Genomic DNA, 54191 nt, shown 5'->3' on the forward strand with positions numbered 1-54191 from the left:
CCATGGCCATGCCTCTCCCCACTCCCACCACCCCCCCCCCCCCCCCCCACCACCCCCCCCCCCCCCCCCCCACCCCACCCCACCACCCCCACCACCCCCACCACCACCACCACCCCCACCACCACCACCCCATGGCAGGCAGCACCATGCTGTGAGCTGCTGGCTGACGACAGTGTGACCCCACCCGCCTGCAATGGCTTGCGGCCGGCATCGCCGCGGCAGCGGCATTCCGGCATGATCGGGCCACTCGCCGACAGCCAGCCCCCCTTCTACATTCCGACGACGAGAAAACCAACTGCTTCCACCGAGAGGCCCGCCCGTTGGCCCGCCATCGCACCGGCTGCGCCATGGCGCGCGGCCCGCCGTGCGTCCGCTCGACGGTCGCCAGTCAGCCGCCCCCATCGACTTTGAAGACCGCGCCGCTCTCGGCCGCCAGACGGCCGGAAGCGATGCGCGTCTTCACCCCCTACGCCGCGCGCCCACGCGCCGGTGAACCCTGGAGCTTTGCCCGATGGCATCGCCACGCGCGCCACCCTGACCGGCGCCGGCTTCTCCCCGTAAGCCCCCGTCATCCGGTGCCCAGCGTCCGCCCTTGCCGGTGGCCGCGCTGCACCCGTCTTGTCCCCACCGTTGCGCCCCCGCGCGGCGGTCAACGCCGGAGCCTTGCCTTGTATCCGCGCGCCCCGCCCTGAAACGGACGGCCCCGCCGAGGCCGCCCCGCTAGGACCGCAATCATCGCCAATGCCCCATGCCGGCTCCTTGCCGTGCCCCACGGCGGACGTGGGCGATGCGTGTCCGGAGGGTATCAAAAATCAGGATTAAAATCCGCTGTTCCTTGCAGCCACGGACACGTGCGCCCGCAGGGAGCCCGATTGCCGCCGGCCGGCCACCGCGCCGCCGGGAAGGTCCCTCATCGTCCTCGCCGGATCGCTTCTGACCACCCCCGCAACCCCCGCGGCCAAGCCGCAAGCCGCCTTCCGCGACTCGTTGGCCGGTTCCGCTGCGCCGTTCTGGCCTGCCCGGCGCTGAAGCCGCGCGACAAGCTGGTCGCCGTAGTGATGCTGGAGCGCGTCAACCGCCAGATGTTCGAGGTGCTGGGCCTGCTGCTCATGCTGAACTCGGCGACGCGCGCGGCCGTGGCGGTTGTCGCCGATGTGGAAGGTGCACGCCGCCGCGCGCCATCGCCGCCGAGATACTGCTGGGCGGCCGGGCCAGCGACCGACCGCCTTCGTCGTCGCTGAAGGCCAGGTCACCACCTGCTGGCGACCACTCACGCCCATCCATTGCCGCATGAGGCGATGTCACACGGAGTTGCCAAGGTGATGCTGCACCTCCCATTGCTGAACTGGTTCTTCATCGCCCACTTGTTGTGGCCACAGCGGCACATAAGCCCATACCTGCTGTGTGCCAGCCTGAGGACCAGAGTGCTCAGCACCAGCCTGCACCACTGTGCTGCTGTGAGGATCGAGGGTCATGCCACGACCAATCACCTCATCCAGGTTCAGCATGGTGATGATGGTTGGGGATGGAGGTCTGGGCACACCGTGGCATATTGGAGGGCTCAACCCCAGCACACCTCCCAATTGTATGTTGCCATGCTGCTTTAGGTGAGGCCATGCATCAGCGTCTGATCAACTGCTGTGTGACTCAGTCCAGCCAGCACCACCCCTGCATGCTCCACTGCCGAGGCCTTGTATCAGAGGAGGGCGAGTCATGCCCTGTCATGGCAACCCACCCCCTGGCCTTGCCCAGGAAGGGACTCCGCCAACGCCGCCATGCCAGGATTGTGCCACTGTTGTGTCACACCGATGTCAGGTGGCTCATTGCTCATCGCTGTCCACTGCTGTGCTGCCTGCCACGATGGTTCATTGCTGCCATCTGGAATTGTTGAACCGAGTGTGCTGTTCATCAGCGCGCACTGATTGGCTGCGCCACGTTGCCACCAGACGATAACTGAAAAGATTGGCGAGTGAGTTCACTCATACAAGAGGCTGGACCAGACTTTCCCCAGCTGTACTGATTTGTTTGAGTGAAGATACCAATTGAATACGGCCCACTGCCGCCATGTCGTTGATCCTTGATGTTGCGTTGTTTGAATCTGTTGAGTCATTCAGACGAGATCGCCAATTCTGTCATCAATCTGGCGTTAATCTGATCAAGGTCATCTTTGAGCGGTTGCGGGGCTGGCTGATCCGTGTCGCCGATTTGCTTCAGGATATTGTTGCGGACGCTGAGATCATTTTCCAGAGGTTCCATGTGTTCTGAATTCGATACTTTCTTGATCAGCGATACCGATCAGCTCCTCTGGCTCAGTTCGGAAGTGGAGTTTCTTCGCAAGAGGGGATTATCATTGATGTCGAGCGACTTATCGATATCAATGGAATTGTCGAAATCGTTATCGTCGTGCAATTCGCTCACACCCGTTCTCCCTAGTCGAGGTGGGTGTATGGTCGCTTCAATCTGCGATGTGATCAGGAGCTGCACTCACGCTTCCTACGGGTTTAGGAGAGGCGTCATTAGGTACGAGCTGCTGAGTGATGATGGGCGGGCTGGTCTTCGCCTTGCTCGGCACCGCCATGCTGGGCGGCTTCGGGTGGGAGCTGGGGCGCTGCGCCGCCCGCTGGCTGCTGGGGCGGCGGGCGGACGCGACGATCCTGCTGCCGGGCCTGCGCCGGGAGCGGCAGCGATCCGATGCGGAGTGACGCCGCTGGTCCGGTCAGGCGGCGCGGGGCGATGCTGCGCTGGATTTCCTCGCCATGGTCGGCGGCGGTGACGTACAGGTCATGCGCCATCTGAAGGTTCAGCCAGATTCTGCGGCGCCGAAATAGCGCGCCAGCCGCAGGCGGTGTCGGCGGTGATGCCGCGCCGTTCGTTGACGATTGCCCCGATGCGGGGTCGCCGGCACGCGCAGAGCCAGGGCCAGAGCATGGGCCGAAGAGATCGAGCGGGACGAGGAACTCTTCGCGCAGAACCGCGCCGGGGTGGGTCTTGATCCGCATGGCGCCCTCCTTGGCGTTGGCCGGTCAGTGGTAGTCGACGATTTCGACCTCGTGCGCGCCGCCATCGTGCCAGACGGGGCGAAGACGATGCGCCATTGGTCGTTGATCCGAATGCTGTGCTGTCCGGCGCGGTCGCCCTTCAGCGCCTCCAGCCGGTTCCCCGGCGGGGATCGCAGGCTAACCATCACCGCGCCGAATTGCTGCGTCGCCGACTGGATGCGGGTGGCCTACGAGCTGGAACTGCTGCGGCGTTCGATGTCGAGGCTGTGGACATCACCGTCGCCGTTCCGTCGGTCGGCGCCGTTTCGGCCTTCCCGCTGATCGAGGGGAGGGCCTGAGCCATGCCCGTCCAGCCCGGCACCCTGTCCCGCCGCCGGCCCGACCGGCAGTTCCGCCTGGATTCTGGGCGATCCGCCCCGCACCGCGCGCCACCGGCCGGTGCAGCCCCAGCGCGAGGACGACGCCCCCTGTCGCGCCGTCCAGGCCCTGCGCGCCGCCTGCCATCGGGTCTATCGCTGCGCGGCGCGCTGCGCCGGGTGGACGAGCGCCTGTTGACCACAGCGGACCTGATCCGGCCGTAATGCCATATGGTAACCTATTGTTTAAGAATCATCTTCCTGCGTCAGTGCCAATCCTCTTCGTTCTGGACACAGCTGAATTAACCAGGGCAAAATATAGTGCTTCGGTTGAATACCGGGGTATCGCATCTTGCTGGAACCATGCCAGCGGCGCGAGTTTGCGTTAGCAGAAACGTTGCATTTGCTTGATGTTACTATGTGGGTGCTATCGTTTTATCAATGTAAAAATAGAGATGGTTGCTTAAGGAGCAAAATAAGAATGTCGATTAAATTAACATGTGGCGAGAAGAGGTTCGATTGGGCCAAAGTTTCTATTTCTGCTGCTGAAGCGGCCGTTCAAGCCGTAGCGCTTGGAAAATTTGGATTGGGAAATCCGATACCATCATTCTTCAAGACTATTGAAGCGCTCAAAGGTGACGATGACGTTTCTCGCCGGTCTATGAAACTAGTGATGGAAACATTAGCATATGCTTTTTCAAAATCACTGGCACGATGTGATCTCAGAAATAAAGCATCAGTGGAAGAAATAGATTATTTAATTAAGTCATTTTTAGTATAGATACAGTTTAATTTGTGATCAAGAAGATATATATATCGATCTTGCCGATTTTGATAATCCTAACAACTTCACCATATTTTCTGATGCAGCAGGAAGGATATATGAGGAAATTAAAGTATTTTCTCCTTCTATATCTATGGAAAATATCAAAGCAATATTTCGAGAAGAAGTCTCTATTGGGCTTTCTCGGAGAAGGGCGCGTGATAATGGTTACTACTCTCATGTATTTGATGCGTTGAAAGGGTCATTCGCGCAAAATAACTCTAGGCATCGTGCTTGGTCAGAATATAGAGAAAAGATTATAAAAAGATTTGATGATCATATCTTATTTGCGCAAGATGAAGATTGCGGGGTTACTACTTGGGCAAGTTTATCAGCCTTTGAGAGCGTGGTGGGTTGATGAAAAAATAACTGATCGACAGGAAAAGAATATACAGAAATTTTCTGTAGATGAGAACGACGATAGCATTCCAATCCAGATTGGAATGCTTGAAGATATTGTTATGGAATGGCTAGAAAAAAATGATCGATCTGATCGAATAAAGCTGGTTTCTGGTGGACCCGGTTCTGGCAAATCTTCATTTGCAAGAAAAATTGCTGCTACTCTTTCCCTGGCTCCTCGATGGAGAGTTCTTGTTGTTCCTCTTCAAAGGCTTAAAGGTGGAGGTTCTATCGATTTGAGAATAGAGGAATATTTTAGGTCGTATCTTGATGAACCGTTTGATGCAGATACAACGCCACTTAGTTCGTTAGGTCGTGATAACCATCAAGATTGGATTATCATTTTTGATGGCCTGGACGAGCTAGCCAAAGAAGGGGCTGGTTCAGAAACAGCTGCGCAAGAATTTGCTTCTGCCTTGATCCACTGGAAGTCGCGTATAGGCGACTCAGCCTCTGTGAGGTTTATTGTACTGGGAGAGCGCCTTCCATGCAGGAGGCTAGTAAAAGACTTTCTCTGCATGGAAACAGAACTCTTCATGTGGCAGATATGCGTCCGTTTAAACAACAACCTTATCGTTTGAGAGATAGAGAAGTTATAGACGTTCATAATGTGGCCGATCTCGACCAAAGAAAAGAATTCTGGCTTCGTTATGCAATTGCTGCAAAACAGGATTTGGATGTTCCTGCTGCGATGACAGAGGAGTCCCTTAGTGACCTACAAAAGAGCCTTTACTCGCATACCTCCTCATCATCTGGCTACGTGGGTAGCCAATGGGAGGAAGCAGCAAACAATAGAAATCACATTTATGAATCAATATTTGGAAAATTTGGGAGCGCGAAAGAATTAAAGAAGACTGGAGAAGCTTAAACGAAATGGGTAGGGAAACATTTGATACACTGATGCAATCTCTCGGAATTGCTGCATGGAGAGGCGGCGGGCGTACCGGGGATGAGGCAACGTTTGTGAGTATGAGAGATGTATTTATGAACACCCGATTTACTGAAAGGCTAAAAATTGTGGGGCTGCGGATTCGATAATGTTGCCATTCTATTTTCGACACTCGCAAGGATGAGGAATTAAACCGTGGATATGAATTTCTCCACAAAAGCTTTGGCGAATATCTGACCGCGTGCGGTCTACTTGATGCATTCATGCGCTGGGGTCAACAGGTTGCTGACCCTTATAGTGATTTTGATCATAGAATGTTTCTATCAAAATGGGTTCGGCTTACCGCAGCTGCGCCAATAACAGTCCAAATCGTCGCCTTTCTAATCAATCAAGCAGAGATCATTGTTGAAAGGAAACGAGATGGGGCTGATTATGAGATGGGCAGGAAGTGGGTTGGTATCGCAGCATCGCTAATAAACTATTCCTTAGAAAAGGGAATAGATTATTACGACGAAGCGGGAAGCTGGCGCAATGCAGAAATTGGGCATCGTAATGCAGAGATAGCATTATGGGCAGTTATGAACGCATTCAGCAAAATTGCTTATCCGACTTATTTGTTTAACGCCGATATTTCTGAAGGAGGATGGAAATCCGGTCCTATTAAGATTGATTATATAAGTAGCAATCCATTAGCTTTTGATAAAATTGCGAGAAATTTCACCGGAGATCTTGTGCATGAACTTCAATTCAGTAATTCAAATCGCGATTATGTTTCAATATATAACAATTTCTTCGTCAGATTTTTGGAAAGAGTCAATTTTGATCATTTGCAGATTATATCTGGTTCTTATGTAAACTTCTTTGCTGAGGGTGCTTCTTTTCGAGTGGCGCTCATAGCAGGAGCCAGCTTCTTCGTTCAGAATATGTCGCTTTGCGACTTTACGGGAGCTTCGATTGAGAACACGAAGTTTGCGTATGGAGAGCTTAACAGAACAAATTTTGAGGAAGCAATTTTTGAAACAACCAAATGTATGCTACGACGGCAGATAAATGTTCTTTCAAAAAAACTAGGATTGTTAATTGCGCTCTCCGAAGGGTAGAGGGAGAAATCGTATTCAAATCTTCAATGTTGCGTCATTGTGATATTACTGGAACTGTAAAGACATCCATTTACGTCGATGAATCTGACTTGTACAGAATTATTATGAATGGTAGTAATATAATGTATGTGAAGATCTCAAAATCTTTTGCAGATGATAAATCTAGGAAGAAAATATTTCAACTATTCAAAAAAAATGGTTGGGAGTACGTCGAAGAAATGTTATTTTCAGATGAAAAGAACTTCATAGAGAGAAACGCTGAAGAGGAAATTGAATTCTAAACGCTCGATATATCTAGGTCTATCGTTTTAAAGGAGGTGGTTTTGATAGGTATCATTGATATGAAGAGAAATTATTATAATTATCGAGGTGTCATTGCTAACGCTATTCGCTATTCTGTAAGATTTTGATCGCTTCTCTAAAAGATCCGATAAATGGTTGACGCGCCATCCCAACGGAGCGACTTTTCCTCCCGGAGCCTCAGAACCTCCACTTGGCAGCCGGCCACCCGCGCGTTTTCGCGACGTGGCCCTTTTCATGCCGGGACTTTGTCCGTAGCATGCCCCTTCGCCGGGGGTCGGATAATACAACACCCGTAAGGGGAATAGTCCGGCCTGTCCAAGTCAGGTTCTGAACCCCCGGCACCAGGGCGGTCCTCAGAAGCCTTCCTGTCGCCGGCAACGCCGACTTGGAGGGCTTCGCCATGGAAAGCATGGGCGACAACGGGCAGATCTTGCCCGCCTTATCACCGACCGACATCGACATCGCCATCAACGGCGAGCCACGCATTCTGGATTCTGCGCTTGGCCGAGGCGTTGGGCTTCGGAAGACCTCGCGATATCCGCCAACTGATCGAGCGGCACCGCGATGCGCTGGAAAGGCTTGGCGGAATTTGCGGCACCGTACCGCAAATTCGCGGACGGGGCCGCCCCGCCACCGAGTTCTGGCTGACGAAGAAGCAGGCCGTCTATCTCTGCACCAAGGCCGAGACCGAACGCGCCATCACCGTCACCATCCAGATCGTCGAGCTGTTCGACGCCGTGACCGGCGGGGCCGCGCATCCCGCCCTGGCGCCGGTCCTCACCCGTGCCGATCTCGACGCCATCGACCGCCGCGCCCGCCGGATCGGGCAGGAGGAGGAGCAACGGGCGCGCTCCGCCCTGACCGACCGGGCGCTCGACCGTCTGCGCCGGGGCGAGCGGATCGACATCGCCTCGCTGTCCGCCGCCCGGCCGTATGAGCCCGCCGCTCTGCCGCCGCCGCCCGCCCGGACGCGCGAGGAGAGCATGGACCTCGCGCTTGCCCATCTGCGCGCCCTGCCGCCCGAGCTGCGGCAGGAGGGCTTCCGCCTGATGCACGCCATCAAGGCCCACAGCGACGCCCTGAAGGCGCTGAAGGCCGCGACCGAGGCGATCAACTCCCCGCTCGACACCATCGCCGAAATCCTGGAACGCGAGGCGACCCTCATCCGCCAGACCATCGCCGCCCAGGCGGGCCGGGCCGGGCAGGGGGACCGGCCATGAGGACGATCCTGGTGGTCCAGGGGAAGGGCGGCGGTCCGAAGACCGCCACCGTCCGCAATCTGGCCGTCGCGGCCGCCGTCGCCGGCCGGCGGGTGGGCACGCTCGACACCGACCCGCAAGGCTCGCTGACCCACTGGCACGGCCTGCGCCCGGCCGACGCTGCCCCGATCCTCCACGAACAGCGCCCGCTGGGCGCGGTGACGGAGCGGCCGACTCCGCCGGGCCTCGACCTGCTGGTGATCGACACCCCGACCGCGGTGGAGAATTTTCCCCAGGCGACCGCCCTGCTGTTCGACTGCGCGGATTCGGTGCTGGTGCCCGTCCGCCCCGGCCCGGAGGATCTGGTCAGCATGCAGGCCATGCTGCCCTACCTGCGCGCCCGGCGCCGGCCGATGCGTCTGCTGCTGAGCCAGGTCGTCCCGCGCCTGCGCGAGACCGCCGACGCCCGCGCCATCGTCTCCGCCATGGGGGCGGTGGCGCCGGTGGAGATCCCGCAGCTTCAGGAGGTGCCGCGCAGCTTCATCGCCGGGCTGGGCACCGCGGAGATCCCCGGCACCCGCACCGGCCCGCTGTTCCGCGACCTCTGGCTCCACCTGTCCGCCGCGATGGAGGGCTGATCCCATGTCCCGATCCGGTTCCGGGCCAACGCCCAAGCCCAGGCCGCCCGCCCGCCGCAGCCTGGGCGACGCCCGCCTGTCGATGCTGGCCACCCCGCGCCCGCTGACCACGCGGGCCGAGTTCGCCGCCGACATCCGCCGCGAATGGTCGAACGCTCTGGAGGCGACCATCGCCGTCGGCCGCCGCCTGAACGAGGCCAAGGCGGCTCTGCCCCACGGCGAGTACGAGGCGATGGTGGCGACCGACCTTCCGTTCAGCACCTCCACCGCCCGCAAGCTGCGCGAGATCGCCGCCTTCGTCGACGAGGGGCAGGTGCCGCTGGACCGTCTGCCGGAAGCGATGAGCACGCTCTACGCCATCGCAACCCTGCCGGACGACACCCGCCAGCAGGCCCTGGACGCCGGCACGATCCACCCGGCGGTGACACGAGGCGAGGTGGAGGCGCTGAAGGTGCCGGCGGTGACGCCGGCGCCGTCCCGGCCGGTGGAGAAGGGGACCGCTCCGGTCCCAGCGCCGCCGCGCGAGTTCTACGCTTCGCGGCGGCGCTGTCGCTGCCGTGGAGCACGGACCCGGACGATCCAGGCGCCATCACAGTCGAGCTGGACGGCGTGCGCCGCTACCTGCTGGTGATGGTGGCGCCGGATCCCGCGGCGGCCGACGTGGTCCGGCATGTGGTGGAGTTGCATAACGCTGACTTGGAGCGCCATGGCTGAACGCTTGGCATCCAATGATTATGGGCAATGACTGAACCGTGGCTCTCGCCGGCACCGCCCCACCCGGAGAGCGGTGGTCCGGCTTGGGGCCTGTGCATGCTCTCCCGGAAACCGGTGCCGGCATCAAGCTTTACCAAATACTGGTACGGTGAAACTCACCCCGGACACGGTCAACTCAAATGAGGGAGTGAGGCAAGGTCATCGCCTCAGGGAAAGTTCTCGATTTTTCCAACTTCATTGCCGCTTTTATCACGGATGATATAATAATCTCCGGAGTAAGGTTTTTCGATTTTTCCGGTTTCACTGCCATATTTATCGCGGATGATATAGTATTCACCGGAGATTGGTGTGTCAATTTTCCCGGTTTCGTTGCCATAATAGTCTCTGATGATGTAATAATCGCCGGAAATTGGTCTGTCTATTTTCCCAATTACGTTGCGGTCGTTATCGCGGATAATAAATTCGGCGCCGTAGATGGGTTTCTCGATGGTTGCGGTTTTGGAGCCGTCTTTGCCGCGGATGGTGCACCCACCGCTGCATGCATTTTCACTGACCGTCTCGGCCACTGCCGGGACGGCGGTCCAAACCAGCAGACCGATAAGCATTGAAGCGAAAGTTGAACGCATCTCCACACCTCCCGTCTTACGACCGCACATGCGGCTTCCTGATGAACATGGCGGCAGGGCGATTTAATCCGACAAGTGCCAGCACCCCCTGGACGCCGGTACAATCCATTTGGCGGTGACGACGGGCGAGATAGAGGCGCTTAAGGTGCCGGCAACACCTCGTGAGAAAGCAAACTAGGGAGAATGAAAAGTTTCGCGAGCGGCTTAAACGGGCGTGTTTGCACGTGCCGGTTATGAGTGAGAAAGCCATTCCCTTATGGCGCACACCGGTTGACAATTAGATAACCTTTGAGCAAAGAAGCATGCTCAATATGCTACTGGAAACCAACGTATTATGAATAAGAACAACTCCATTGCTGCGCAGGCTGTCGCCGCGATTGCAATAGCTACCGTCTTAGCGGGATGCGCTCAAAGCGCATCCATACCGCCCTCGCGTAAAGTTGACGATGTCGAGCAGGCTCTAATTGACCGCTTCACCGCAGCATCTCACAGAGAGGCGGTGGAATATCCACTTGTTCGGGCAGCGGTCATTGTCGATGGTGGAACTCGGGATGGGCTTGATCGCGCGATGGTGGAACCGTTTGAATCCGGCCGGCTGTTCGACCTTCACGCATTGGCGCAAACTGGTGCCAAGGTGCAGCAGGTTTTCGTGGTGCCTTTACGGAGTGTGTCGCCTTGTGCTGCCTACCCCGCAATGAGTGGTGGGATGGAAATCTGCCGCAAAGCAAGCGGCAATGTTACGGTGCGCGGCCGGATCGACCCCACCGAAACTTGGGAAGCAGATCTCGTTATTCCGCCTTATCTTGTGAAAGAATTATCTGTCAGGAATATTGGCCCCGTTCTCCGTGATAGGATTGCAATCGTTTCGCAGCTTTTGGTGCAGCCAGAGAGCCATTAAGTATTTTTTTCGATGATGCGGGGCAGGCTAGAACTGCCTGCCCCTAAAAATTATGGGATGATCATTGTATTATTCCTATCCAATCACATGGTGTATATTTAAGTAATTATTGGCGGTGTGCGATGTTGTTTTCATGCTGAAACCACCGGCACTTCGTCCATCTTCGTGGTGTAGCTGGGCGAACGTTGGTCCTGACGAATGTGCCAAGAGCGGCCGATGGTGGCTGCCGGCACCAGGGTGTTCCGTCCCATCCTGGTGTTGACCGCATCGAGCGCGGCCATCAGCTTCGCGCCACGCTGCCGATCCGCGACCTGCAGCAGGTCGGGCTGCACTTTTCCTCCGGGATCAGGCCGGTCAGGATCACGCCGGCCTTGCTCATGTCGTAGCCGTCACGCCAGATCCGGCGGGCGCCGGCGGTTGCCGCAGCAATCAGCTGGAAAGTGTCACTGCTCGCCGGCTGCACCTCCACGGTCACCGCATTGCTGTAGCTTGGACCGGGGCGGAATGGCGAGGTGTGGCAGAACACCTGGACGGCTTCGGTCGCGAGTTTTTCCGCGCGAAGCTTCTCCGCCGCCCTGGTGGCGTAGGTCGCCACGGCCTCACGCATCTCTTCCCACCCCGTCACCGGCTGACCGAATGAGCGCGTCACCGCGATGGTCTTGCGTGGGCTGGGCGCCAGATCGAGCGGCATGCAGGCAATCCCGCGCAGCTCGTAGACCAGCCTTTCGCCGGTCACCGTCAGCACTTGGCGGGCGAGCCGAGGGTCGAGGTCGCGCAAGTCGGCGGCGGTATGCACCGACAACCGCTCCAGCTTTTCGGCCGATCGCCGGCCAACCCCCCAGACTTCCGAGACCGGCACCCGCGCGAGGATCTCTTCCCGATCGTCTGAGCTGGTCAGGTCGCAGACGCCACTGTCATCGCGCAGGACCTTTTTGGCTGCGAAGTTCGCCAGCTTCGCCAACGTCTTGGAAGGGGCGATCCCGACACAGGTCGGAATGCCGGTCCAGCGCCGCACCGTCCGGCGGATATCGGCAGCATAGGCGGCCAGGGAGCCCGTCATTCCGGTCAGATCGAGAAACGACTCGTCGATCGAATAGACCTCCAGAGCCGGAGCAAGGCCCCGCAGGCAATCGGTCACGCGTGCGCTGAGATCCCCATAGAGGGCATAGTTGCTGGACAGGATCCGGACATTGTGGCGGCGGACGAGGTCGCGCACCTCGAACAGAGGTTGGCCCATGGTGACGCCCAGCGCCTTCAACTCGGCCGACCGGGCGACGAAGCAGCCGTCGTTGTTCGACAGCACGCCGACCGGCACGCCCTCCAGCCGCGGGTTGAAGACCCGTTCGCAGCTCACATAGAAATTGTTGCAGTCCACCAGGGCGAAGGTGCTGGCCATCGTCAGCCACGGTGGATCCGGATGGTCGCGCTGACGACGCCCCAGACCTCGAAGTCGCGGCGATCGGTGACATCGATGACCTGATATGCGCGATCGTCCGTCTCGGGTGCGAGATAGTATCGCCCACGGCGGACCAGCAGGCGCTTGCACACCAGCTCACCATCCAGCACGGCAACCACAACGTCGTCATGCCGGGCCGTCAGGCTTCGGTCGACGATCGCCAAATCCCCATCGTGGATGCCGGCGCGCGTCATGCTGTGGCCCGAGATGCGCAAGGTGAAGGTGGCGCTGGGGTGCGGCACCAGCACCTCCGCAAGGTCGATGCGGCCTTCGACATAGTCGGCGGCCGGGCTGGGGAAGCCTGCCGAGATCACGGCATCGTATGAGGCAATTGGGCACGAACGCATGTAGACCAATTGCGGCTCGCACATGGCTTCCTCCTTGTTGCTGACACTGGCCGTCAGGATGGCGCTGCATAAGAACTTTTCAAGAACATTGATCGGTTGACAGCGGTTCCACGAGGCAGTGATGGGGAAAAGCAACAAAAAACCCTGTCCGCGCAATTTGTCGCAAGGAATTGGTAATCCTTTTGGGCAAACAATCCTAACGACCCTGGCGGATGTGTGCCGTCAGGCGGTCGCCGGAGGTTTGAATGCCCGTCCCTGTCACGCCGTTGCTGCCGGCCCTGTTGGACTTCCTGGCGCTATCCGGGGCGGCCGACTTGCCGGCGGCGGATGATGCATGCAGCCGCTCGGAGCGGCTTCTCGTTGCCGGTGAGATCGCTGATGCCGATGACCTCTTCGCAAAAGCACGCTATCTGCAGGCCTGTGGCCGAATTGATCCCAGCCTGATCCCCCAGGAAGCATTGGACACGCTGGTGGTGGGCATTATCCGGCTGTTTGGGCAAAGCCTTTCCAGCTCGGACTTGCCCATCCGGGCGGCGGCCTGACCATGGCCGTCGCCTATGCCCATTCGGTGCAGGATCGGCGCCGTCCTCTCGACCTGGAGGAATTGGTGGTGTGGGCCTGCCGGGACCAGCAGGCGTTGCGCGACGGCAGCACCCTACATGTGGTCGAGGCCGCCGCCCAGTTCGGCATCCGCAACCAGCGCCGCCATCTGAGCGGCTCCGATTACCCGGGTGCCTGGGGTGTCGACAGCTGTGCCCGGCTGGCCGCCATCGGCGCCGTCGGCACCCGGTTGGATGGCGGCGGCCCGACGCGCGGCATCGCCCCACGGATCCCACCCGATGCCGAAGCCGTGGCCACCGCCATCGAGGCATTGCCCATGGGCAAGCGGCGCCTTGTCCGATCCCATGGAAAGGCCGGAACGCGGCCGGATTGGCTGTCACTGAGCCAGCCGCTGGTGGCGTGCCGGCAGCCGTCCGACCGGCCAGGCCGATACCGCCACGTGATCGAAGAGGAGTGGCAGCCGACCCCGCTTCGCTCAGAGCTGGCCGCGCGCTATCTGGCACGGGGACAATCCTTGTTCGACGCCCACGGTCGCCGCCGGATCCCGGCAGAGGAACAGGACTTCCAGTTCCGCCCCGACGATCAGGGCGGAAGGGAGCTGCTGGTGCGTTGGTGCGCGCTGGAACCTGAGCACAGCGACGCGGAGATCATCGAGGCCAACTGCGATTATGCGGAATGGCACGATGGCATGACAGCGCTGTTGCGGTCGCTTCAAGGCCGGTATCTGCGGAACCACACCATCACCGGCTTCGCTGCTCCATCTCGTCCATGGGATATTTATCCTTGAAATAGGATCAATATCTTGACAGAGTGACCGGGACGAATTGCGTGTGAACGAAGGCCCGCCCGGCATCTGCCGCGGCGGGCCTTCTCATTCTTGGACCGGAGACGGGCCATGTGAGGCATCCGTGGGCGCACTGACCGTGAAGCAGTTGGACACCGTGGCCCAGTCCGGCATGGCTGCGGCGCTGCCGCTGGACCAGTTGCAGGAGCGGCTGCTGGATGCCTTTTTGTCCGGCCGCAAGGCCAATACGGTGGCAGCCTACCGCCGGGATCTGGAAGACTTCCGGGTCTTCGTCGCCGGCAACCCCGAACTGGCGCCCTATGCCGGCACCGTCGACCGGGCAACGCGCGAGTTGCTTGCGCTTTCTGCCGGTCAGGCCAATGCCCTGGTGCTGAGCTACCGTGCCGATCTGCAGGACCGGCAGCTGGCGCCTGCCACCATCAACCGGCGGCTGGCCGCGCTCCGTTCGCTGATCAAGCTGGGGAAGACGCTCGGCTTGGTCGGCTGGGAACTGGAAATCGAGAACGTCGACGCCGCCGCCTACCGCGATACCCGCGGGCCGGGGCGGGACGGCGTCAAGGCGATGCTCTCCCAGGTCCAGGAGCGCAGCGACGGCAAGGGGGTGCGCGACACCGCCATTGTACGCCTGCTGCATGATACCGCGCTGCGCCGCGGCGAGGTGGTCTCGCTGGACCTGGAGCATTACGATCCGGCAGCCGCGACGCTGGCCATCCTCGGCAAGGGGCGCCTCCAGAGGGAGATGATCACCCTGCCAGACGCCACCAAGGCAGCGCTGGAGGAGTGGATCCGGATGCGCGGCCGTCATCCCGGGCCGCTCTTCTTCCGGCTAGACAATGCCGGATCTGGCGAAGGCCGGCTGACCGGCGCCGCGGTGTACCAGATCGTGCAGCGGCTTGGGGATGACGTCGGAATCCAGACACGGCCGCATGGTCTGCGCCATGCGGCCATCACCAGCGCACTGGACGCGACCAACGGCAATCTGCGGGCCGCACAGTCCTTTGCGCGGCACCGCGATCCACGGGTCACCATGCGCTACGACGATAATCGGGCCGACCTGGCCGGACAGACCGCACGGCTTGTCGCCGAAGAGTGACGGTGCCGTGCGGTCCTTCGGAATGGAAAGCTGAGTTTGCGAAAAGGCCCATTATCGCAAGCTTGGACGTTACACGGTCGGCCATTGGGCGTTACACGCGCCGCCGGCGCATCACGAAAAACATCAAGGAATACAACGATGTCGCACTCTGATGCGCAGCCGGAAGCCATTGCGGTCGGTGTAACGCCGGAGGCCGTGCGCCCGGATTATTACGAGGATCGCCAAGGCCGGATGATCCCTGCGCGGAAGGTGCGGGCGAGCGACCTCCTGGAGGACCAATTCGTGCGCGGCCTGATGGAAAAGGCCGATGCGCTGTCGGCGCAAATGCGTGCCTTCAAGGCGGCCGTGTTTGGCGACGTGGACACCTTCGTTGCGCTGCTCCATGAAAAATACGAAGTGAAAGTCGGCGGAAAACGCGGAAACATGACTTTCACCAGCTACGACGGCCGCCTGCAAATAAAGGTGCAGGTGACTGACCACATGCGGTTCGGTCCTGAACTGCAAGTCGCGAAATCTCTGATCGATGAATGCATCAGGGAATGGGCGACCGAGACCAACGACAACATCCGCGTGCTGGTCGAGCACGCGTTCCGCACGGACAAAGAGGGAAAGGTCTCGCGCGAAAGCGTTTTCGCGCTGCGCCGCGTCGAGATCGCCGATCCGAGATGGGAACGCGCGATGAAGGCCATCGCGGATTCCGTGATGATCGAAAGCACATCACGGTACGTGCGTTTCTACCGCCGTGATTCCCAGGAAGCGGCGTGGCAACCCGTGAGCCATGACCTCGCAAATCTGTGAGCGCACCAGCATGAAACAGAATACGACTGCGGCCACATCGGTGACGATCGGCGCGGCAACGCTGCTGCTGGGCGACTGCATCGAGCGGATGCGGGAGCTGCCCGACAGCTCGGTCAGCCTGGTGTTGACCGACGTGCCCTATTCCAGCGGCGCCACGCGTGAAGCCGGCCGCACCGCCTACGGCAAGACCATGACGCGGTCGACCAAGGGCGACACAGACCGGTGGTTCGGCTCCGACAGCCTGAGCACGCGGGGTTTCCTCCATCTGCTGCGCAGCTGCGCCATGGAGTGGCAGCGGGTGCTGAAGCCAGGCGGGCATGTGCTTGCCTTCATCGACTGGCGCATGGGCGATCATCTGGCCGATGCCATCGATGGGGGCGAGGCCGCGCTGTTCCTGTCCGGCCATGCGGCTGACGCCATGGAAAGCGCCGACCTGAAGCGGGTGGGGCTGCTGGTGTGGGACAAGACCTATTTCGGCATGGGCACCCACTTCCGGCACCAGCACGAACTGATCCACCACTTCACCAAGGGCAAGGGCAGCGAGCCGTTGCGCCGGAACGTCGCCAACGTGCTGCGCCATGCGCCGGTGCGGTTTGGCGCCCATCCGACGGAGAAGCCGGTGGAGCTGCTGGCCGAGCTGATCGGCACCGTCTGCCCGGCGGGCGAGACGGTGCTCGACCCGTTCTTCGGCAGCGCGTCGGCCGGCCATGCCGCTCTGACCACGGGCCGGCGCTTCATCGGCGTCGAGCGCGACCGCCGCTATTTCGAGACTGGCTGGCAGAGGCTGGCCAATCTCACCGAGGAGTTGGCAGCATGACCATGCATGTGGACGACATCATGCACGGCCTCACCAGCCGCGCCGCCACCGATGGCGTCATCGTCACCATCGGCGGCACCATGAACTGGTGGCTCGATGCCCTGCATGGGCCGGCGCAGGAGCTGGCCTTCTGGGGCACGGTGGCGCTGGTGGTCGGGCGCCTGGTGCTGCTGGCACTCGACTTCCGGGATCGGCTCTGGCCGCGTTCCAAGCCGTCCAAAGTGTTCACGCGTGAACACTTTGGCGACGACGCCAGCCCCAAGCCGTAACGCCATGCTCGCCCTCGATGTCCGCGCCGACCTGAAGCCGCTGCAGTCGACGCTGACCGGGCTGGCCAAGGACCAGAATCCCCTTCGCCACCGCCCGTGCCCTGACCGCGGTGGCGAAGAAGGTCCAGGCGGCCGAGAAGGAGGCCCTGACGGAGGTGTTCGACCGGCCAACCCTGTTCACCCAGCGCGCCGTCGGCGTCAAGGCGGCCCGGAAGGCGGACCTGACGGCCATCATCTTCGTCAAGGACATCGCGGCGAAGTACCTGGAACCCTTCGAGCTGGGCGGACAACATCACCTTCCGCCCAGCAAGCGGGGCGGGACGCTGTTCAATCCGAAGAACGTCCAGCTCAACCAGTACGGCAACCTGCCCAAGGGCAAGCTCCGTCGGCTGGCCGCCCGATCGGACACCTTCGTCGGCACCGTCGCCTTCAAGAGCGGCCAGAGCATCAGCGGCATCTGGCAGCGTCCCCCGCGGGATTACCGGCGGGCGGACCCGAAGGCCGGCTATCGGCGGGAGCACGGGACCAAGGGCCGGATCGGCAAGGTGGACGGCGTGAAGACCGGGCTGAAGCTGCTGGTGCGGTTCGGCGACGCGCTGCCCGTCCAGCAGCGCCTCGGCTATCGGGAGCGGGCGAAGGACGTGGTGCAGGCCTCCCTGCGCAGTGAGTTCGAGAAGGCCATGGGCGAGGCGCTGGCGACCGCCAAGGGGTGACCGGGCCGGGAGGGGTACCCCCCCCCTCAATGGGTCCTTCCTGGGGGGATCGGCAAACGCGGGCATTGCGCACCGCGGGCTCTGCCACTCATTGGGCAAAAAAAACGCGTTACACGGTCCGTTACACGCTCCCGGACGGAGGGAAAAGCGGAGCGAAACCAATGGCGTCACCGACGAAGCGTGTAACGGCCGGCAAGGCCGGCGTTACACCGCCGCGTTACACGGCCGGTCCGACGGTCGGCAAGAAGGAGCTGGTCGAGGCGCTGGGCTGGACCCGGCCGAAGTTGGACCGGCGTCTGGAGTCCGACGCCGGCTTTCCGGTGGTCACCCGCGGCACCAAGGCCGGCGGGTGGGAGTTCGACCTCGCGGCGGTCCGGGCCTATCTGGATCCGGAGGCGGCGCCTCCTCCTCCGCCCCGGCCGGCACCGCGCAGGCCGGCGGCACCTCCGCCGCCGGTGTTCGACCTGGAGGACGAAGAGGATCCGCCGGCGCCGCGGCGCCGACAGGGGCCGGCCCAGCATGCCGGCGAGGCCACGGCCAAGCAGCGCAAGGACGCCGCCCAGGCGGCGATGATCGAAGACAAGCTCCGCCTCAGCCGCTCCGAGCTGGTGGAGGCGGAGGAGATGCGCACGGTGCTGGCCACCATGCTGTCCCACCTGTCCAAGGGGATCGACGGCATCCCGGTCCTGATGATCAAGCGGCTGGGGCTGGACGAGGACGCGATGCCGGTGCTGCGCGAGATCGTGGACGATCTGCGCAGCCAGATGGTGCTCGATCTGCGGAAGGCGATGCGGGATGCAGGAACCTGAATTTGCATCGGGGTGGCTGCTGGCCGAGGAGGCCCTGGCCGCCCTGCTGCCGCCGGAGCGCCGGACGGTGGCCGAGTTCGCGGAGATGAAACGCGTGCTGGCCAACGAGGGCGGCGGCTACGTCGGCAAGTGGCGCAACGACCAGGTGCCCTACGTCGTGGAGCCGATGGAGTGCCTGACCTCGCTGGATCACCTGACCGTCGCCGTCATCGGCCCCGGCCAGTCGGCGAAAACCACGATCGCGGAGAACTGGCTGCTGCATGCCGTCGCGTCGGATCCGGCCAACCTGCTCTGGTACATGCAGACCGACCAGGCGGTGGAGGCCTACGTCAAGTCGCGCATCAACCCGATGATCGAGGCGCATGAGGACATGGAATCCCGCCTCGGCACCCGGTCGGTGGACGACAGCCTGCACTTCAAGAATTTCCGCACCATGCGGGCGGAGTTCCTGCCGGCGACCAAGCGCAACCTGATCAACAAGTCGGCGCCGCGCATCGTCGCCGACGAGATCGACGCCTATGGGGAGATGGGCGACGTCAAGGCACTCTTCGACGTCCGGCGCCAGACCTTCGGCCGGCAGTCGATGATCCTGGCCGTGAGCCACCCCGACAAGGCCAAGGGCATGAACCCCGCCCGCGATTGGACCGCGGGGATCATGGCCATGTACGCCGACAGCGACCGGCGGGTCTGGTACTGGCGATGCCCGCACTGCGGCGCCTTCTCGTCGCCGGCGCCGATCGCCGCCCGCGTGATGGTGTTGGACTATCCGGAGGAGGGCACGCTGGACGAGGTGGAGGCCAATGCCCGGCTGCTGTGTCCGGTGAACCAGTGCCGCATCGAGGACGGCGAGCGCCGCGGCATGCTGGGCACCGGCCGCTGGATCGGCGACGGCCAGACCATCGCGGAGGACGGCACCGTCACCGGCGAGCGGGTCCGCCGCGCCACCGCCGGCTTCTGGATCACCGGCACGATGTCTCCCTTCGTGCTGGGTGGCATCGGCGCCCTGGCCCGGGCCAAAGCGAAGGCCGAACGGGAAATGGAGATGACCGGCGAGGACGAGACGCTGCGCCAGGTCATCGTGAAGCAGTTCGGCATCCCCTACGCCCCGCCCCGCACGGTCGGGCTGCTGCTGGGGACCGACATCGCGGAACGGGCATCCGTCCAGTTGCACCTCGGCTCGGTTCCCGAAGGGGTGCGCTTCATCACCGCCTTCTGGGACGTCCAGATCGCGCATTTCGACGTGCTGTTCCGCGGCTGGGGGGTGAAGGGCGAAAGCTGGGTGATCGACCGCTTCCGGGTGGCCGGCGATCCGGCGACCAGCCCGGAGGATTGGGAGCAGCTGGTGGAGAAGGTGCTGCTGAAGACCTATCCGCTGGCCGACGGCTCCGGCCGGCACATGGGCCTGCGCGCCGCCGGCTTCAACTCCGGCGGCCAGCCCGGCGTCAGCCAGCAGGCCTACGATGCCTGGACCCGCTGGCGGAAGCGCCAGCTGGTGAAGCTGTTCGGCAAGATCGGCGGCCGCGACGTCTATTCGGTCATTCCGACCAAGGGCGCTTCCGGCCTGATGGCGCCGCGGCTGAGCGTGACCTATCCGGACACCTCGGCCCAGGCCGGGAAGAAGTTCGGCTCCAACGGCACCGTGCCGGTCGGCGTCTTCAACCCGAACACCTTCAAGGACGATCTGAACGGCCAGCTGCAGCGGGTTGAGGACGGCCCCTGGTCGATCCATTTCCCGGTCGCTCTGCGGGCCAAGGCGCCGCCGCACCCGTGGTTCGAGCAGCTGGTGGCCGAGCACCGGCTGCCCAACGGCCGCTGGGAGAAGACCAGCGCGTCGGTCCGCAACGAGGCCCTGGACACCATGGTCGGCAACCACGTCGTGGCCCACCTCCACGGGCTGAACCGCATCAATTGGGAGCGGCCGCCGTCCTGGGCGGCGCCGTGGGATGAAAATTCCCTCGTCGTCACCCCCGAACAGGTGAAGGAGGCGGAGGCCGCAGCGGTGATTTCGACCCTGGCCACCGTCATTTCCGCCGTTGCCGGCCCCCCGCAACCGACGCCGCCCCGGCGCACCCTGTCCAGCCGCCTGGCCTGAAGGAACCGACATGACCGATATTTCCAGCGGCATCCTGGCCGGGATGACCGTGCCGCAGCTGCGCGCCGCGCTTGCCGCCGCGCAGCAGGCCTTCATCGACCTGTCGACCGGCCAGAAGGCGGTGTCCGTCGCCTACACCCAAGGCAACGGCTCCCGCTCGATCACCTATCTGCAGACCGACCTGCCGAAGATCACGGCGCTGATCCAGACCATCCAGCGCCAGCTCGGCATCGGCTCCACCCGCCGCGCCGTCGGCTTCCTGTTCCGGTAGGGCACCATGAACGCAATCGTCCTCTATGGGCCGGACGGCGTCACCCCGCTGCCGGCATCGCCCCGCCGCGCCTCGATGCTGGCCGGCGGCGGCTCCACCCCCTACGATGCGGCCGACACCCAGGGCCAGCATCTGGCGGCGTGGCAGCCCTATCTCGGCTCGGCCGACAGCGACCTCACCCCGTACCGCGACCGCATCGTCAGCCGTGTGCGCGACCTGGTGCGCAACGACGGCTGGGCATCGGGCGCCGTCACCCGCATCCTGGACAACGCCGTCGGCGCCAGCTTCCGGCCGATCGCCAAGCCCGATTACCGGGCGCTCGCCCTGATGACCGGCAACAGCGGATTCGACGCACGCTGGGCGGACGAGTTCGGACGCGCGGTGGAAGCGGGCTGGCGCCTGTGGGCCGACGATCCCGGCCGCTACTGCGATGCCCAGCGCCAACGCACCATGTCGCAGATCTTCCGGATCGCCTTCCGGCACAAGCTGGTCGACGGCGATGCCCTGGCCGCGCTGCCCTGGATGCCGGAGCGGGTGGGGCGGGGCCGGGCGAAATACTGCACCGTGGTGCAGCTGATCGATCCCGACCGGCTGTCCAACCCGCAGATGCAGTTCGACCAGCGCCACATGCGCGGCGGCGTCGAGATCGACCGGCATGGGGCGGCGCTCGCCTACCACATCCGCAAGGCCCACCAGAACGACTGGTATGCCGGCGGCGACAGCGTCACCTGGGACCGCGTTCCGCGCGAAACCGCCTGGGGCCGGCCGCTGATCGTCCACGACTTCGACGCCGATCGCGGCGAACAGCACCGCGGCGGCGCCGGCGTGCTGACCCCGGTGCTGCAGCGGCTGAAGATGCTGATCAAGTACGACGGCACCGAGCTGGACGCGGCGATCGTCAACGCGATCTTCGGCGCCTACATCACCAGCCCGCACGATCCGGCGGTGGTGCAGGACGCACTCGGCACCGGCGACGGTGTCGGGGCCTACCAGGATGCGCGTGCCGACTATCACCAGTCGCGCCGCACCATGCTGGGCGGGGTGCGGATGCCCATCCTGTTCCCCGGCGAGGCCATCAACACGGTGGCGGCCGCCCGGCCGACCAGCAACTTCGCCGCCTTCGAGGGGGCGGTGCTGCGCAACGCGGCGGCCGGCATCGGCATCAGCGCGCAGCAGCTCTCCAACGACTGGTCGGACGTCAACTATTCCAGCGCCCGCGCCGCGCTGCTGGAGGCGTGGAAGACGCTGACCCGCCGGCGTGCCGACTTTGCCACCGGCTTCGCCTCGCCGGTCTACGCATCGTGGCTCGAGGAGGCGATGGAGGTCGACAGCCTGCCGATGCCGTCGGGTGTGGTGCCGGAGTTCATCGACGCCCGCGGCGCCTATGCCCGCTGCCGCTGGATGGGGCCGGGCCGGGGCTGGATCGACCCGGTGGCGGAGAAACAGGGGGCGGTCCTGGGCATGGACGCCGCGCTGTCCACCCTGGAGGAGGAGTGCGCGGAGAACACCGGCCAGGATTGGGAGGAGGTGCTCGACCAGCGCGCCCGCGAAATCCAGGCCTTCAAGGACCGTGGCATGGACCCGCCCAGCTGGGCGGCCATGAACATCCCCGCCAACCAGGCGGCGGCGCCGCCGAAGAAACCGGATGCCCAATGACGATTCGATTCCATCATCTGGCGCAGCGGCTGTTCAACACGCCGCTGGCCATCCGTCCGGAGAAGGCCGAGGTGATCATGGCCGCCTTGAGCGACCGCCTCGGCATCTCCCACCTGTTCCGCGCCAACGGCGACGCCATCGTCGTCGCTCCGGACGCCTTCTTCGACAGCGACGATGAGGACGAGCGTCCCCGCCGGTCGCGGGAGCGGGACCACGGCTATGACGTGATCGCCGGGGTGGCCGTCATCCACATCGAGGGGACGCTGGTCCACAAGCTGGGCACGCTCCGCCCCTATTCGGGCATGACCGGCTATGACGGCATCCGCACCGCCTTCCTGGGCGCGCTGCGCGATCCGGAGGTCCGCGCGATCGTCCTGCTGGTCGACAGCCCCGGCGGCGAGGTCTCCGGATGCTTCGACCTGGTCGACACCATCCATGGTGCCCGCGGCGACAAGCCGATCTGGTCGATCCTTTCCGAGGGCGCCTATTCGGCCGCCTATGCGCTCGCCTCGGCCGCCGACCGGGTGGTTGTGCCGCGCACCGGCGGCGCCGGCTCGATCGGCGTGATCTGGATGCACGTCGACTGGTCGACGGCCCTGACCAGCGCCGGCATCAAGGTGACCTTCGTCACCTATGGCGACTGCAAGGCCGATGGCCACCCCGAGATCCCGCTGTCCAAGGAGGCGCGGGCGCGCTTCCAGACCGACATCGACACCATGGGCGAGCTGTTCGTCGAGACGGTCGCCCGCAACCGAGGACTCCCGGCCGCCAAGGTCCGGGACACCCAAGCCGCGACCTTCCTGGGCGCCGATGCCGAACGGCTCGGGCTGGTGGACGCGGTGATGGCGCCCGACGCCGCCTTCCTGGCCCTGCTCGACCAGCTGGGCTGATTTCTCGCAAGCACACACAAGGAGACCATCATGCGGCACCCGTTTGCGGGCGCGGCGGCTTCGTTCGCCCATCTGGCGGGCCTGGGCCGGCGCGCGACGCGGGCCGAAACCGACGATCGCAAGGACGATCAGGCGAAAGGCAAGCGCGCGGAGGATGACGACGGCAAGGACCCCGACGCCAAAGACCCGGACGACGGCAAGGACCCCGATGCCAAGGGCAAGCGCGCCGAGGACGAGGACGACGAGGCGAAGGGCAAACGCGCCGAGGACGACGACGGCAAGGACCCCGACGCCGAGAACCCGGACGATGAAAAGGACGCGAAGGCGGCCAAGGGGAAGGGGCAGAGCTACGCCGCCGGCCGCGCCGACGAGCGCAAACGCTGCGCCCTGATCTTCGCCACCCCGCACGCGGCCGGGCAGGCCCACGTCGCCGCCCGCCTCGCCTTCTCCACCAACCTCACCGCCACCGAGGCGATCGGCCTGCTGGCCGAAACCTCGGCCTCGATCCCGCAGGGCAAGCGCGGCCTGGGCGAGCGCATGGCCAACGTGCCCAGCCCGGCCGTCGGTCCCGACGGCGGCGCCGGCCCGGAGAAGGGCAGCGCCGCCGAAACCGTCGCCCGCATGACCGCCGCCTATGACCGCGCCACGGGCGGCGCGGCCAAGAAGTAAGGAGCGCCCCATGGCCACCTTCTCCAGCTCGCCCTTCCAGCCGGGCATGGCCACCAGCGAGTTCGTGCCGGACCAGCTGATCGCCGGCCGCTTCCAGCTGGTGACCGACACCGTCACCGTCGCCGCCGGCCAAGTGCTGGCCCGCGGCGCCGTGCTCGGCAAGATCACCGCCGGTGGCAAGTTCACCCTCAGCGCCGCGGCCGCCAACGACGGCAGCCAGGTGCCGTCCGTCATCCTGGCCGACGCCGTCGACGCCAGCGGCGGCGACAAGCTGGCCGGCGTCTACCTCACCGGCGAGTTCAACGCCGGCAAGCTGATCCTGGGTGCCGGCCACACGGTCGCCAGCATCAAGGATGTGCTGCGCGACGCCGGCATCTTCCTCAAAACGGCGGTTTCGGCCGCCGACCCGTCCTGATCGGAGGCATTTCCATGGACATCTACAGCACCGCCGCGCTGGTCGGGGTGGTCCCGAACCTGAAGCTGTCGCAGAACTGGCTGCTGGACAGCTTCTTCCCGAACATCGTGGAATCGGACAAGGAAACGGTGGCCATCGACGTCGATGTCGGCCTCCGCCGCATGGCGCCGTTCGTCTCGCCGCTGGTCGCCGGCAAGCTGGTCGAAAGCCGCCGGATGCAGACCAACGAGTTCAAGCCGGCCTACATCAAGGACAAGCGCGCCCCCGACCTGCGCAAGCCGATCCGGCGCCAGATCGGCGAGCGCGTCGGTGGCGAGTTGAGCGCCGGCGAGCGCGAGATGATCAATCTCCAGCTGGAGATGGCCGACCAGATCGACATCCTGAACCGCCGGCTGGAATGGATGGCATCGTCGGCGCTGTGCACCGGCACCGTCACCATCAAGGGCGACGGCTTCCCCACCACGCTGATCGACTTCCAGCGCGATCCGGCCCTGACCATCGCCCTGTCGGCCGGCGCCCGCTGGACCCCGGCCAACATCGCGGCCGAAACGGCATCGCCGACCACCGACCTGGACAATTGGGCCACCCTGGTCCTGAAGAAGTCGGGTGCTGTGGTCACCGACGTCGTCTTCACCACCAAGAGCTGGCAGGCCTTCACCAAGGACCCGGTGCTGAAGCAGGCCAACTGGTATCCCGGCCAGGGCGGCGCCGGCAACAGCATCCAGCTCGGCACCCAGGTGCAGCGCGGCGCGGTGTTCAAGGGCGTCTGGGGCCAGTACCGGCTGTGGCTCTACAACGACTGGTACGTCGATCCGGAGGACGGCGTCGAGAAGCCGATGATCCCGGATGGCGGCGTCGTCCTGACCGGTCCGGACCTGCAGGGCACCCGGGCCTTCGGCGCCATCCTGGATCCGGACTTCAATTATGGCGCGATGGCCTATGCGCCGAAGTCGTGGGTCGAGAAGGACCCGGCGCAGCGGCTGGTGCTGATGCAGTCATCGCCCGTCGTCATCCCCTCCCGCGCCAATGGCGCGCTGTTTGCGCAGGTGATCTGACATGGCTGAAAAGCAGACCGCGGCCGCCACGGCCGCCCCCCTGGAGCTGGTCACCATCACGGTCGCCGCCCGCCGCACCATCCACGCGCCGGGCGAGGGCGGCGAGGATGGCGAACCGGCGGTGACCGTCTACGGTCCCGGCCAGAAGCTGAAGGTCGAGCCGGCCGAGGCCCGCCGCCTGCGTGCGGCCGGCTTCGCCGATCCGGAGCGGCCGGCCGAGGCCGAGCCGGTGGACCAGGCGGAGGCCTGATCCGATGGCCGTGGATTGGGACAGCCTGGTGCACGGGCCGGTGATGACGGCCTTCGGCGAAGCGGCGCTTTATGCGCCGGCCGCCGGCGGGGCGCCCTTCGCCATCACCGGTGTCTTCGATGAAGCCTATGCCGAGGTGCAGGAGCTGGGCGACCAGCCGGTGTCCTCCGCCAGCCCGGTCCTGGGGGTGCAGCTGTCCCAATTCCCCGCGCCGCCGGACATCAAGGACCAGATCACCATCCTGGCCAGCGGCACCGTCTATGTCGTCTCGGTGATCGAGCCCGACGGGCACGGCTGGGCGAAGCTCTTCCTGAATTGGGTGTCGGGATGACCGTGCTGTTCAGCGAGACGCTGCGCGAGATGGTGATCGCCGCCCTGCAGAAGGCGAACACCCTGGCCGGCGTCAACGTCTTCGCCCCGCGCGACACGCCGCTGGCCAGCAGCGAGTTGCCGGCCATCCTGGTGGACGACCAGCGGGAGGAATCGGAAAGCCGGGGCAACATCGGCTTTCCGGCCTTCCACACCACGGCGATCCTGCAGGTCGACGCCAAGGTCGAGCGCGAGACATCGGAGGCAGCCAAGGCGGACCTCTCCACTCTGCGCCGCCAGATCAAGGTGGCGGTGCTGACCGACTGGGCGATCATCACCAGCATCGAGCAGGTGGCGGCGATCCGCACCGAGACCAGCGTCACGGCCGAAACCAAGAAGCACGTCGGCGAGCTGCGCATGCAGTTCGCCTTCCGCTACCCCGAAGACTTCGAGATGGCGGTGACGGACGAGCTGCAGGGTGTCGACGTCCATGTCGACACCATCGATCCCTTCGACGCCACCGGCACCTATCCCGATCCGCCGTTCCCCGATGCCGTCCCGCCGGCGCCGCGCACCTCCGGTCCGGATGGGCGCGACGAGGGCCGGCTGTCCATCGACTTTCCATAGGAGTTCACGCCCGTGTTCGTGAAGCCCAAGCTCGGGTTGCAGATCCGCGACCCGGACCTCCGCGACTTCTTGCCCGACGCCGGGCGGGATGTCCCGGAAACCCCGTACTGGACCCGCCTGCTGAACGTCTATGGCGACGTCGTGCCGGCCGATCCGCCCACCGCCATCGAGGAGGCTTAACCGATGGTCGCCTTCAAGCAGATCCCGCAGAACCTGCGGGTGCCCCTCTTCTATGCCGAGGTGGACAACAGCCGGGCGAATTCGGCGTCGCAGACCATGCGGACGCTGATCGTCGGCCAGATCGCCGGCGCCGGCACCGCCACCGCGGGCGCTCCGGTCATCTGCCCCAGCCTGGGCGAGGCGCAGTCACTGGCCGGGCTCGGTTCGCAGCTGGCGCTGATGTACGAGGCCTATCGCGCCGCCGACAGCTTCGGCGAGGTGTGGCTGCTGCCGCTGGCCGATGCCGCCGGCGCCACGGCCGCCACCGCCACCATCACCCTGACCGGCAGCCCGACGGTCAACGGCACGCTGGCACTCTATGTCGGCGGCGTGCTGGTGGCGCAGCCGGTGGTGTCCGGCCAGGCGGTCGCCGCCATCGCCACCGCGCTCGCCGCCACCATCACCGCGATGCCGTCCTTGCCGGTGACGGCCGCGGCCGCCGCCGGCGTGGTCACCCTGACGGCGAAGAACAAGGGTCCGGGCGGCAACGAGGTGGACCTGCGGGTCAACTACCGTGGCGCCACCGCGGGGGAAGCGACGCCGGCCGGCCTGACCGTGGCCATCGTCGCCATGGCCGGCGGCGCCACCCCGCCGACCCTGCCGACCGCCTTCGCCGCCCTGGCCGACCAGCCCTATGACTTCATCGTCTTCCCCTACACCGATGCGACCTCGCTCGATGCGCTGAAGGCGCTGCTGAACGACAGCACGGGCCGGTGGAGCTGGGGGCAGCAGATCTACGGCCATGGCTTCGCCGCCTATCGCGGCACCGTCGGGGCGCTGACCACCTTCGGCGTCTCGCGCAACGACCAGCATGTGTCGATCCTCGGCTTCTACGACAGCCCGACCCCGGCCTGGATCGTGGCTGCCGACTTCGCCGGCACCGCGGCCGTGAGCCTCCGCGCCGACCCCGGCACGCCGCTCCAGACGCTGGCGCTCTCCACCATGCTGGCGCCGCCGATCGCCTCGCGCTTCGACCTGTCCAGCCGCAACATCCTGCTGTGGGACGGCATCAGCACCTTCAACGTCGGCGCCGACGGCACCTGCAGGCTGGAAAACGTCATCACGACCTATCAGCGCAACGGCTTCGGCGCGGCCGACGACAGCTATCTGGAGATCGAGACGCTCTTCCTGCTGGCCTTCGTCCTGCGGGATCTGAAGTCGGTGATCACCAGCAAGTATGCCCGCAAGAAGCTGGCCGCCGACGGCACCCGCTTCGGTCCCGGCGCCAACGTGGTGACGCCGGCCGTCATCAAGGCCGACCTGATCGCCCGGTACCGGGAGCTGGAATACGACGGCCACGTCCAGAACGGCGACGCCTTCAAGGCCGGCCTGGTGGTCGAGAAGAACCGCACCAACCCCAACCGCATCGATGTCCTGTGGCCGGGCATCCTGATCAACCAGCTCCGGATCTTCGCCTTGCTGGCGCAGTTCCGCCTCTCGTAAAGGAGACGCTTTATGGCCGACACCTCGCGGCGCCTTGCCGGCACCGCTTACATCACGGTCGATGGCACGACCTACATGCTGGCCGCCGACCTCACCTATTCGCCGTCCACCGTCTCGCGCGACACGCTGACCGGTATGGACGGCGTCCACGGCTATTCGGAGAAGCCGAAGGCCGGCTTCATCAGCGGCACCTTCCGCGATGCCGGCTCCCTGTCGGTCGCCGCCTTCAACGACATGACCAATGTCACGGTCACGGTGGAGCTGGCCAACGGCAAGGTGGTCACCGCCCGCAATGCCTGGACCACGGACGCCCAGGAGGTGAAGGCGGCGGAGGGCACCTTCGACGTCAAGTTCGAGTCCGCACAGGTCGAGGAGGCCTAACAGATGGAAAACGAAACCGAGACCCAGCCGGAAGAGCTGGTAATCGAGCTGCGCAAGCCGGTGACGCACAGCGGCGAGACCTATACCGATCTGATTCTGCGCGAGCCGACCGGCGGCGACATGAAGGCCGCCGAGAAGTTCACCGGCTTCGAAAGCGACATCGTGCTGATCGCCATGGTGTCGGGCGTTCCCAAGCCGGCGGTCGAGAAGATCGGCGCCCGCGACCTCAAGAAGGCGCAGGTCTATCTCGCGGGTTTTATCTGAGCTGGCCCGGCAACTGGCAGGACGCCGTTGCCGAGGTCACCAAGTTCTACGGCTGGGGGCCGCGGGATGCCTGGTCTCTCACCTGGACCGAGTTGTCCTGGTGGGTTGACCAGGCCAACCGCATGATCAAGCGGGACTGACATGGCCAACACCTTCCAGATCGTCCTGACCGCCCGCGACCGCGCCTCCAGCGTGGTCAACGGCGTCAACTCCGCCCTGTCGCGGGTGCCGCCGTCGTTGAGCCGGATCGGCTCCGCCATGGAGCGGGTCGGCGACACCTCCGTCTTGGACCGCCTGCAGAAGGGAGCGGTCGGTCTGGCCCGGCCGGTGGTAGATGCCGCCCGCAGCGTCGGCGTGCTCAACAACTCGCTGGGACTGGTGTTCGGCGCCGGGTCCATCGCCGGCGCCGGCGCGCTGGTGGCGAATTGGGGCGCCGTCGGCGTCGCCACCGGCAATGCCGCCCGCGGCATCGGCATCGCCGCCGGCCGGCTGCGCACCCTGCGCGGTGCTGCCGAGCTGGCCGGTGTCGGCGCCGACGAGATGACCGGCAGCCTGGGCGCCTTGGCCAGCACGTTGCAGGACGCCGCCTTCGGCCGCAACAACGAGGCGGCGGCGATGCTCAACAGCCTGGGCATCGCCACGCGCCGCACCGCCTCCGGTGCGGTCGACGCCGAGGCGGCGCTGGGCGATCTGGCGGACGCCATCGCCAAGCAGACCAATCCGCAGACCCAGGCCAGGATCGCCGGCATGTTCGGGGTGCAGGCCCTGCTGCCGATGCTGCGCAAGGGCCGGGCGGGGTGGACCGCCTACATCAAGGACATCGAGCGGCTGGGTGCCGTGTCGGAGGAGACCCAGCGCCAGTCCGAAGAGCTGGGCACCTCGATCAACCGGCTGAAGGGGGCGGCCTCCAGCGTCGCGACGACCATCGAGTCCGAGTGGAGCCGCAAGTTCGGCCGCGCCATCGATGGCATGACCGAATGGACCGCGGCCAACAAGGGCACGGCCGCGTCCATCACCGAGGTGGCGGGCGCGCTGGGCGTCATGGCCGTCGCCGCCCGCATCCATCCCATCCTCGGCCTGGTCACCGGCCTGGTGGAGGGGGCGGCGCTGATCTACGCCAACTGGGCCGATATCGGCGGATTCTTCGACCGCAAGCTGGCCGAGATCGACGATGCCTTCCGCCGCTCGGAGTGGTGGCAGCGTCAGACCGGAAAGGATGCGGTGCATGACGCCTATTGGTGGAGCTTCGGCCTGGTCGGCAAGGGCGGCCTGCTGTGGGACACCGACAAGGGCAGCGCCGCGGCCGCCACGCCTGCGGCGCCACGGCCGCAGCAGCTGGTGCCGCCGGCCGCTCCGGCGGCGCCCGGCGTCATGCCCGTGCCCGGCGGGGCGGTGTCTCCGACGTCCGCGAGCATCGTCTCGAAGGCGGCCGCCAATGCCGTGCCGTCCGCAGGCATCAGCCAAGCTGTCCGCCGTTGGGATCCGCAGGTGAACGCGCTGTCGGCCAAATACGGCATCGATCCGAATTTCGTGCGGCGCATCATGCAGCAGGAATCGGGCGGCAGGCAGTTCGGCAAGGACGGCCTGCCGCTGACCAGTTCGGCCGGCGCCATCGGGCCGATGCAGGTCATGCCCGGCACCTTTGCCGACATGGCCCGGCGCTACGGCATCAAGGGCGGCATCACCGATCCGGACGCCAACATCGAGGCGGGCGTCGCCTACCTGTCGGAACAGCTGAAGCGGTTCGGCAACGAAACCACGGCGGCCGCCGCCTACAACGCCGGTCCCGAGCGGGTGAAGGACAACATCGCCGACGGCAGGCCCCTGCCGTCGGAGACCAAGAAATACATCGCCTCCATCGCGGCGATGGAACGCCTGCAGTCGCAGGCGCCGGCCGGCGGCGAGCAAAAGGTGAACGTCACCGTCACCCTGGGCGGCAACGTGCCGGAGGGCACCGCCGCCACCGCGCAGACACCCTCCGGCAACTTCGTGCCCACCCGCATCGAATATGCAATGCCCAGCTTTGCGAGGCCCTGATGTCCGCCACCAGCGCCTATAGGAACCTCGCCGCCGGCGTCTCGAAGGTGGCTTCGGCGGCCGAGCGGCTGGGCACCGACCTGGCCGGCTTCGGGTCGGCGCCCGGCCCCTGGTACAGCCAGCTGCAGCGCGCCAGCTTCCGTGGCGTGCCCTTCGGCGTGCTGTCCTCCGACAGCCAGTTCGGCCGCCGGGTCGCCGTCCATGAATACCCCTACCGTGACAGCGTGTGGGTGGAGGACCTGGGGCGGGCGCCGCGGCGCATCAGCCTGATCGGCTTCCTGGTGGAGGATTCGGCCGTCTATGGCGGCGGCTCCGTCCTCACCCAGCGCGACCAGTTGCAGCGGGCCTGTGAAGGGGAGGGGGAGGGGGAACTGGTCCACCCGACCCTCGGCCGGAAATCGGTGGCGCTGCTGCGCTTCCGCATCGCCGAACGGCGCGACCTCGGCCGGGTGTGCGAGATCGCCTTCCAGTTCGTGGAGGCCGGCCGGCTGCTCTACCCGGGCAGCGTGGCCGATCGCGCCGCGGAGATTTCCGGCATCGCCGACGCGCTGGGGCTGGCTGCCGTGGCCGACTTCGTCTCGACGGCGGGGACGCTGCTGCGCGAGGGCGGGGCGGTGCTGCGCCAGATCGTCAGCACCGTGTCCTATTACGTGCGGACGGTCGAGCGCTACATCAACGACGCGACCAACCTCTACAACGCCATCCGCGATCTGCCGGGCGAGTTCGGCCGCTTTTTCCGCGCCAGCGGCACCCGGAGCGGCACCACCCTGCCGGCGCTGAAGAAAACCACCGCAACGGCGCGCGGCGGTGTCTCGCGGTCGGCGGCCACCGTCACCAGGGCAGCGGCGGTCACCGGCGGCGACACGGCCGGGAACACCGCCACCGCCATCGCCGCCCATGTCTCGGCCGCCGCCGCGGCCGCCGCGACCCCGGCCGACCGCATCCGCCTGCTGCTCCCCCTGGCAACCGACAGCAGCGTCACCGCCGGCGCCGGCGTCCCCGTGGCGGCGCTCTACCGCCGCGCCGCGATTGCCGAGCTGGCGCGTGCCGCCGCCGGCTGGGAACCCGCCTCCTACAACGAGGCGGTGGAGGTGCGCGACCGCCTGCGCGACGTCATCGACGCGGAGATCGTCCGCGCCGGCGATGGCGGAGAGGACGCCACCTATCTGGCCTTGCGCCAGCTGCGCGCCGCGCTGGTCGCCGATCTGACGGAACGCGCCGCCGACCTGGCCCGGCTGGTGTCGGTCATCACCGCCACCCCGCAGCCGGCCCTGGTGCTGGCGCAGCGGCTCTACCAGGACCCGGCCCGTGCGGACGAGCTGGTGCGGGAGGCGGACCCGATCCACCCCGCTTTCATGCCCACCGCCTTCCGGGCGCTCGCGGAGTAACCGTCCATGGACGATCTGACGCTGATCACCGGCACGCGCAAGCTGTCGGGCTGGCAAGGCGTGCGCGTCACCCGCGGCATCGAGCGCATGCCCAGCGACTTCGACATCGAGTTCACCGAGCGCTTCCCGGGCGAGGCGGAGGCCGTCGTGGTCAAGCCCGGCGATGCCTGCCAGGTGCGGATCGGCGACGATCTGGTGGTGACCGGCTATGTCGACCGCTTCATGCCGTCCATCGACGGGCAGCGCCACACCCTGCGCGTCACCGGCCGCAGCAAGTGCCAGGACCTGGTCGACTGTTCGGCCGAGTGGGACAGCAACCAGATCAGCTCCGCCTCGGTGCTGTCGATATCGCAGAAGCTGGCGGCGCCCTACGGCATCACGGTCAGCGCGCTGGACGACGTCGGGCCGCCCATCCCGCAGATCAACCTCCTGTGGGGGGAGACGCCGTACAGCGTCATCGAGCGCATCACCCGGGCCAATGCCCTGCTGGCCTATGACGCCCCCGACGGCAACCTGATCCTGGCCCGGGTTGGCACCGGGAAGCACGGCAGCGGCTTCGCGCAAGGGAAGAACGTCGAGCGCGCCACCGCCATGTTCGGCATGGACCTCCGATTTTCGGAGTACGTGGTCCGGATGCTGAACATGAACCCGGTCGGCGAGACCGGCACAGCCGGCGACGTCCTGGTCACGGTGGACGACAAGGAGGTGCCGCGCCATCGCCGGCGCACCATCATCGCCGAAACCGGCGTGGTGGCGGCCGGGCTGGCGCAGCGGCGCGGCCTGTGGGAAGCGGCACGCCGGGCCGGCCGCTCCTATTGCGTCCAGCTGACCGCCGACAGCTGGCGCGACGGCGACGGGATGCTGTGGACGCCGAACCGGCTGGTCCGCATCCAGCTGCCCAGCCTGAAGATCCCGGACGTGCAGTGGATCGTGGCCGAGGTGACCTACCGCCGCGACCGCACCGGGACCGCCGCCGACCTGGTGCTGATGCCGCCCGACGCCTTCGCCGTCGCTCCGGTGGTGCTGATGCCGACCCTCAACGACATGGTGCGCTGATGGACATGATGGGTATGGCCGAACGGCTCTACACGCGGCTGCTGATGACCATCGGCCGCGGCAGGATCACCACTGTCAACGACGCCGGCAACGTGCAGATGCTCCAGGTCCGGCTTGGCCAGGACGAGGTGCGCGACACCACCCCGCGTCTGGCCGAATACGGGCTGACTTCGGTGCCGCCGGTCGGTACCGACGTCGTGGTGATCTTCGTCGGCGGCGACCGCTCCGCCGGCGTCGCGGTGGCCACCGGCAACCAGGCCGCCCGACCCAAGGGGCTGAAGGGCGGCGAGGTGGCGCTCCACGACGACCAGGGGCAGATCATCCACATCGCCCGCGCCGGCATCACGATCCGTGGCGCCGGCAAGCCCGTCACCATCACCGGCACGCCGAAGGTCCGGATCGAGGCCGATCTTCTGGTCACCGGCGACATCATCGACCACTGCGACACCCAGACCCGCACGATGAAGGGCATGCGCGACGTCTACAACGGCCACACCCACAGCGGTGTGCAGACGGGAAGCGGCTCGACCAACGTCCCGAACCAGCTGGAATAGCCATGGCGGACATCACCATCACCTGGTCGCCGGCCGATGGCCGCGGCGATTGGACCTTTGCGCCCGGCGGCGACCTCGACACCGGCGACGACCTGGCCACCGCCATCCTGCTGTCGCTCTTCACCGACCGGCCGGCCAACAAGGACGACGCCATCCCCGACGGCACCGCCGACCGGCGTGGCTGGTGGGGCGACCGGGAGCTGGGCTCGCGCCTCTGGCTGCTGGAGCGGGCCAAGCAGACCACCGAGACGCTGCACCGCGCCCGCGACTACATCGCCGAGGCCCTGCAATGGCTGGTGGATGACGGCGTCGTGGCCCGCTTCGACATCGAGGCCGCCTGGCTGCGCCGCTCGACGCTCGGCGCCCGCATCACCGCCTTCCGGAGCGACGGCCGCACCGTCGCCCTTTCCTATTCCTGGGCATGGCAGGGAGCCTGACGAAATGCCGTTTTCCCGACCGACGCTGTCCGAGCTGCGGGCGCAGACCGCGCAGGATGTCGCCGCCTCCACCGGTGCCGAAACCGGCCTGCTGCGCCGGGCGGTGCTGCGCGTGCTGTCCGACATCCAGGCGGCCATGGCGCATCTGCACTATGGCTATCTCGACTGGATCGCCCGGCAGGCGGTGCCCTTCACCTGCACCGACGAGTTTTTGGAGGGGTGGGCGGCGCTGAAAGGCGTCTTCCGCAAGCCTGCGACCGCGGCCACCGGCATCGTCACCCTGACCGGAACCCCAGGAACGGTGGTGCCGGCCGGAACGCCGGTGATCCGCGCCGACGGCACCGCCTACACCGTGTCGACAGCCGCGGCCGTCGGCGGCGGCGGCACGGTGGCGGCGCCGATCCTGGCCGACGAGGCCGGCGCCGCGGGCAATGCCGATGCCGGCGCCGTGATGGTGCTGGGCCGGGCGGTCGCCGGCGTGCAGTCCACCGGCGCGGCCGCGGCCGCCGTCACCGGCGGCGCGGACCTGGAGGCTGACGACGGCCTCCGCGCCCGCATGCTGGCGGCCTACCGGATCACCGCCCAGGGCGGCGATGCCGACGATTTCGTCGGCTGGGCGCTCGCCGTCCCCGGCGTCACCCGGGCCTGGGTCTCGCGATCCGGGGCCGGGCCCGGAACGGTGGTGGTGTATGTCATGCTGGACGATGCCCAGGCCGCCCATGGCGGTTTCCCCAGGGCACGGACGGGGTGGCGGCGGCGGACATCCGGGCGGTGCGGGCAACGGGCGACCAGCTGACGGTGGCCAACGCGCTGTGGAACCTTCAGCCGGTCACGGCTCTGGTCTATGTCGTGGCGCCGGTCAACACGCCGGTGCCGATCGGCATCAGCGGCATCCCGGCGGCATCGAGGGCGGCGGTGTCGGCCGCGCTGGTCGACCAGTTCGCCATCGACGCCGCGCCGGGCGGCACGATCCCGCTCAACCGGCTGTGGGAAGCGGTGGAGGCGGTCTCCGGCGTCGATGCCTTCCGGATCGTCAGCCCGACCGCCGATCCGGTGGCGCAGCCGGGCCGGCTCTTCACCGTCGGGACCATCACCTGGAGCTGATGCCATGCCGGCGCCGATCTTTACCGCCTCCGCCTTCCGGCAGGCGATGCAGGCCCTGCTGCCCACCGGCCGGATCTGGCCACGCGAGGAGGGCACCGCCCAGGCCGCGGTCCTCGATGGGCTGGCCCCGGTCTACGAGCGGTCGGCGGAGGACGCCGGGGCGCTCCTGGTCAACGCCTTCCCCACCACCGCCCTGGGGCTGCTGCCCGAATGGGAAGCCACCCTCGGCCTGGAAGCCGAAGCGACGATGCAGCAGCGCCATGGCGCCGTCCTGGCCCAGCTGATCGGCATCGGCGGCCAATCGGTGCCGGTCATCACCGCCTATGCCGCGGCGATGGGCATTTCGATCGGGATCACGCAATTCGCGCCGGCGCGGGCCGGCTTCACGCGGGCCGGCGATCCGGCACAGGGCGAGGCCTGGGCGTTCCACTGGCAGGTCAACAGCGCCGGGCAGCGCACGACCTACGCCCGCGCCGGCCGGACCGCCGCCGGTGAAGCGCTGGTCGAGTGGGGGGATGTGAGCCTGGAGATCTTCCTGCGCCGGATCGCGGCGGCCCACACCACCGTGACCTTCAATTACGCGACCCTCTGGGATGCGGGGGCCACGAGCTGGGATGGCGGAACGACCGCCTGGGATACCTGAACCACTCTGGAGTTGATCACATGGTGAGTGCCATCGACCCGACGAAGCCGGCCGCGGGAGCCGCTTCGACTGCCGACGTGCGAAACAACTTCGCCGCGGCAAAATCCGAAATCGAAGCGCTCCAGACGGGAAAGCAGGCTGCGTCCGCCCGTCTGGCTGCCCTGGCCGCGATCCTGCTGGTGGCGGACAAGCTGCTCTATGCGACCGGTTCCGACAGCTTCGCAACGGCCGACCTGACGGCCTTCGCCCGCACGCTGCTGGACGATCCGGATGCCGCGACGGCCCGGACGACCCTGGGTGCCGCACCGCTGGCGTCGCCGGTGTTCACCGGCACGCCGGCAGCGCCGACGGCGGCGGCAGGCACCAGCTCGACGCAGATCGCCACCACCGCCTTCGTCCGGGCTGCCATCAACGCCGACGCTGGCATCAGCCCCAACACCATTGTCCAGCGCGATCCGACCGGCGGAATCCTGGCCAAGGGGCTTATCGTTCTCAACACCGACGCCTCCGGGGGGAGCGCAATCGCAATCGGCAACGACGTCAGCAGCCTTGAAAACTTCATTATCACCAACGGATCGGCCAAAACCGACCTGGCAGGCGCGCGGTCGCTCAATGTCGTGCTGGGTGGCAAGCTCGGCATTTACGCCGCCGGGGGCGCGAGGGCGATCCTGATTGTCGACAATGCCACGGGCCTCGCTGACTTCAAATTCCCACCGGCTGTGAATGGCACGCCCCTGTTGAAGGCCGGCGACGTCTACACCAAGGCCGAGACCGATGCCAAGGTGGCGGTGGGATCGGCCACCATCGCTGCTGGCGACAGCTCCCTGCGGGTGACGGACACCGGCGCCGACGCCGGTGTCGTCGTCGGCAGGATCGACGGCGTCGACGTGATGAAGGTCGGAACGCCGGCGTCGGTGCAGCCGACCAAGAACGCGTCGGGCGCGGATTCGCCACAGCCCTACGTCGCCACCGTCTATGCAAGCAAGGGCCACCTTCGCCTGCATGGTGTCCACGGTGACGACAATGCCGTCAATCCGGGGCAGGGGGGGAATGTCCATCTCTATGGCGGGCATTCGACTGTCAATTCCAACAAGAACGCTGGTGGCGTCTATCTGGTTGGCGGCAAGGCCGATGGCAGCGGCACCGGCGGCGTTGCCGGTATGAAAGCGGGGGATTCGACCGGCGCCGCCGGGGGACCGGCGTACCTGGAGGGGGGCCAGGGTGCGACCACAGGCGGGGCTGCACAGGTCAAGGGCGGCCCTGGAGCTGTCGGCGGGTCTGTCTCGTTGCTCGGTGGCGAGCCGAGCAACGGCACTGCCGGCAGCGTCACCATCGGCACGCCCGACAGTGTCGGTACCAACAAGCAGGGTGCGGACCTTATCGTCACGGTTGGCCGTGGGACCGGGACGGCGCGGCACGGCCAGCTGCAGGCGACCATCGCCGGCGACGTGGCGTTTACGGTCGGTGGCACCTTCAAGCTGAACGGATCGCGTGTCGCCACCATCGCCGACATTCCGACCGGCGTCGCCGACGCCTACACCAAGGCGCAGGTGGACACCAAGCTGGCAGGCAAGATCGACAAGGCCTTCCTGTTTTCAGATGGCGGTACGGGGATCACGCTCGACCCCGTCAGCCTGACCATCCTGGATGACGCCGGATCCGGTTTCTCAGCTCCGGTGATGCCGGCATGGACCGGCGACGGCGGCACTGGGATTGGCGGCGGCATCGTCGGGGCGTTGTGGGGCCTCGGGGAGGCTCTCGACCAGTTGAAAGCCCGCGTCGCCGCGCTCGAAGCGCACTGACCCACCCATTTCTGAACCCTGGAGATCCCCATGGACCGTATCCGCGGGACCACGGTGGCGGCTGCATTGCCGGCCGCCGCCACCACCGGCGCGACCGGCTTTTTCACCGGCGGCGATCCGGCCTCCGGCGTCGCCGCCACGATCATCACCGCCGACTGGCTCAACACGATCCAGGAGGAGCTGGTCGCCATCGTAACGGCCGCCGGCCTGTCGCTGACGCCGAACAACCGGGCGCAGGTGCTGCAGGCGATCAACGCCATGATCGCGGCAGCGTCGGCGACGCCGGCCTTGGCGGCGGGGGCGATTGCCTTCTACGCCACCAGCAACGCGCCCACCGGCTGGCTGAAGGCCAACGGCGCCACCGTCAGCCGCTCCACCTATGCCGCCCTGTTCAGCGTGATCGGCACGACCTGGGGGGCGGGCGACGGCTCCACGACCTTCCGACTGCCCGATCTGCGGGGCGAGTTCATCCGCGGCTGGGACGACGGCCGTGGCGTCGACGGCGGCCGCAGCTTCGGCAGCTGGCAGGACGACCAGTTCCGCAGCCACAGCCACTCCTTCAAGTCGGGCGTCGACAGCGCCGCCGGGAACAACGACGAGAGCAACAGTTCGGACATCGGCGGCTGGGAGGACGGCTGGATCGGCTCGACCGGCGGTCCCGAGACCCGTCCCCGCAACGTGGCCCTGCTGGCCTGCATCAAATACTGAGGGGCATCATGGAAAAGATCGTCTACCAGCTGGACGCCGGCGGGCTGCTGCTGGGCACCACCGTCGCTGACGAGTCCCCGCTCGAGCCGGGCGTCTTCCTTATCCCGGCCGGCTGCGTCGAGATCGCGCCGCCGGCGGTGGCCGAGGGCCTGCGGCCGCGCTGGACCGGCGAGGCCTGGGCGGTGGAGGTCATTCCGGCCGTCGAGCCGGTCCTGCCGACCGACGAGGATCTGATCGCCGCCGCGCGCCGTCGGCGCGACATCCTGCTGAAGCGTTGCGACTTCACCCAGCTCCCCGACGCTCCCGGCGACACCGCCGCCTGGGCCGTCTACCGCCAGGCCCTGCGCGACATCACGGCTCAGCCGGGCTTCCCCGCGGCGATCGACTGGCCGGTACCGCCGGCCTGACCGGCGCGACAACACTCCAATCCAGTGACCCGGCCGCTTTGAGCGGCCTTTTTCATGCCCGGAGGTCCAATGTCTCCCTTCCTTTCGGCGGTCCTGTCCGCACTGGTCCTGGCCATCGCCCATCGCGAACGCGGCCAGAGCCACAGTTGGCTCGGCACCCAGGGCAGCCGCGTGCTGTTCTGGGGCCTGCCGGTGGGGCTCGTCGTCTACCTGCTGCATGCCGGCTTGGCGCTTGATGTCCACGCCGCCATGATCGCCACAGCCTGCGGTGCGGCTGCCTTCATCGGCATGGCTGGAATCCCCCATGGCGCCGGGCAGAACCTGCGGGTGCCGTGGTCCTTCAGCCCGCAATCGACCACGGTTTGGTCGGAAGACGACACCCTGTTCGGGATCACCAGGCCGGAGCGCCTGGGCTATCTGCTGGCCGCCGGCATCGTCCGGCTGTGGCTGATCTCGCTGCCGCTGGTGGCCACCCACCCGGCGGCGCTGTGGCTGCCGATCGGCGGCGTCGCCATGCCGGCCGGCTACCTGATCGGCACCAGGATGCCGCTGCTGGGCTGGAGGCTGACCCGTGCCACCGAGTGGGGGGAGCTGCTGACCGGCGCCGGCTTCGGCGTGGCAATCGCCATCGTCCTTCTCGTCTGACCACCCCCGATACACCGTCGCCCGGCAGCCCGCCCGGCGGCCTTTTTCATGGAAGGACCATCCCATGCGTGCGCTCCCCCAGGCCGCCGTCGAGCTGGCCAAGCAGGCCGAGGGCCTGCGCCTCACCGCCTATCCGGATCCCGCCAGCGGTGGCGATCCCTGGACGATCGGCTATGGCCACACCGGGCCCGACGTCCACACTGGCCTGACCATCACCGCGGATCGCGCGGAGCAGCTGCTGCAGGCCGATCTGGCGGCCGCCGCGGCGGTGGTCGACCGCGCCGTCACCGTCGACCTGACCGACAACCAGCGCGCCGCCCTGACCCTGTTCGTCATGAACGTCGGCGCCGGCCGGAAGGCGAAGGGCAAGGATGCCGGCAAGGACGGGTTTGTCATGCTGAAGAACGGCCAGCCCAGCACCATGCTGCGGAAGCTGAACCTTGGTGACGCCGGCGGTGCCGCGGCCGAGTTCAGCAAATGGACGCGCGGCAGCGGCAAGGTGATGCCCGGTCTGGTCAAGCGCCGGGCGGCCGAGGCGGCGCTCTTCCTCGCCGACGACGTCCATCCGGCCAGCCGTGGGGCCGAGCCGGCGCCGGCGCCGGCGCCGGTGACGCGCTCGGTTGCCGGGGTCAGCGGGCTGGGCGCGCTGGGCCTGACCGGCGTGGCGGCGGCATTGGACCAGGCGCGCGATGTCTCCACCGCCGCGCGCGGTCTGCTCGAAAGCCTGCCCGCCGGCGGGCTGGGCTGGGCGGTGGCGGGGCTGCTGGCGGCGGCGGTGGTGATCCTGCTGCTGCGCCAGCGGGCGGACCAGCGCCGGGCGGCGGCATGATCGTCGCCCTGCTAGATGGGCTCTGGGGCCGGATCGGCCCCACCCTGCTGGCCATCGGCGCCGTGCTGGCGGCGATCGCCACCTTCGGCGCCTCGCAGCGCCGCGCCGGGCGCCAGGAGGCGAAGGCGGAATCCACCCAGGAGACGCTGCGCGCCGGAAAGGTTCGACATGATGTTGAAGATGGTGTCCGCCGCGATGGTCCTGGCGCTGCTGACCGGCTGCGCAACCGCTGGAGCCGGGACTGAGGGCGCCTGTGCCGCCTTCCGTCCGATCTACATCAGCCGGGGCGACCAGCTGAGCGATGGCACGGCGGAGCAGCTGCTGGCGCACAACGAGACTGGTGCTCGCCTGTGCGGGTGGGGTGCGGCTGAATGAAGCAAGGGGTGGCCACCTTGATGGTGGCTGCGACGATGACCAGAGCGCCGACGATGGTTTGCCATATCGGCGCCGATCCCCATAACCTGTAATCCAGAGCTGCGGCCATCCGCCGCCAGCTGTTTGGGAGATCGTTTGGGAACGTTGGCAGAAATCGCTGATATTCGGCGGATTTACGCCCCCCTTCTCTTGTTCAATTTCAATACTTTAGCGGTTCCTCTCAAGTCTGGGGGTCTGGGGGTCGCAGGTTCGAATCCTGTCGCTCCGACCAGTTCCGGAAGGACCGGAGAAGCCTTGGAACCCAACGGTTCCAAGGCTTTTTCTTTGCCTGCACTCCAGGAAGCCGGCGCGTCTTCTGTCGGCATCGCATGGATGTCTTGGATGGAAAGGCAGGCACATGGGGCCGGCCGGCAAAGAGCTTCATTGAAGAGATCGGCCAGCCATTCCGAACCGGACAGGGATCGGCGCAATGGGAGTGTCCGGAAGCGAAGCGGGACCGAGCGCACGCTTTGGCGCGTTCATGCTCCACAGTGTCGCAACGAGGCCATCATGCTCCAACTCAATCCGCCGCTTCCCATGGACACCCCGAAGGGCCCCGCCCTCGCGCATTTCCTCATCGACTATGGTGCCGAGCACGATTTGTGCTGGGTCTGCTTCCAGGATGAGACCGGCGAATGCTGGACATGGCGGAACCGGGACGTGCGGGCGCCCAAGAACATCACCATGGGACGCAGGACCGACGAGCGGCGCGGCAAGGTGGACCTCCGGGTGGCGGAATGAGCAGCCTTTCACATCGCTGAGGGGGCTGTGGTCGGAAAAGCCGGGCGGAGCCAGCGCTGCCCGCGCCTCCGCCGCTTCCCTCTCATGCCGTGCCATGCGCCAGACGCATTGCGCACAATCTGATAACGCACAATCAAATACATTGCGCGCAATTCGATTGTGCGTCATTGTTCCTCTCACAAGATCACGGGGTGCCGGTTCGGACCGCCGCCCGGGAAATCAAAAGCCAAACCAAAATCCACCGCACAACGATCAGTGAAGGAGCACGCGCCATGAAGACCCTGTATTCGACCAAGGTGACCGCCACCGGTGGCCGTGACGGCAAGGCCGTCAGCGACGATGGCCTGCTGTCGGTCGCGCTGGCCGCGCCGAAGGAACTGGGCGGCCAGGGTGGCGCCACCAACCCCGAGCAACTGTTCGCCGCCGGCTATTCCGCCTGCTTCATCGGCGCCATCAAGTTCGTCGGCAACCGCGACAAGATCGCCGTCCCGGCCGATCTGACGGTGAACGCCACGGTCGGCATCGGTGCCCGCGACGATGGCGAGGGGTTCGGCCTGACGGTCGATTTCGTGGTCTCGCTGCCGGGCATGGACAAGGCCGCCGCCGAGGATCTGCTGGCCCGCGCCCACAAGGTCTGCCCCTACAGCCACGCCACCAAGGGCAACATCCCGGTCACCACGACCATTGCCTGAGGACCGGGCCTGAGGGCCGGGCCCGAGACCATCGCCTGAAGCGAAAAGTCTTCGGCATTGCGCCGCCGGGCTGTTGCGCGCGATTGTGCAGGCCGCATGATCGACCGACGCGCAGCACCCCGGCGGCGCGCCGTCTTTTCAAGGTTCAGACATCATGGCAGCCGACAGGGACGATCCGCTTCTGCTTTCCAATCAGGCGTGCTTCGCGCTCTATTCCGCCAATCTGGCGATGAGCCGCGTCTATCGCCCGTTGCTGGAGCAGCTTGGCCTGACCTATCCGCAGTATCTGATCATGCTGCTGCTGTGGGAGGAGGACGGCCAGTCGATGAAGCTGCTCGGCGAGCGGCTTGGGCTGGACAGCGGCACGCTGACCCCTCTGCTGAAGCGGATGGAAGGGCAGGGCCTGCTGACCCGCAGCCGCGATCCGCAGGACGAGCGGCTGGTCCGCATCGGCCTGACCGCCGAAGGGGCGGCCTTGCGGACGCAGGCCGAATGCCTGCCGACCCGAATCGCCGCCGCCGCCGGCTGCTCCGCCGCGGAGCTGATGTCGCTCCGCGATGCGCTGCTGCGGCTGCGCGACGATTTGAACCGGGCGGCCGATCAGGACAGATAGGATTGGGACTGGAAATCGTCGGCGGGAGAGCCTTTTCTATCCAGCCGCTTTCCCGATCCAAGGGGTCCGCCCGTGAGTTCCGTACCGACTGAGGACCGCCTCCGCCTTCGCTCCGCCGATGCCGACGACGCACCGGATCTGGCACGGCTGATCGACATCGCCGGCGGTGGCGTCTACGAATTCCTGCTCGACGGGCTGATGCCGGGGATGACCGCGGCGGAGATGCTGGTGCCCGGCCTGGCCGGGCGCAGCGGGTCGCTGTCGCATCGCCAGAGCGGTGTCGCCGAACTGGATGGGCAGGTGATCGGCATCGCCCATGGCTATCCCACCGACTGGATCCGGACGGAGGATTACAGCGGCCTGCCGCCTGACCGCGTCGCCCATATGGGCGAATTCGCCGAAACGCTGGACTGGGGCAGCTATTTCCTGTCCGCCCTGGCTGTCGATCCCGCGCACCGGCGCCATGGCATCGCCGGCCGGCTGCTCGGCTGGTTCTACGAGCGGGCGCGGACCGGCGGCTTCGACCGGATCACCCTGCATGTCTGGGCCGACAACGAGCCGGCCCGCCGTCTCTATGTCGGCGAGGGGTTCGAGGAGATCGGCAGCGCCGCCATCCCCTGGCACCCCCGGCTGCCGCACCAGGGCGGCAGCATCCTGATGCGGCGCTATCTGTGAGCGGCGATCCGCGGAGCCGTCTTCCCGGCTGACAGCTCACCGATCCGGCGCACGACTTGGTCCGGGTCGGCATAATGGACCATGTGGCCGGAGTCGGGCACCCAATGCAGCGTGCTGTCGGGCAGCACATGATGCAGCCGGCCGCTCTGCTCCTCCTGCTCGACCACGCGGTCGTGATGGCCGGCGAAGATCGCCACCGGGACGGTCACGTCGGCATAGCGGTGCTGCAGGCGGTCGGCGGCCGGCGCCATGGTCACGCCATCCTGGGCGTTGGCGCGCATCTGGCCCGGCCGGATGGTCAGGGCGGCGGGGAAGCTCTCGGTCAGATGCTCAGGCACCGGACGGGGTGAGAACAGCGTCTTCAGCAGCCCCGGCATCATCGCCATCGAAACCGGCGGCGACAGGGTGTGGCGCAGCAGGTCGCCCAGCACCGGCGTCGCCAGCGGCGCCACCAGAGCCGCATCGGCCCGCTTGGTCGGGAAATAATAGCCGGCCATCAGCACCAGCCCCTTCACCGCTTGCGGATGGTCCAGGGCCAGGGCCAGCGCCACCAGCGTGGCATAGGAATGGCCGACCACCACGGCGTTCCCGATCCCCAGCGAGTCGAAGGCCCGGGCCAGCAGGTCGGCCTGATCCTCCGGCGTCCAGGCGCGATCGCGCGGGCGGTCGCTGTGGCCCATGCCGGGCCGGTCGAAGGCGATCACCCGGTGGGTCCGGGCCAGACGCTGGAACAACCCGCTCGCCAGCGAATTGCCGAGTGCGGAGACGTTGCCGTGCAGCAGCACGACCGGCGGACCTTCGCCGGCCTCCATGTAATGCAGCCGGACGTCATCGACGGTCAGGAAGCGGCCTTCGGGCGGATAGCGCCGTTCGGCCGCGCGGGCGGCAAGCGTGTTGGCGACGGCCAATCCGCCCAGGGTCAGCGCGGTGAGGCCCAGGGTCTTGAGCAGGGTGGAGCGGCGGTCGGTCATCGGCGGCGTCCTCTCAGGGCTGCTGCGGTGCAACATCGTGAGAGGACAACCGGCGGGCGGGAGAAGGGTTCCTGGGGAAGCCGGGCCTCCACTTCGGTCCTCTCCCATCCGGGGAGGACCGAAGTGGGGCAATCGCGCCCTACTTTCGACTCACTTCCCGGCCTTCAGCTGGTCCCGCGTCAGCCAGAACACCTCGCCGAAGCTGTTGGCGGTCTGCAGCCACAGGAAGTCCAAGTGGGGATAGTCCGCCTCCAGGATCTCGCGGCCGGTGCCGAACTCGCAGAGCAGGCCGCCTTCCGGCGTCAGGTGCTTGGGCGCTTCCTTCAGGATGCGGCGGACGATGTCCAGCCCGTCGTCGCCGCCGGCCAGCGCCAGTGCCGGCTCGGCCCGGAACTCCGGCGGCAGGGCGTCCATCGACTCGGCGTCGACATAGGGCGGGTTGGTGATGATGACGTCGTATTTCCGCGTCTTCAGCGGGGCGAACAGGTCGCCCTGATGCAGGGTGATGCGGTCCCCGAACCCGCTGTCGGCGACGTTGCGCTTGGCCACCTCCAGCGCGTCGGGCGACAGGTCCACCGCGTCGACCTGGGCCTCCGGGAAGATGCGGGCGGCCAGGATGGCGAGGCAGCCGGAGCCGGTGCACAGATCCAGCACCCGCTCGACCGAGGTCGGGTCCTCCACCAGCGTGAAGTCGTCGCCGCCGAACATGTCGGAGAACAGCAGCTCGCCGATGTAGGAGCGCGGGACGATCACCCGCTCGTCCACATAGAAGGGGATGCCCTGGATATAGGCCTTGTTCAGCAGATAGGGCGCCGGCTTGCGGGTGTCGATGCGGGCATGGAGGATGCCGGCCACCGCCTCGCGCTCCGCCGCGGTCAGCCGGGAATCCAGATAGGGGTCGAGCTGGTCGACCGGCAGGTGCAGCGACTCCAGCACCAGGAACACCGCCTCGTCGAAGGCCGTGGTGGTGCCGTGGCCGTAATCCAGCTCGGCCTCGTTGAAGCGGCTGACGCCGTAGCGCAGGAAATCGCGGATGGTCGACAGCTCGGCGGCGGCGGTTGCTGCGGTGTGCTTGCTGGTCACGGGCGGCTGGCTCCGGGGAAGGGGCGGGAGTGGGGGGAGCAGAGCGGATCGGAAACGGTCAGAGCAGGTCCAGCACCGACTCCGGCGGGCGGCCGATGCGGGCTCGGTCGCCCTTCACCACGATGGGGCGTTCGATGGCCGCCGGATTGGCGGACAGGGCGGCGACCAGCGCCTCGCCGTCGAGGTCCTTCGCGATGCCGGCCTCCGCCGCCTCCTTGGCGCGGGTGATGTCGCGCGGACCCTTGCCCAGCTTGGCGAGGAGGACCGACAGCTCCGCCGCGTCCGGCGGGGTCTTCAGATACTCGATCACCGTCGGCTCGACGCCGCGGGAGCGCAGAAGCTCCAGCGTCTCGCGCGATTTGCTGCAACGCGGGTTGTGATAGATCGTCACGTCGCTCATGACAGGCTTTCCAAGTTTGAAGAGCGGTCAGACTGATACACCCAACCCGCGCTGCGCGCCAATCCGGCATGCGGAAACGGACGCCGCGGCGCAACATCCGTCAGGTGACAAGGGCTGCCTTTGGTATTATTTTGCGCGCTCGCTTTTCCGAAAGGCCCTGCGCGCCGTATCCCGGTGGGCTGGCCTTGCGGGACAGAACCGATGCCCAGATACGGAAGCCGGCCGTGACCAAGCTCTCGCTCTCCAAGGACAAGATCAACATCCTTCTGCTGGAAGGTGTCCACGACAACGCCATCGACGAGCTGGCCCGCGGCGGTTATGCCTCCGTCGAGCGGCTGCCGCGCGCGCTGGACGAGTCCGAGCTGCTGGAACGCATCGGCTCGGTCCATATCCTTGGCATCCGCTCGCGCACGCACCTGACCGCCAAGGTGTTCGAGGCGGCGAGCAAGCTGATCACCGTCGGCTGCTTCTGCATCGGCACCAACCAGGTCGACCTGAAGGCGGCGCGCCGCCACGGCGTCCCGGTGTTCAACGCCCCCTATTCCAACACCCGGTCGGTGGCGGAACTGGTGATCGGCGAGATCATCATGCTGATGCGCGGCATCTTCGAGAAGTCGCAGCTGGTCCATGGCGGCGGCTGGATGAAGTCGGCCAAGGACAGCTACGAGATCCGCGGCAAGACGCTGGGCATCGTCGGCTACGGCCACATCGGCACCCAGGTGTCGATCCTGGCCGAAGCGATGGGCATGCAGGTCCGCTTCTACGACACCGTGCGCAAGCTGGCGCTCGGCAATGCGCGGGCCTGCGACTCGCTGGAGGAACTGCTGTCGGTCTCCGACGTGGTGACCCTGCATGTGCCGGACACCCCGCAGACCCGCGACATGATCGGCGAGCGTGAGCTGGCCGCCATGAAGAAGGGCAGCCACCTGATCAACGCAGCCCGCGGGCAGGTGGTGGAGATCGAGGCGCTGGCAGCCGCGATGAACTCCGGCCACATCCTGGGTGCCGCCATCGACGTCTTCCCGGTCGAGCCCGGCTCGGACAAGGAAGAGTTCCAGAGCGCGCTGCGCGGCATCAAGACCGCCATCCTCACCCCGCACATCGGCGGCTCGACGATGGAGGCCCAGGCCAACATCGGCACCGAGGTGGCGCAGAAGCTGCTCGAATATTCGGACAACGGCTCCACCGTCGGCGCGGTCAACTTCCCGCAGGTGGCGCTGCCGGTGCAGGCCGGCTGCACCCGCTTCCTGCACGTCCACGAGAACCGTCCGGGCATGCTGCGCAAGGTGAACGAGGTGTTCTCCGGCCGCGACCTGAACATCGCCGCCCAGTATCTCCAGACCGATCCGGAGCTGGGCTATGTTGTGGTCGACGTCAACGGCGACGTCGAAGAACTGGAGGTCGTCAACGACCTGCGCGCCATCGAAGGCACCCTGAAGGCGCGCTTCCTGTTCCCCTCCAAGCATTGAGGGCAGCATCGGGGGCCGCCGCCGGAGACCTGCGGTGGCGGCCCTTCGCTATCTCCTGCCGCCAAATCTCTTGCCACCAAATCTCTTGTAGGGGAACGGTTTCCCGGTAACAGTGCCGGGATGACCGTTCGCCTCCTGTTCCTTGCCGTTCCGGCACTCCTGCTGTCCGTGTCGCCGGCCGCGGCGCAGTCGAACGGCTGCACCGGATTTCCGCCGACCACGCTGGACCTCGACACCGTGCTGGCGCCGATCCAGCGCGACGATGCGCTGTCGATCACCCAGCTCACCCGCCTGCCGGGACGCACGCCGGGTCCGGTCAGCACCGCCGACAGCCATGTGCTGGGGCTGACCCAGGCGCGGTACGGCGAGCAGTCGCAGGTGTCGGCCCTGTTCAAGACGATGGGCGACGGCACCTATTGCGCCTCTGCCAGCAAGCTTGCCATCAGCTTCGGCTTCCAGCAGCGCATCGTCCATGTCGCCCGGGAAATCCCCGCCGGCTCCTGCCTGCATGGCGAGGTGCTTGCCCACGAGATGCGCCATGTCGCGGTGGACGAGGCCCTGCTTCAGGAAATGATGCCGCAGATCCGCAGCCGGCTGGATCAGGTGATCGCGGAAATGGCGCCGGTGCGCTCGCGCAGCCAGTCGCAGGCAATGGCGGCGATCCGCCGCCCGCTCGAATCGGCGATGCGGCGGATCATGCAGGAGTTCGGCCGCGAGCGCGACCGCCGGCAGGCCCAGGTCGATACGGTCGAGGAGTATGAGCGGGTCAGCCGCGTCTGCAATGGCGAAGCCCGCAATTACCTGCCGAAACCCGCCAAGCGGCGGACCGTCCGCCAGGGCTGAGAAGGACGGTCAGCGCTTGCGCCGCCGCCTGTCGGTGGCATGGCCGTCGTTGAATTCCGGCGGCTTGCGGCGGACCCAGCGGATGAAGGCGGCGAGGTCGGGATGGCCGCGCAGGGCGTCGATCTCGTGATACTGGTCGCGCAGCTGCTGTTCGGTCAGCACCGCATGGATTTTCGCATGGCAGATGCGGTGCATCGTCACCGTCTCGCGCCCGCCATAGGTGCGGGGGATCAGGTGGTGTTCGTTCAGGCTGCCGCCCGGCACCATCGGCCGGCCGCAGAGCGGGCAGGCGGGGCCATCCGGCTCGGCAGCTGGCCGGGCCATGTGGGAAAACGGATGATCGGGAAGACGCATATCTGTTGGAACCGCTGATCGCTGACCATGTTGGCAATCTAGGAGAGGCCATAAATGATATGGTCCGCAACCTCCAGGAGGCCACTGTGAACGATCCCAAATCACAGCCTCGCGACCAGAAGCATGACGGCGAAAAGGCCGCAACCAGCCAAACCGCCGCTGGCCAGACTGCCGCCGACCAGACTGCCGCCGGCCAGACTGCCGATTGCACCCAGTACGGCCAGGCCGCCGGATCGCCCGGCGGGCGTGGTGGCACAAGCTGCTATGGTGGCATCCAGCGGGTACAGCCGCGCACGGCGACCGCCGCGACGCTGGCCCCCGACAAGGACCGTAATGCCAAATAGGAAAAGGGGGAGCCGCGCGAACGGCTCCCCCCTTTTCATGACCTGCCGGCGGTATGGCGTCAGGCCGCCTTCTTCTCGGCGATCAGCTGGACGAAGCGGTCGAACAGATAGTGGCTGTCCTGCGGGCCGGGCGAGGCTTCCGGGTGGTACTGCACCGAGAAGACCGGCTTGCCCTTCAGGCGGATGCCTTCGTTGGTGCCGTCGAACAGGCTGACATGGGTGACCTCGGCGTCGGCCGGCAGCGTCTCCGGCACCACGACGAAGCCGTGGTTCTGGCTGGTGATCTCCACCCGGCCGCTCGCCAGATCCTTCACCGGATGGTTGGCGCCGCGGTGGCCCTGCTGCATCTTGGTGGTCTTGGCGCCCAGCGCCAGCGACAGCATCTGGTGGCCGAGGCAGATGCCGAACATCGGCACGCCGGTGTCGAGCAGGCCCTTGATGGTCGGCACGGCATATTCACCGGTGGCGGCGGGGTCGCCGGGGCCGTTGGACAGGAAGACGCCGTCCGGCTGGTGGCGCATCACGTCCTCGACCGAGGCGGTCGACGGCACCACCGTCACCTTGCAGCCGGCGGCGGCGAGGCAGCGCAGGATGTTGCGCTTGGCGCCGTAATCGATGGCGACGACATGGTACTGCGGCTTGTCCAGCGTGGCATAGCCGCCGCCGATGGTCCAACCGGCCTCGGTCCAGTCGTAGGTCTGGCGGCAGGACACGTCCTTGGCCAGATCCATGCCCTCCAGGCCCGGCCAGCCCTTGGCCTTGGCGACCAGCGCCTCGATGTCGAACTTGCCGTCCGGCGCATGGGCGACGACCCCGTTGGGCGCGCCCAGGTCGCGGATGCGGCGGGTCAGGCGGCGGGTGTCGATGCCGGTCAGGCCGACGAGGCCGTAGCTCTTCAGCCAGTCGTCGAGATGGCGGGTGGCGCGCCAGTTCGACGGATCGGTGATGTCGGCGCGCAGGATCAGGCCGCGGGCGGCCGGCGTGATCGTCTCGATGTCCTCAAGGTTGGCGCCGGTGTTGCCGATGTGCGGGAAGGTGAAGGTGATGATCTGGCCGGCATAGCTGGGATCGGTCAGGATTTCCTGATAGCCGGTCATCGAGGTGTTGAAGCACACCTCGCCCACCGAATCCCCCGTGGCGCCGATGCCTCGGCCGCGGAACACGGTGCCGTCGGCCAGGACCAGGACGCCGGTGTGAACCGCATTGTCGGAGGGGGGAGTGGCGAGAGTCATTCCTGTGAACCTTCCCAAAAACCGCGGCCGGCGACGGATCGGGTGATCGGCGGAACGGCGACGGCCTAGCGTCCCGCCGGGCGCGCACACGTAGCCGCTCGCACCCCGCCTCCGCCGGGATCGGACGGTTTAAGTGGGATCGAGTGGGCTGATCGGATGGGCCGGACATCCTATATGACGATTGGACGCAGGATTTCCAGCAATAGCTTTGCAAGGCGGCCCTGATCCGCGGACAAAGTCGGCGGTCCGGAGTGTGGTCATTTCCCGTCCGGGGCTTTTGCCATGGAAATCGGCAGCCATTTTGGGAATAGTCGGCTGTCCGGCCGGGGCCTTTCCTCCCGGTCCGACGAACCAAGGAACCTGGGACATGACGCTGCGCACGCAGTTCAACGACAGCCTGAAGGATGCGATGCGCGCGAAGGACACGCGCACTGTGTCCGCCATCCGCATGATCCTCGCCGGTCTCAAGGACCGCGACATCGAAGCCCGGGGGCGCGGCGTGACCGACGGCATCGACGATGCCGGCATCCTGTCGATGCTGCAGGGCATGGTGAAGCAGCGCAACGAATCGGCGAGCATGTACGAGCAGGGCGGGCGTCCCGAACTGGCCCAGCAGGAGCGCGAGGAGATCGCGGTCATCGAGCGCTACCTGCCCAAGCAGATGGGCGAGGAGGAGGTCGCCGCCGCCATCGACGCCATCGTGACCGAGCTGGGTGCCGCCAGCATCAAGGACATGGGCAAGGTGATGGCCGAGCTGAAGGCCCGCCACGCCGGCCAGATGGATTTTGCCAAGGCCGGCGGTCTGGTGAAGGCGCGGCTGTCCGGCAAGTAAGGCCGGGCTGACGGGGCGCTGGCCGCCGAGGGGGAACCCGAGGCCAGGCTTGCGCCCCAGGGTGGCGTGCAGCAGTCGGGAGGACGGTGGAATGGTCGCGGTCCGCAAGCCCACTTTCTCAGGCATGACCGTCGCGGAGTTCCTCGACTGGAACGGCGACGGCACCGACACGCGGTACGAGCTGGTGAACGGCGAACCGCGCGCCATGGCGCCGGCGAGCATCACCCACGGCATCCTGCAAAGCACCGTAGCCCGTCTGATCGGCAACCATCTGGCCGACCGGGCAACCGGCTGCCATATCGTGACCGCTCCCGGCGTGCAGCCCCGTGTCCGCTCCAGCCACAACATGCGCATACCCGACCTGGGTGTGACCTGCACGCCCGACGAACGGGGGCTCCGCACGCTGCCTGACCCGGTGCTGCTGGTCGAGATCCTCTCGCCCAGCAACGAGGCCGAGACCTGGGAAAATGTCTGGACCTACACCACGCTGCCGTCGGTCCGCGAAATTCTGATTTTGTGGACGGCCGGGGTCGGGGCGGAGCTTCTGCGGCGGCAGGCTGACGGAAGCTGGCCGGAGAGCCCGTTGGTGATCATGGCCGATGACACGCTGGGTCTGGAAAGCATCGGCTACGAGGCCTCCCTGCGCACGCTCTATGCCGGAACGCATCTCGTCAGGCAGCCGGACTGAGCTTGCGCCGTCTGCGCCATCTGCTCCCTTGGGGCCGGCGGCGCTGGTTCCCATACTATGCCTCTGCTATAGCGTGGCCCCCATCGCTTCCGCCTATCGTCCTTCGCATCCGGTGACCGTTCGACCATGGCTTTCCCGCCCCAATTCCTGGAAGAACTGCGCACCCGGCTGACTCTGTCGGAGGTGGTCTCCAAACGGCTGCGGTTGATTCGCGCCGGCCGCGAGTACAAGGCCCCCTGTCCCTTCCACAATGAGAAGTCGCCGTCCTTCTACGTCAACGACCAGAAGGGATTCTTCCATTGCTTCGGCTGCGGCGCCCATGGCGACATCATCGGTTTCGTCATGCGCCACGACAATCTCGGCTTCCCCGAGGCGGTCGAGCATCTGGCCGGCGAGGCCGGGCTGCCGGTGCCGCGCCCGACGGAGGAGGACCGCCAGCGCTACGAGAAGCGCAAGACCCTGCATGACCTCGTCGAGCAGGCGGCGCGCTGGTTCGAGCAGCAGTTGCACCTGCCGGCCGGACGGACGGGGCTTGATTACTTCCTGCGGCGTGGGCTGGACGGCGAGACCATCGCCCGCTTCCGGTTGGGCTATGCGCCCGGCGATTCCAATGCGCTGCGCACCTATCTCGGCAAGCAGGGCTTCTCCGACGAGGACATGGTCAATGCCGGGCTGCTGAAGCGGCCGGACGACGGCCGGTCGCCCTACAGCTTCTTCCGCAACCGCGTGATGTTCCCGGTGACCGACCGGCGCGGGCAGGTGGTCGCCTTCGGCGGGCGCATCCTGGAAGGCGACGGGCCGAAATACGTCAACACCGCCGACACGCCGCTCTTCCACAAGGGCACGCTGCTCTACGGCCTGTCGCGGGCGCGGCAGGCGGCGGCGGACGGCAAGCCGGTGATCGTCGCCGAAGGCTACATGGACGTGATCGCGCTGGTCCGCGCCGGCTTCGAGGGGGCAGTGGCGCCTCTGGGTACCGCGCTGACCGAAACCCAGGTGCAGGAGCTGTGGAAACTGATCCCGGCGGCGGAGAAGGTGCCCTTCCTGTGCTTCGATGGCGACAATGCCGGACGGCGGGCGGCCTGGCGGGCGGTGGAGCGCATTTTGCCGCACCTCGCCCCCGGCCAGTCGGCCCGCGTCGCCTTCCTGCCGGAGGGCGAGGACCCCGACAGCCTGATCCGCGCCCAGGGGGCGAAGGCGATGGGGGCGGTGCTGGAGGCCGCCATCCCGCTGTCCGACGCCCTGTGGCGGATGGAGAGCGAGGGCAGGCCGACCGACACGCCGGAGGCCAAGGCCGCGGTGAAGGCGGCGCTGGAGGCCCGTGTCGCCACCATCGCCGACCGCGACGTCCAGAGCTTCTACCGCACCGAAATGCGCCGCCGCGTCGACGAGGCCTTCGCCCCGGCGCGGCCGGCCTACAACCGCGGGCCATGGGTGCCGGGGCAGGGGCGGGGACGCTTCGGCGAGGCGCCGCGCCGCCATGTGCCGGGCACGCCCGGACGCCTGACCTCCAAGCCGGCGGGGGAGGGGCGCGGCCGCGCCTCCCGCCTCGCGTCGATGCGCGAGCGCATTCTGCTGGCCACGCTGATCAACCATCCGGATTTGTTCGGCGAACTGGCGGAGCCGCTGGGCCTGTTGCCATTCGGTGACCCGGAGCTGGAAAAACTGCGCTGGGCGGTCATCGAATGCCTTTCCGACGACCGCAACCACGACTCGACACTTGACGCCGATGCGCTTTGTCGCCACTTGTCATCCGCCGGCCATGAGACGATGGTCGGTGCTTTGCTAGGCGAGTCGACCTATGTCCATGCCGGCTTCGCCCGTCCGGACGCCTCCACGGAGGATGCTCGGAAGGGATGGTGGCCTGCGTGGCGGCATCTGCATCACGAGCGGGTGCTCGACGATCTTAGGGAAGCGAAGGCCGCTCTGACCCGTGACAACAGCGAGGCCAACTTCGCGAGGGTCGTGGCTCTTCAGCAGGAGGTCATAAAGTCCGGTCTGGGTATCGCGGACAGTGACTTTGACGAGCTTTGAGTGTTGACGATGCAGATCGTCGGCAATCGGGCGTCGGTTGATG

General features: G+C 66.2%; 68 protein-coding genes and 1 pseudogene. 57 read left to right on the top strand and 12 right to left on the bottom strand.

Translation table 11 applies throughout. The features are described 5' to 3' along the window. The first annotated feature begins 1058 nt into the window (after positions 1 to 1058). A complete protein-coding gene (locus ACWPN3_RS14285; protein ID WP_492261509.1) occupies positions 1059 to 1241 on the top strand; it encodes a hypothetical protein in 183 nt (60 codons plus the stop codon). A 60-nt stretch (positions 1242 to 1301) separates the two neighbouring features. Here the strand turns inward: ACWPN3_RS14285 and ACWPN3_RS14290 are convergent, their stop codons facing one another. Next, positions 1302 to 1508, bottom strand: a complete 207-nt coding sequence (locus tag ACWPN3_RS14290; protein WP_492261510.1) for a hypothetical protein — start codon at positions 1506 to 1508, stop codon at positions 1302 to 1304. A 598-nt stretch (positions 1509 to 2106) separates the two neighbouring features. After that, complete coding sequence (locus ACWPN3_RS14295; RefSeq protein ID WP_492261511.1) at positions 2107 to 2256, bottom strand: hypothetical protein; 150 nt, start codon at positions 2254 to 2256, stop codon at positions 2107 to 2109. A gap of 281 nt (positions 2257 to 2537) precedes the next feature. Here ACWPN3_RS14295 and ACWPN3_RS14300 point away from each other — a divergent pair, with 281 nt between their 5' ends. After that, positions 2538 to 2702 (top strand): hypothetical protein, encoded by a 165-nt coding sequence (locus ACWPN3_RS14300; RefSeq protein ID WP_492261512.1) that lies wholly within the window; start codon positions 2538 to 2540, stop codon positions 2700 to 2702. Positions 2703 to 3023: 321 nt separating this feature from the next. Here the strand turns inward: ACWPN3_RS14300 and ACWPN3_RS14305 are convergent. Then, a pseudogene (locus ACWPN3_RS14305) lies at positions 3024 to 3217 on the bottom strand (type II toxin-antitoxin system RelE/ParE family toxin). Between the two features lie 123 nt (positions 3218 to 3340). On the opposite strand from ACWPN3_RS14305, the gene ACWPN3_RS14310 reads away from it, so the two are divergent. From ACWPN3_RS14310 to ACWPN3_RS14345, 8 genes are all read left to right on the top strand, one after another. Next, entirely contained in the window at positions 3341 to 3580 is a 240-nt protein-coding gene (locus tag ACWPN3_RS14310; protein WP_492261513.1) for a hypothetical protein, read from the top strand. Between the two features lie 256 nt (positions 3581 to 3836). Next, positions 3837 to 4136, top strand: coding sequence for a hypothetical protein (locus ACWPN3_RS14315; protein WP_492261514.1), 300 nt, complete (start codon positions 3837 to 3839; stop codon positions 4134 to 4136). Positions 4137 to 4474: 338 nt separating this feature from the next. Then, positions 4475 to 5158 (top strand): NACHT domain-containing protein, encoded by a 684-nt coding sequence (locus ACWPN3_RS14320; RefSeq protein ID WP_492261877.1) that lies wholly within the window; start codon positions 4475 to 4477, stop codon positions 5156 to 5158. 29 nt (positions 5159 to 5187) lie between these two features. Next, positions 5188 to 5445: a hypothetical protein gene (locus ACWPN3_RS14325; RefSeq protein ID WP_492261515.1), complete on the top strand. Its 258-nt coding sequence runs from the start codon at positions 5188 to 5190 to the stop codon at positions 5443 to 5445. A 284-nt stretch (positions 5446 to 5729) separates the two neighbouring features. After that, entirely contained in the window at positions 5730 to 6566 is an 837-nt protein-coding gene (locus ACWPN3_RS14330) for a hypothetical protein (protein WP_492261516.1), read from the top strand. A gap of 803 nt (positions 6567 to 7369) precedes the next feature. Further along, positions 7370 to 8089, top strand: a complete 720-nt coding sequence (locus ACWPN3_RS14335) for a hypothetical protein (protein WP_492261517.1) — start codon at positions 7370 to 7372, stop codon at positions 8087 to 8089. Beyond that, the gene (locus ACWPN3_RS14340) at positions 8086 to 8706 is read left to right on the top strand and encodes a nucleotide-binding protein (protein ID WP_492261518.1); all 621 of its coding nucleotides are present in this window, start codon (positions 8086 to 8088) and stop codon (positions 8704 to 8706) included. Before ACWPN3_RS14335 ends, ACWPN3_RS14340 begins: the two co-directional genes overlap by 4 nt. 4 nt (positions 8707 to 8710) lie before the next feature. Next, complete coding sequence (locus ACWPN3_RS14345) at positions 8711 to 9337, top strand: DUF3102 domain-containing protein (protein ID WP_492261519.1); 627 nt, start codon at positions 8711 to 8713, stop codon at positions 9335 to 9337. Between the two features lie 289 nt (positions 9338 to 9626). Here ACWPN3_RS14345 and ACWPN3_RS14350 read toward each other — a convergent pair whose 3' ends face one another. Then, on the bottom strand, positions 9627 to 10046 hold the full coding sequence (locus tag ACWPN3_RS14350) for a hypothetical protein (RefSeq protein ID WP_492261520.1): 420 nt from the start codon (positions 10044 to 10046) through the stop codon (positions 9627 to 9629). Positions 10047 to 10380: 334 nt separating this feature from the next. Between ACWPN3_RS14350 and ACWPN3_RS14355 the strand changes: the two genes are divergently transcribed. After that, entirely contained in the window at positions 10381 to 10944 is a 564-nt protein-coding gene (locus ACWPN3_RS14355; RefSeq protein ID WP_492240249.1) for a hypothetical protein, read from the top strand. A gap of 131 nt (positions 10945 to 11075) precedes the next feature. On the opposite strand, the gene ACWPN3_RS14360 is transcribed toward ACWPN3_RS14355, so the two are convergent. From ACWPN3_RS14360 to ACWPN3_RS14370, 3 genes are read right to left on the bottom strand one after another with little or no spacing between them, the layout of a single operon-like run. Further along, a complete protein-coding gene (locus ACWPN3_RS14360) occupies positions 11076 to 11225 on the bottom strand; it encodes a DUF4113 domain-containing protein (RefSeq protein WP_492261521.1) in 150 nt (49 codons plus the stop codon). Next, positions 11225 to 12340 carry a Y-family DNA polymerase gene (locus ACWPN3_RS14365; protein WP_492261522.1) on the bottom strand — a complete coding sequence of 372 codons (1116 nt, stop codon included), beginning with the start codon at positions 12338 to 12340 and terminating at the stop codon, positions 11225 to 11227. Before ACWPN3_RS14365 ends, ACWPN3_RS14360 begins: the two co-directional genes overlap by 1 nt. A 2-nt stretch (positions 12341 to 12342) precedes the next feature. Then, positions 12343 to 12882 carry a LexA family protein gene (locus ACWPN3_RS14370; protein ID WP_492240251.1) on the bottom strand — a complete coding sequence of 180 codons (540 nt, stop codon included), beginning with the start codon at positions 12880 to 12882 and terminating at the stop codon, positions 12343 to 12345. A 110-nt stretch (positions 12883 to 12992) separates the two neighbouring features. Between ACWPN3_RS14370 and ACWPN3_RS14375 the strand changes: the two genes are divergently transcribed. From ACWPN3_RS14375 to ACWPN3_RS14570, 40 genes are all read left to right on the top strand, one after another. Beyond that, entirely contained in the window at positions 12993 to 13289 is a 297-nt protein-coding gene (locus ACWPN3_RS14375; RefSeq protein ID WP_492261523.1) for a hypothetical protein, read from the top strand. A gap of 2 nt (positions 13290 to 13291) precedes the next feature. After that, positions 13292 to 14095, top strand: a complete 804-nt coding sequence (locus ACWPN3_RS14380; protein ID WP_492240253.1) for a hypothetical protein — start codon at positions 13292 to 13294, stop codon at positions 14093 to 14095. Between the two features lie 121 nt (positions 14096 to 14216). Beyond that, on the top strand, positions 14217 to 15206 hold the full coding sequence (locus tag ACWPN3_RS14385) for a tyrosine-type recombinase/integrase (RefSeq protein ID WP_492240254.1): 990 nt from the start codon (positions 14217 to 14219) through the stop codon (positions 15204 to 15206). 138 nt (positions 15207 to 15344) lie between these two features. After that, positions 15345 to 16004: a DUF3164 family protein gene (locus tag ACWPN3_RS14390; RefSeq protein WP_109095447.1), complete on the top strand. Its 660-nt coding sequence runs from the start codon at positions 15345 to 15347 to the stop codon at positions 16002 to 16004. Positions 16005 to 16014: 10 nt separating this feature from the next. After that, a complete protein-coding gene (locus ACWPN3_RS14395) occupies positions 16015 to 16821 on the top strand; it encodes a DNA-methyltransferase (protein ID WP_492240255.1) in 807 nt (268 codons plus the stop codon). After that, positions 16818 to 17090 (top strand): hypothetical protein, encoded by a 273-nt coding sequence (locus ACWPN3_RS14400; protein ID WP_492240256.1) that lies wholly within the window; start codon positions 16818 to 16820, stop codon positions 17088 to 17090. Before ACWPN3_RS14395 ends, ACWPN3_RS14400 begins: the two co-directional genes overlap by 4 nt. Before the next feature lie 110 nt (positions 17091 to 17200). After that, entirely contained in the window at positions 17201 to 17803 is a 603-nt protein-coding gene (locus ACWPN3_RS14405) for a hypothetical protein (RefSeq protein ID WP_492261524.1), read from the top strand. Between the two features lie 161 nt (positions 17804 to 17964). Beyond that, complete coding sequence (locus tag ACWPN3_RS14410) at positions 17965 to 18612, top strand: DUF1441 family protein (protein ID WP_492240258.1); 648 nt, start codon at positions 17965 to 17967, stop codon at positions 18610 to 18612. Further along, positions 18599 to 20704: a terminase gpA endonuclease subunit gene (locus ACWPN3_RS14415; protein WP_492261525.1), complete on the top strand. Its 2106-nt coding sequence runs from the start codon at positions 18599 to 18601 to the stop codon at positions 20702 to 20704. The genes ACWPN3_RS14410 and ACWPN3_RS14415 overlap by 14 nt, the downstream gene beginning before the upstream one ends. A 10-nt stretch (positions 20705 to 20714) precedes the next feature. After that, positions 20715 to 20975: a gpW family head-tail joining protein gene (gene gpW, locus ACWPN3_RS14420; RefSeq protein ID WP_492240260.1), complete on the top strand. Its 261-nt coding sequence runs from the start codon at positions 20715 to 20717 to the stop codon at positions 20973 to 20975. A gap of 6 nt (positions 20976 to 20981) precedes the next feature. Further along, positions 20982 to 22631 carry a phage portal protein gene (locus tag ACWPN3_RS14425; protein ID WP_492240261.1) on the top strand — a complete coding sequence of 550 codons (1650 nt, stop codon included), beginning with the start codon at positions 20982 to 20984 and terminating at the stop codon, positions 22629 to 22631. Beyond that, the gene (locus tag ACWPN3_RS14430; RefSeq protein ID WP_492240262.1) at positions 22628 to 23521 is read left to right on the top strand and encodes a S49 family peptidase; all 894 of its coding nucleotides are present in this window, start codon (positions 22628 to 22630) and stop codon (positions 23519 to 23521) included. Before ACWPN3_RS14425 ends, ACWPN3_RS14430 begins: the two co-directional genes overlap by 4 nt. A 30-nt stretch (positions 23522 to 23551) precedes the next feature. Next, on the top strand, positions 23552 to 24190 hold the full coding sequence (locus ACWPN3_RS14435; RefSeq protein WP_492240263.1) for a hypothetical protein: 639 nt from the start codon (positions 23552 to 23554) through the stop codon (positions 24188 to 24190). Between the two features lie 10 nt (positions 24191 to 24200). After that, positions 24201 to 24605, top strand: a complete 405-nt coding sequence (locus tag ACWPN3_RS14440; protein ID WP_492240264.1) for a head decoration protein — start codon at positions 24201 to 24203, stop codon at positions 24603 to 24605. A gap of 14 nt (positions 24606 to 24619) precedes the next feature. After that, the gene (locus ACWPN3_RS14445; RefSeq protein WP_492240265.1) at positions 24620 to 25660 is read left to right on the top strand and encodes a major capsid protein; all 1041 of its coding nucleotides are present in this window, start codon (positions 24620 to 24622) and stop codon (positions 25658 to 25660) included. Between the two features lies 1 nt (position 25661). Next, positions 25662 to 25910 carry a hypothetical protein gene (locus ACWPN3_RS14450; RefSeq protein WP_492240266.1) on the top strand — a complete coding sequence of 83 codons (249 nt, stop codon included), beginning with the start codon at positions 25662 to 25664 and terminating at the stop codon, positions 25908 to 25910. 4 nt (positions 25911 to 25914) lie between these two features. After that, positions 25915 to 26241: a head-tail joining protein gene (locus ACWPN3_RS14455; protein ID WP_492240267.1), complete on the top strand. Its 327-nt coding sequence runs from the start codon at positions 25915 to 25917 to the stop codon at positions 26239 to 26241. Next, complete coding sequence (locus ACWPN3_RS14460; protein ID WP_492240268.1) at positions 26238 to 26846, top strand: hypothetical protein; 609 nt, start codon at positions 26238 to 26240, stop codon at positions 26844 to 26846. Before ACWPN3_RS14455 ends, ACWPN3_RS14460 begins: the two co-directional genes overlap by 4 nt. 12 nt (positions 26847 to 26858) lie before the next feature. Further along, complete coding sequence (locus ACWPN3_RS14465) at positions 26859 to 27026, top strand: DUF2635 domain-containing protein (RefSeq protein ID WP_492240269.1); 168 nt, start codon at positions 26859 to 26861, stop codon at positions 27024 to 27026. A 3-nt stretch (positions 27027 to 27029) separates the two neighbouring features. Then, a complete protein-coding gene (locus ACWPN3_RS14470; RefSeq protein WP_492240270.1) occupies positions 27030 to 28508 on the top strand; it encodes a phage tail sheath subtilisin-like domain-containing protein in 1479 nt (492 codons plus the stop codon). Positions 28509 to 28520: 12 nt separating this feature from the next. Then, the gene (locus tag ACWPN3_RS14475) at positions 28521 to 28889 is read left to right on the top strand and encodes a phage tail tube protein (RefSeq protein WP_109095461.1); all 369 of its coding nucleotides are present in this window, start codon (positions 28521 to 28523) and stop codon (positions 28887 to 28889) included. A 3-nt stretch (positions 28890 to 28892) separates the two neighbouring features. Further along, positions 28893 to 29153 (top strand): phage tail assembly protein, encoded by a 261-nt coding sequence (locus tag ACWPN3_RS14480; RefSeq protein WP_492240271.1) that lies wholly within the window; start codon positions 28893 to 28895, stop codon positions 29151 to 29153. A 141-nt stretch (positions 29154 to 29294) separates the two neighbouring features. Next, positions 29295 to 31190, top strand: coding sequence for a transglycosylase SLT domain-containing protein (locus ACWPN3_RS14485; RefSeq protein WP_492240272.1), 1896 nt, complete (start codon positions 29295 to 29297; stop codon positions 31188 to 31190). After that, entirely contained in the window at positions 31190 to 32578 is a 1389-nt protein-coding gene (locus ACWPN3_RS14490) for a DNA circularization protein (protein WP_492240273.1), read from the top strand. Before ACWPN3_RS14485 ends, ACWPN3_RS14490 begins: the two co-directional genes overlap by 1 nt. Positions 32579 to 32584: 6 nt before the next feature. After that, positions 32585 to 33634 carry a phage baseplate assembly protein gene (locus ACWPN3_RS14495; RefSeq protein ID WP_492240274.1) on the top strand — a complete coding sequence of 350 codons (1050 nt, stop codon included), beginning with the start codon at positions 32585 to 32587 and terminating at the stop codon, positions 33632 to 33634. Then, positions 33634 to 34188, top strand: a complete 555-nt coding sequence (locus ACWPN3_RS14500) for a phage baseplate assembly protein V (RefSeq protein WP_492240275.1) — start codon at positions 33634 to 33636, stop codon at positions 34186 to 34188. Before ACWPN3_RS14495 ends, ACWPN3_RS14500 begins: the two co-directional genes overlap by 1 nt. 2 nt (positions 34189 to 34190) lie before the next feature. After that, positions 34191 to 34625 (top strand): phage GP46 family protein, encoded by a 435-nt coding sequence (locus tag ACWPN3_RS14505; RefSeq protein ID WP_492240276.1) that lies wholly within the window; start codon positions 34191 to 34193, stop codon positions 34623 to 34625. A 4-nt stretch (positions 34626 to 34629) separates the two neighbouring features. Next, complete coding sequence (locus ACWPN3_RS14510) at positions 34630 to 35421, top strand: baseplate J/gp47 family protein (RefSeq protein WP_492261526.1); 792 nt, start codon at positions 34630 to 34632, stop codon at positions 35419 to 35421. Then, entirely contained in the window at positions 35397 to 35729 is a 333-nt protein-coding gene (locus ACWPN3_RS14515; RefSeq protein ID WP_492261527.1) for a hypothetical protein, read from the top strand. The genes ACWPN3_RS14510 and ACWPN3_RS14515 overlap by 25 nt, the downstream gene beginning before the upstream one ends. A gap of 4 nt (positions 35730 to 35733) precedes the next feature. Then, positions 35734 to 36372 (top strand): YmfQ family protein, encoded by a 639-nt coding sequence (locus ACWPN3_RS14520; protein ID WP_492240278.1) that lies wholly within the window; start codon positions 35734 to 35736, stop codon positions 36370 to 36372. A 20-nt stretch (positions 36373 to 36392) separates the two neighbouring features. After that, positions 36393 to 38174, top strand: a complete 1782-nt coding sequence (locus tag ACWPN3_RS14525) for an autotransporter outer membrane beta-barrel domain-containing protein (RefSeq protein ID WP_492261528.1) — start codon at positions 36393 to 36395, stop codon at positions 38172 to 38174. Between the two features lie 30 nt (positions 38175 to 38204). Further along, positions 38205 to 38882, top strand: a complete 678-nt coding sequence (locus ACWPN3_RS14530) for a phage tail protein (RefSeq protein ID WP_247872709.1) — start codon at positions 38205 to 38207, stop codon at positions 38880 to 38882. A gap of 8 nt (positions 38883 to 38890) precedes the next feature. After that, the gene (locus ACWPN3_RS14535) at positions 38891 to 39289 is read left to right on the top strand and encodes a tail fiber assembly protein (RefSeq protein ID WP_199237416.1); all 399 of its coding nucleotides are present in this window, start codon (positions 38891 to 38893) and stop codon (positions 39287 to 39289) included. Positions 39290 to 39358: 69 nt separating this feature from the next. Then, positions 39359 to 39934, top strand: a complete 576-nt coding sequence (locus ACWPN3_RS14540; protein WP_492240281.1) for a hypothetical protein — start codon at positions 39359 to 39361, stop codon at positions 39932 to 39934. A gap of 64 nt (positions 39935 to 39998) precedes the next feature. Then, positions 39999 to 40763 (top strand): lysozyme, encoded by a 765-nt coding sequence (locus tag ACWPN3_RS14545; RefSeq protein WP_492240282.1) that lies wholly within the window; start codon positions 39999 to 40001, stop codon positions 40761 to 40763. Continuing rightward, positions 40760 to 41008, top strand: a complete 249-nt coding sequence (locus ACWPN3_RS14550) for a hypothetical protein (protein ID WP_492240283.1) — start codon at positions 40760 to 40762, stop codon at positions 41006 to 41008. The genes ACWPN3_RS14545 and ACWPN3_RS14550 overlap by 4 nt, the downstream gene beginning before the upstream one ends. A gap of 679 nt (positions 41009 to 41687) precedes the next feature. Further along, positions 41688 to 41918, top strand: a complete 231-nt coding sequence (locus ACWPN3_RS14555) for a hypothetical protein (RefSeq protein ID WP_098740197.1) — start codon at positions 41688 to 41690, stop codon at positions 41916 to 41918. Between the two features lie 272 nt (positions 41919 to 42190). Then, positions 42191 to 42610 carry an organic hydroperoxide resistance protein gene (locus tag ACWPN3_RS14560; RefSeq protein WP_492240284.1) on the top strand — a complete coding sequence of 140 codons (420 nt, stop codon included), beginning with the start codon at positions 42191 to 42193 and terminating at the stop codon, positions 42608 to 42610. Positions 42611 to 42764: 154 nt separating this feature from the next. Next, complete coding sequence (locus ACWPN3_RS14565) at positions 42765 to 43223, top strand: MarR family winged helix-turn-helix transcriptional regulator (RefSeq protein WP_098740193.1); 459 nt, start codon at positions 42765 to 42767, stop codon at positions 43221 to 43223. A 72-nt stretch (positions 43224 to 43295) separates the two neighbouring features. Next, entirely contained in the window at positions 43296 to 43898 is a 603-nt protein-coding gene (locus ACWPN3_RS14570; protein ID WP_492240285.1) for a GNAT family N-acetyltransferase, read from the top strand. On the opposite strand, the gene ACWPN3_RS14575 is transcribed toward ACWPN3_RS14570, so the two are convergent. The 3 genes from ACWPN3_RS14575 to arsC form a co-directional block, all read right to left on the bottom strand. Beyond that, the gene (locus ACWPN3_RS14575) at positions 43889 to 44869 is read right to left on the bottom strand and encodes an alpha/beta fold hydrolase (protein WP_492261529.1); all 981 of its coding nucleotides are present in this window, start codon (positions 44867 to 44869) and stop codon (positions 43889 to 43891) included. The genes ACWPN3_RS14570 and ACWPN3_RS14575 overlap by 10 nt on opposite strands. Before the next feature lie 150 nt (positions 44870 to 45019). After that, a complete protein-coding gene (gene prmB, locus ACWPN3_RS14580; RefSeq protein WP_109095479.1) occupies positions 45020 to 45952 on the bottom strand; it encodes a 50S ribosomal protein L3 N(5)-glutamine methyltransferase in 933 nt (310 codons plus the stop codon). A gap of 58 nt (positions 45953 to 46010) precedes the next feature. After that, a complete protein-coding gene (arsC, locus tag ACWPN3_RS14585) occupies positions 46011 to 46352 on the bottom strand; it encodes an arsenate reductase (glutaredoxin) (protein WP_109095480.1) in 342 nt (113 codons plus the stop codon). A gap of 224 nt (positions 46353 to 46576) precedes the next feature. Between arsC and serA the strand changes: the two genes are divergently transcribed. Beyond that, positions 46577 to 47821, top strand: a complete 1245-nt coding sequence (serA, locus tag ACWPN3_RS14590) for a phosphoglycerate dehydrogenase (protein ID WP_109095481.1) — start codon at positions 46577 to 46579, stop codon at positions 47819 to 47821. A 120-nt stretch (positions 47822 to 47941) separates the two neighbouring features. Continuing rightward, positions 47942 to 48664 carry a hypothetical protein gene (locus ACWPN3_RS14595; protein ID WP_109095482.1) on the top strand — a complete coding sequence of 241 codons (723 nt, stop codon included), beginning with the start codon at positions 47942 to 47944 and terminating at the stop codon, positions 48662 to 48664. 9 nt (positions 48665 to 48673) lie between these two features. On the opposite strand, the gene ACWPN3_RS14600 is transcribed toward ACWPN3_RS14595, so the two are convergent. Beyond that, positions 48674 to 49018, bottom strand: a complete 345-nt coding sequence (locus ACWPN3_RS14600) for an HNH endonuclease (protein ID WP_247872710.1) — start codon at positions 49016 to 49018, stop codon at positions 48674 to 48676. A gap of 5 nt (positions 49019 to 49023) precedes the next feature. Between ACWPN3_RS14600 and ACWPN3_RS14605 the strand changes: the two genes are divergently transcribed. Beyond that, the gene (locus ACWPN3_RS14605) at positions 49024 to 49362 is read left to right on the top strand and encodes a hypothetical protein (protein ID WP_492240288.1); all 339 of its coding nucleotides are present in this window, start codon (positions 49024 to 49026) and stop codon (positions 49360 to 49362) included. 59 nt (positions 49363 to 49421) lie between these two features. Here ACWPN3_RS14605 and carA read toward each other — a convergent pair whose 3' ends face one another. Beyond that, a complete protein-coding gene (gene carA, locus ACWPN3_RS14610; RefSeq protein ID WP_109095485.1) occupies positions 49422 to 50594 on the bottom strand; it encodes a glutamine-hydrolyzing carbamoyl-phosphate synthase small subunit in 1173 nt (390 codons plus the stop codon). A 367-nt stretch (positions 50595 to 50961) separates the two neighbouring features. Between carA and ACWPN3_RS14615 the strand changes: the two genes are divergently transcribed. The 3 genes from ACWPN3_RS14615 to dnaG all read left to right on the top strand — a co-directional run bounded on the left by ACWPN3_RS14615 (position 50962) and on the right by dnaG (position 54148). Beyond that, a complete protein-coding gene (locus tag ACWPN3_RS14615; RefSeq protein ID WP_109095486.1) occupies positions 50962 to 51426 on the top strand; it encodes a GatB/YqeY domain-containing protein in 465 nt (154 codons plus the stop codon). A gap of 91 nt (positions 51427 to 51517) precedes the next feature. Further along, complete coding sequence (locus tag ACWPN3_RS14620) at positions 51518 to 52114, top strand: Uma2 family endonuclease (RefSeq protein WP_492240289.1); 597 nt, start codon at positions 51518 to 51520, stop codon at positions 52112 to 52114. 126 nt (positions 52115 to 52240) lie between these two features. After that, positions 52241 to 54148, top strand: a complete 1908-nt coding sequence (gene dnaG, locus ACWPN3_RS14625; protein WP_492261530.1) for a DNA primase — start codon at positions 52241 to 52243, stop codon at positions 54146 to 54148. Positions 54149 to 54191 lie beyond the last annotated feature (43 nt).

This window comes from Azospirillum sp. UENF 111221 (assembly GCF_058780625.1).

Coding starts and splice junctions, on each gene's coding strand:
- ACWPN3_RS14285 (WP_492261509.1), top strand. CDS start 1,059: ATGCTGGAGCGCGTCAACCGCCAGATGTTCGAGGTGCTGGGCCTGCTG.
- ACWPN3_RS14290 (WP_492261510.1), bottom strand. CDS start 1,508: ATGCTGAACCTGGATGAGGTGATTGGTCGTGGCATGACCCTCGATCCT.
- ACWPN3_RS14295 (WP_492261511.1), bottom strand. CDS start 2,256: ATGGAACCTCTGGAAAATGATCTCAGCGTCCGCAACAATATCCTGAAG.
- ACWPN3_RS14300 (WP_492261512.1), top strand. CDS start 2,538: ATGATGGGCGGGCTGGTCTTCGCCTTGCTCGGCACCGCCATGCTGGGC.
- ACWPN3_RS14310 (WP_492261513.1), top strand. CDS start 3,341: ATGCCCGTCCAGCCCGGCACCCTGTCCCGCCGCCGGCCCGACCGGCAG.
- ACWPN3_RS14315 (WP_492261514.1), top strand. CDS start 3,837: ATGTCGATTAAATTAACATGTGGCGAGAAGAGGTTCGATTGGGCCAAA.
- ACWPN3_RS14320 (WP_492261877.1), top strand. CDS start 4,475: ATGAAGATTGCGGGGTTACTACTTGGGCAAGTTTATCAGCCTTTGAGA.
- ACWPN3_RS14330 (WP_492261516.1), top strand. CDS start 5,730: ATGCGCTGGGGTCAACAGGTTGCTGACCCTTATAGTGATTTTGATCAT.
- ACWPN3_RS14340 (WP_492261518.1), top strand. CDS start 8,086: ATGAGGACGATCCTGGTGGTCCAGGGGAAGGGCGGCGGTCCGAAGACC.
- ACWPN3_RS14345 (WP_492261519.1), top strand. CDS start 8,711: ATGTCCCGATCCGGTTCCGGGCCAACGCCCAAGCCCAGGCCGCCCGCC.
- ACWPN3_RS14350 (WP_492261520.1), bottom strand. CDS start 10,046: ATGCGTTCAACTTTCGCTTCAATGCTTATCGGTCTGCTGGTTTGGACC.
- ACWPN3_RS14355 (WP_492240249.1), top strand. CDS start 10,381: ATGAATAAGAACAACTCCATTGCTGCGCAGGCTGTCGCCGCGATTGCA.
- ACWPN3_RS14360 (WP_492261521.1), bottom strand. CDS start 11,225: ATGGCCGCGCTCGATGCGGTCAACACCAGGATGGGACGGAACACCCTG.
- ACWPN3_RS14365 (WP_492261522.1), bottom strand. CDS start 12,340: ATGGCCAGCACCTTCGCCCTGGTGGACTGCAACAATTTCTATGTGAGC.
- ACWPN3_RS14375 (WP_492261523.1), top strand. CDS start 12,993: ATGCCCGTCCCTGTCACGCCGTTGCTGCCGGCCCTGTTGGACTTCCTG.
- ACWPN3_RS14380 (WP_492240253.1), top strand. CDS start 13,292: ATGGCCGTCGCCTATGCCCATTCGGTGCAGGATCGGCGCCGTCCTCTC.
- ACWPN3_RS14390 (WP_109095447.1), top strand. CDS start 15,345: ATGTCGCACTCTGATGCGCAGCCGGAAGCCATTGCGGTCGGTGTAACG.
- ACWPN3_RS14395 (WP_492240255.1), top strand. CDS start 16,015: ATGAAACAGAATACGACTGCGGCCACATCGGTGACGATCGGCGCGGCA.
- ACWPN3_RS14400 (WP_492240256.1), top strand. CDS start 16,818: ATGACCATGCATGTGGACGACATCATGCACGGCCTCACCAGCCGCGCC.
- ACWPN3_RS14410 (WP_492240258.1), top strand. CDS start 17,965: ATGGCGTCACCGACGAAGCGTGTAACGGCCGGCAAGGCCGGCGTTACA.
- ACWPN3_RS14415 (WP_492261525.1), top strand. CDS start 18,599: ATGCAGGAACCTGAATTTGCATCGGGGTGGCTGCTGGCCGAGGAGGCC.
- gpW (WP_492240260.1), top strand. CDS start 20,715: ATGACCGATATTTCCAGCGGCATCCTGGCCGGGATGACCGTGCCGCAG.
- ACWPN3_RS14425 (WP_492240261.1), top strand. CDS start 20,982: ATGAACGCAATCGTCCTCTATGGGCCGGACGGCGTCACCCCGCTGCCG.
- ACWPN3_RS14430 (WP_492240262.1), top strand. CDS start 22,628: ATGACGATTCGATTCCATCATCTGGCGCAGCGGCTGTTCAACACGCCG.
- ACWPN3_RS14435 (WP_492240263.1), top strand. CDS start 23,552: ATGCGGCACCCGTTTGCGGGCGCGGCGGCTTCGTTCGCCCATCTGGCG.
- ACWPN3_RS14440 (WP_492240264.1), top strand. CDS start 24,201: ATGGCCACCTTCTCCAGCTCGCCCTTCCAGCCGGGCATGGCCACCAGC.
- ACWPN3_RS14445 (WP_492240265.1), top strand. CDS start 24,620: ATGGACATCTACAGCACCGCCGCGCTGGTCGGGGTGGTCCCGAACCTG.
- ACWPN3_RS14450 (WP_492240266.1), top strand. CDS start 25,662: ATGGCTGAAAAGCAGACCGCGGCCGCCACGGCCGCCCCCCTGGAGCTG.
- ACWPN3_RS14455 (WP_492240267.1), top strand. CDS start 25,915: ATGGCCGTGGATTGGGACAGCCTGGTGCACGGGCCGGTGATGACGGCC.
- ACWPN3_RS14460 (WP_492240268.1), top strand. CDS start 26,238: ATGACCGTGCTGTTCAGCGAGACGCTGCGCGAGATGGTGATCGCCGCC.
- ACWPN3_RS14470 (WP_492240270.1), top strand. CDS start 27,030: ATGGTCGCCTTCAAGCAGATCCCGCAGAACCTGCGGGTGCCCCTCTTC.
- ACWPN3_RS14475 (WP_109095461.1), top strand. CDS start 28,521: ATGGCCGACACCTCGCGGCGCCTTGCCGGCACCGCTTACATCACGGTC.
- ACWPN3_RS14480 (WP_492240271.1), top strand. CDS start 28,893: ATGGAAAACGAAACCGAGACCCAGCCGGAAGAGCTGGTAATCGAGCTG.
- ACWPN3_RS14485 (WP_492240272.1), top strand. CDS start 29,295: ATGGCCAACACCTTCCAGATCGTCCTGACCGCCCGCGACCGCGCCTCC.
- ACWPN3_RS14490 (WP_492240273.1), top strand. CDS start 31,190: ATGTCCGCCACCAGCGCCTATAGGAACCTCGCCGCCGGCGTCTCGAAG.
- ACWPN3_RS14495 (WP_492240274.1), top strand. CDS start 32,585: ATGGACGATCTGACGCTGATCACCGGCACGCGCAAGCTGTCGGGCTGG.
- ACWPN3_RS14500 (WP_492240275.1), top strand. CDS start 33,634: ATGGACATGATGGGTATGGCCGAACGGCTCTACACGCGGCTGCTGATG.
- ACWPN3_RS14505 (WP_492240276.1), top strand. CDS start 34,191: ATGGCGGACATCACCATCACCTGGTCGCCGGCCGATGGCCGCGGCGAT.
- ACWPN3_RS14510 (WP_492261526.1), top strand. CDS start 34,630: ATGCCGTTTTCCCGACCGACGCTGTCCGAGCTGCGGGCGCAGACCGCG.
- ACWPN3_RS14520 (WP_492240278.1), top strand. CDS start 35,734: ATGCCGGCGCCGATCTTTACCGCCTCCGCCTTCCGGCAGGCGATGCAG.
- ACWPN3_RS14525 (WP_492261528.1), top strand. CDS start 36,393: ATGGTGAGTGCCATCGACCCGACGAAGCCGGCCGCGGGAGCCGCTTCG.
- ACWPN3_RS14530 (WP_247872709.1), top strand. CDS start 38,205: ATGGACCGTATCCGCGGGACCACGGTGGCGGCTGCATTGCCGGCCGCC.
- ACWPN3_RS14535 (WP_199237416.1), top strand. CDS start 38,891: ATGGAAAAGATCGTCTACCAGCTGGACGCCGGCGGGCTGCTGCTGGGC.
- ACWPN3_RS14540 (WP_492240281.1), top strand. CDS start 39,359: ATGTCTCCCTTCCTTTCGGCGGTCCTGTCCGCACTGGTCCTGGCCATC.
- ACWPN3_RS14545 (WP_492240282.1), top strand. CDS start 39,999: ATGCGTGCGCTCCCCCAGGCCGCCGTCGAGCTGGCCAAGCAGGCCGAG.
- ACWPN3_RS14550 (WP_492240283.1), top strand. CDS start 40,760: ATGATCGTCGCCCTGCTAGATGGGCTCTGGGGCCGGATCGGCCCCACC.
- ACWPN3_RS14555 (WP_098740197.1), top strand. CDS start 41,688: ATGCTCCAACTCAATCCGCCGCTTCCCATGGACACCCCGAAGGGCCCC.
- ACWPN3_RS14560 (WP_492240284.1), top strand. CDS start 42,191: ATGAAGACCCTGTATTCGACCAAGGTGACCGCCACCGGTGGCCGTGAC.
- ACWPN3_RS14565 (WP_098740193.1), top strand. CDS start 42,765: ATGGCAGCCGACAGGGACGATCCGCTTCTGCTTTCCAATCAGGCGTGC.
- ACWPN3_RS14575 (WP_492261529.1), bottom strand. CDS start 44,869: ATGACCGACCGCCGCTCCACCCTGCTCAAGACCCTGGGCCTCACCGCG.
- arsC (WP_109095480.1), bottom strand. CDS start 46,352: ATGAGCGACGTGACGATCTATCACAACCCGCGTTGCAGCAAATCGCGC.
- ACWPN3_RS14595 (WP_109095482.1), top strand. CDS start 47,942: ATGACCGTTCGCCTCCTGTTCCTTGCCGTTCCGGCACTCCTGCTGTCC.
- ACWPN3_RS14600 (WP_247872710.1), bottom strand. CDS start 49,018: ATGCGTCTTCCCGATCATCCGTTTTCCCACATGGCCCGGCCAGCTGCC.
- carA (WP_109095485.1), bottom strand. CDS start 50,594: ATGACTCTCGCCACTCCCCCCTCCGACAATGCGGTTCACACCGGCGTC.
- ACWPN3_RS14615 (WP_109095486.1), top strand. CDS start 50,962: ATGACGCTGCGCACGCAGTTCAACGACAGCCTGAAGGATGCGATGCGC.
- ACWPN3_RS14620 (WP_492240289.1), top strand. CDS start 51,518: ATGGTCGCGGTCCGCAAGCCCACTTTCTCAGGCATGACCGTCGCGGAG.
- dnaG (WP_492261530.1), top strand. CDS start 52,241: ATGGCTTTCCCGCCCCAATTCCTGGAAGAACTGCGCACCCGGCTGACT.